This window comes from Jannaschia sp. M317 (assembly GCF_025141175.1).
GTDB lineage: Bacteria > Pseudomonadota > Alphaproteobacteria > Rhodobacterales > Rhodobacteraceae > Jannaschia.
Map to the genome: position 1 here is coordinate 3290787 of NZ_CP081155.1, position 56571 is coordinate 3347357.

Genomic DNA, 56571 nt, shown 5'->3' on the forward strand with positions numbered 1-56571 from the left:
ATGCGTGCTCTGCTCCGGGTTCTTTCGCTTCATGCTGCGATATGATCGGCAGGCGCGGTTTGCCTTTGCGACGGCGCAATCAGATCTGGGACAAGCGATCTATACCGACCTTGGCCTGCCGACCGGGGACTTCGAAACAAACCTCGTGTGCGTTGACGGGCGTATCTACGAAAAACTGGACGCCTTCGCTGCTGCCATGTCAGCAATCGGCTGGCCATGGCGGGCGCTCGCGGCGGTGCGCCTGCTGCCGGAACCGTTCCGCTCGGCGCTTTATCTGCGGATCGCGCGCAATCGGTATCGGCTGTTCGGCCGGTATGACACATGCATGATCCCCTCGCCGAAGGTCCGCGGCCGCTTCCTAGATCTGGGCGCTGACGGGTGACCTCGCTTTTCGCCCGTGCGCTTGGCCCGGCCTTTGCGGCATTGCCGGAGCCGTTGCGCAGACTGCATGCGCCCGTGGGGCAGCGCGTCTGGCGCGGCACCGCGCATCTGACCCAAGGCGGCTGGTTCGCGCGCCGTCTGGCACGCGGAGCGGGATTTCCCGTGACCGAAGGGCCGGTCCCCCTTGATCTCACGATCACAACAACCGCGGAGGGCGAGGTCTGGACCCGGCATTTCGGCGGCCACCGCCTGTCCTCGACCCTCTCGGCATTGCCCGACGGGCAGATCGCGGAGCGGATCGGACCTTTCGTCCTGATACTGCGGCCCCGGATCGACGGCGAGGCACTGCTCATTCCTGTGGTCGGCATGCGCCTTGGCCCCCTGCCTCTTCCGAGCGGCCTTGCCCCGAGGGGCGGAGGGCGGGAAACGACCGTGGCGGAGTGCGTCGCCTTCGATGTCGACAGCCGTTTGCCAGGCCTGGGCCGCATCTTGCGCTATCGCGGCACCCTGACGGAGGATACCCCCTGAACACCACATTCACCATCGACACCCCCGGCCCCGGCCTGACCGAGATCACCCGGACCGTCGCCGCCTGGTTGCCGCCGGGTGACGGATTGCTGACGCTGTTCATCCGCCACACCTCGGCCAGTCTGTTGATACAGGAAAACGCGGACCCAGAGGTTCAGACCGACCTGCGCGCCTGGCTACATCGCCTGGTGCCCCCCACGACAGATCCCAGCCAGTCCTTCCTCACCCATACCTACGAGGGACCTGACGACATGCCTGGGCACATCAAGGCAATGCTGCTGCCCACCAGCCTGTCGATCCCGGTCATAGGGGGGCGCATGGCATTGGGCACCTGGCAGGGCATTTATGTGGTAGAACATCGCGACCGCCCCCATCGTCGACAGGTGGTCGCACAGGTCTTGTCCCCGACCTGAAAACTTCACCGACGGGAATGGGTTTGGGCGGGTCCGGCGTTCATGGACCGGCAGGACAAGGGCCGGACCAGAGGTGACCTGTTCAGGTCAGATCGTGGGGCCCGTCACGGGGTGCGCCCCTTGGGGGCAGTTGCTCCAAATCCCGACGGCTGGATCCGGCCACCCGATTGCAGGTGTCTCGAGTCAAACGAGGTGCCCGGACAGACGCCAATCCAGAGCGACCCTGTTCGCATCGGCCTTGGCAAAATGCCCGCGCCGCCTTGTTTGTCGCCCGGTCCTATCCCGGTCGCGGCCCGGCCAGTCGCCAGGTCGGTCATCCGGCCTTACCCGTCCCCGCCAGCGATAAGCCCGCGCCGCCCTTGCTCAGGTCCCGTCACCAATAGGGCACAGAGGTCACGCCTGCGCCCGCACTCCGGCCCCCTCTCGCGTGTCCAATTCCACAATCAGGGCCTGAGCCAAGGCAAGCGCCCGCCCGCCCAGAACGCCGTTCTCGCCCGAGCCGCGCACCGCCTCCTGATTTTGAATCTCGATCTCCGTAAGCCGGTCGAGAAATCCGCGCAGCGTCTCTGTCTCGTTCAACACGACCCGCCGACTTTGGCTGGCCGTATCCTGAGCCGCTGACGCAGCGACCTGTGCATGTCCAATCGTATCGCGGATCTTGCCCGTTGCCTGGCCCAATGCGTCCAGTGGCACGGTACTGCGCGTAAGCCGGAGGCGCATCGCCTCCAGCTGGGCGGTCAGATCGGCGACCAGCCCGTCAATCATCCGCGCCCGTTCGCTCGATTGCTCCGAAAGGGCCTGCATCTCGCGGGCGACGACCGAAAAACCACGCCCGGCCTCGCCCGCGCGGGCGGCTTCTACCGAGGCATTGATTGCAAGCAACCGCGCCATTCGGGCAATGTTCGACACCGAACGCGCGTGGCCGTCGACCGCGACCAGCGCGTATTTCAGCCCCGCTTCGTCTGCCAACAGCGCCTCGACATGGCCACGCATCTCGGTCACGCGGTCGCCCAGGACATGCGCCTCCTGCGATTGAACCGAGAGCCGTTCGGACACCCCCTCGAAATAGCTATCCAGCATGGCCTGCCCGTCTTGCACCGCCGACACACGATCGCGGACGTTGCGCGCCTCTTCCAATAGGGTTGCGTTCATCTCTGACCTTTTGCGCGACGCAGCATTGACGCAACGCGCGTTGGCGATGATCCGGTCGAGAAGATCCGAAATCAGACGAGCGGGGTTCTGGCGTGTCATCCTGTCCTCCAACGCTCTCGGCATACGCCATGCCCCTTAATCGACAATTAAGCGCCACCCCGCTCTTGCCACGCTACCTATGGGGCGGCACAGTATCGCAACACCAAGGACTGGTCCGCCCTGCCATATCTGGCGGCCCCTGCCCCCCGGAGACAGAACATGCGCTGCCCCTTCTGCGGAAACGTCGACACCCAGGTGAAGGACTCGCGCCCCGCCGAGGATCACGTGGCGATCCGGCGGCGCCGGTTCTGCCCGGCCTGCGGCGGTCGCTTTACCACCTACGAACGGGTGCAGCTGCGCGACCTGGTGGTGATCAAGACCAACGGCAAACGTGAAGAATTCGATCGCGACAAGCTGGAACGCTCCATCCGCATCTCCATGCAGAAACGTCCCGTGGAACCGGAGCGTATCGACCAGATGATCTCCGGCATCGTGCGGCGGCTGGAAAGCATGGGCGACACCGACATCGCCTCCAAGCAGATCGGCGAGATCGTGATGGAAAGCCTGGCCCGGATCGACACCGTGGCCTACGTGCGGTTTGCAAGCGTCTACAAGAACTTCCAGGCGGCCGACGATTTCGAGGATTTCGTGGGGCAGCTACGCCCGCCCACCCCGGACACGTGACGCAGGCCCCATGACCGACGATCGCCGCTGGATGCAGGCCGCCTTGGCGTTGTCTTCACGTGGGCTGGGCCGCGTCTGGCCGAACCCAGCCGTCGGCTGCGTCATCGTGGCGTCAGGCCGTGTCGTCGGTCGTGGCCGGACGGCCGATGGCGGCCGCCCTCATGCCGAAACGCAGGCCCTGGCCCAGGCAGGTCCGGCTGCGCGCGGTGCCACCGCCTATGTCACGCTCGAACCCTGCGCCCATCACGGCCAGACCCCCCCCTGCGCCGAGGCATTGATCGCGGCGGGGATCGCCCGCGTTGTGACGGCCCTGCGCGACCCGGACCCCCGTGTCGACGGTGGCGGCCATGACCGATTGCGCGCCGCCGGGATCGTGGTCACCGAAGACGCCTGCACGGCAGAGGCCGCGCGGCTGCAGGCCGGGTTCCTGACCCGCCTGCGCCTTGGTCGCCCTATGGTCACACTGAAACTGGCGACCTCGCTCGATGGGCGGATCGCGACGGCCGGCGGGCAAAGCCAGTGGATCACCGGCCCCGCTGCCCGCGCCCATGTCCACGCCCAACGGGCCTGCCACGACGCGGTGATGGTGGGGGCCGGGACCGCCCGCGCCGACGACCCCCGTCTGACCGTGCGCGGCCTTGGCCCACGGCCGCAGCCGGTGCGGATCGTCGTGTCGCGCCGTCTGGACGTGCCACAAGACAGCGCCTTGACCCGCAGCACCGCCGAAGCACCGGTCTGGATGGTGCACGGCCCGCAGGCCCCAGCGGCCAAGCGCGCGGCCCTGACAGCGCGGGGTGTGACCCTGATCGAGGCTCCGACCGATGGCGCGGGCCAGCTCGACCTGGCCTGCGCCCTGCGGATGTTGGGTGACCGGGGTCTGACGCGGGTCTACTGCGAAGGCGGCGGCAGCTACGCGGCCTCGCTGCTGCAGGCGGATCTGGTGGATCGGATGGACAGCTACACGGCCGGAATAGCGATCGGCGCAGAGGGCCGCCCCGCCCTGGGGGTCATGGGGCTTGACGCCTTGACCCAGGCCCCTCGCCTGGCGCTTACGGACACGCGCAGGATCGGCCCGGACATCCTTCACCGCTGGGCCCGCCCCTGAGATAGGCACACACCCTGATCTTCCTCTGGCCATAAATACCGCGGGGGGCCGCCGGAGGCGACGGGGGCAGAGCCCCCTCCCAGCCCGCATCAAACGCCCCCGCCGCGACGGGTCCGCAAATCCTTAGATAAGGATTTGCCTCACACCGCAGCCCGCAGCGCATCCGCCAGATCCGTCTTCTCCCAGGAGAAGCCGCCATCCGCTTCCGGCGCACGACCGAAATGCCCATAGGCCGCCGTGCGTGCATAGATCGGGCGGTTCAGGCCCAGATGCTGCCGGATGCCGCGCGGGGTCAGGTCCATGACGGCGGCGACGGCGCGTTCGATCTCGGCTTCGGGGGCCTCACCGGTGCCATGGGTATCGACATAGATCGACAGGGGCTTGGCCACACCGATCGCATAGGACAGCTGCAACGTCGCGCGGGTCGCAAGCCCCGAAGCCACGATATTCTTGGCAAGATAGCGCGCGGCATAGGCCGCCGACCGGTCAACCTTGGTCGGATCCTTGCCGGAAAACGCCCCGCCCCCATGCGGGGCGGCACCACCATAGGTATCCACGATGATCTTGCGACCGGTCAGGCCCGCGTCGCCGTCTGGCCCGCCGATCACGAACTTGCCCGTCGGGTTGACCCACCATTCCGTCTGATCGGTCAGCCAGCCTTCGGGCAGCACCTCTTGGATGTAAGGGGCGACAACCGCGCGAACGTCATCCGAGGTCATCGTCTCATCAAGGTGTTGCGTCGACAACACCAAGGACGACACGCCCACCGGCTTTCCGCCTTCATAGCGCACCGTCAGCTGAGACTTTGCGTCCGGGCCCAGCGTCGGCTCGGCCCCGGATTTGCGCACTTCGGCCAGGCGGCGCAGGATCCCATGGGCATAGAGGATCGGTGCCGGCATCAGCTCGTCCGTCTCGTCGCAGGCATAGCCGAACATGATGCCCTGGTCGCCCGCCCCTTCGTCCTTGTCGGCGCTGGCATCGACGCCTTGGGCGATATGGGCCGATTGCTCGTGCAGCAGGTTCAGAACGTCACAGGTGGCGTGGTGAAACTTGTCCTGCTCATAGCCGATATCCTTGATGCAGGCGCGTGCGATGCGGTCGACCTCGCCCATCATGTCCTTCAGCCGGTCGGGATCGCTCAGCCCGATTTCGCCGCCGATCACGACCTGGTTGGTGGTGGCGAAGGTTTCGCAGGCGACGCGCGCCTCGGGTTCTTCGGTCAAGAGGGCATCGAGGATCGAGTCCGAGATCCGGTCACAGACCTTGTCGGGATGGCCTTCGGACACGGATTCCGAGGTGAAGGAATAGCTCTGGCGGCGGCTCATGGGGTTGCTCCAATCCAATTGTCCCACCCCGTCAGGAAGCCGTTGGGGTGAGCGGTTGCGTATGGCTAGTGGGGATCACCGCCCCCGTCCACCGGTTTTCGGCCCCGAAACGCCAGCCCTGCGGCGGCGCACAGAAGCATCGCGAACAATGCGGCCCAGTCCCCGGTCTTTGTGTAGGGCGTCGGTGGCAGCGCGGGCGGCAGAGGTGTGTCGATATGTCCTGTCTCATTCAGGGGGATCGTCGCGCGCAGGGTCCCGCGGGCATCAATCGCGGCCGTGATGCCGGTATTCGCCGCCCGCAGCAGCGGCAGACCCGTCTCGGCCGCGCGCAACCGGGCCAGGGCCAGATGCTGTCGCGGGCCGGCGAACGCACCGAACCATGCGTCGTTGGTCAGATGCAGGATCGCGCGGGGCCGGTCCACGGCGCGGGGGATCTGTGGAAAAATCGCCTCGTAGCAGATCAGCGGCAAGATCGGACCGATGCCAGGCACATCGATCAGCTCGGGCCCCGACCCCGGCGCATAGGTCCCCGCCAGTTGCGCGGCCAGCGGACCCAGGCCCATCGCACCGAACAGGCCCGGCAGGGGCAGGTATTCCCCAAACGGGACCAGCCGGTGCTTGTCATAAAGATGCGCGACCTCTCCCTCTGGCCCCGTCAGCAACACCAGGGCATTGCGCGGGCGATTGGCGTCGTCGTAGCGCTGCGCCCCGATCAGAACAGGGCCATCCCCCGCAGCCGTCGCCAGGATCGGTCGGATATTTTCCGAGTAGCGCAGCAACTCCGGAAGGGCGGTTTCCGGCCAGACGGTCAGCGCGGGGGGCACGTCGGCGGGGGACGCCGTTTCGGCCAGGCCGCGCCGCCAGAAGGTGCCGATCCAGTCGGGGTCCCATTTCAGGTGCTGCGGGGCGTTCGGCTGCACCAGACGCACCATCGGGGCGTCACCCGGAATAGGCGGCGCGGGCGGCAGGACGGCGGCCATCGCAAAGGGTGCAGCCCAGAACGCGAGGCCCAGGGCGGCGGGCACCGGACGGGCCAGCGCCAGCAACCCGCCCCCCAGCAGGACCGCCAGGCCCAAACCATGCGCGCCCAGCAAGGACGCGCTCGGCAAGGCCGCTGATCCGATCAACACATGCCCCGGCAACGCCCATGGAAAGCCGGTCAATACATAGGACCGCGCCAGTTCGGCCAGCGCCAGCGCGACGGCCATGCCCAGGGGCCCGCCCCCGATCCGCCGCCCCAATGCCCCCGCGACGGCCCAGAACAGCCCCATGCCCAATGCCATCCCCACCAGCGCAGGCGCGGCCAGCCAGCCGGTGGCTGCGGCATCGACGAAAAAGGGCTCGGTGATCCAGTGCAGGGCCAGCGCGAAATGCGCGGTCCCGAACAGCCAGCCCGCCGCCCAGGACCATCGCGCCCGTGCCATCAACGCGAGACCCAGCGCATAGCCCGGCAAGGCCAGGTACCACAGATCCCAGGGGGCCTGGCCCAGGGCCGCGCCCACACCGGCCAGCGCCAGCAGAACCGGCGACGTCAGCCAGCGGGGCAGCAACGGTCAGGCGGCCTGAGGCATGCGCAGGCGCAGGCGCTTGATCCGGCGGGGGTCCGCGTCCACGACCTCGATCTCTGCGCCAGAGGGATGCGGAATGACTTCGCCGCGTTCCGGCACCCTGCCCGCCAGCATAAAGACAAGACCGCCCAGGGTATCGATCTCTTCTTCGTCCTCGTCATCTACAAGGCGAAAGCCGATCTCTTCCTGGAAATCGTCAAGCGGCGTCCGGGCAAGCGCAAGATAGCAACCCGTCTTTTCTTGGCGCCAGAACTTGCCCTCGTCCTGGTCGTGTTCGTCTTCGATCTCGCCGATGACCTGTTCGATCAGGTCCTCCAGCGTGACCAACCCGTCGACACCGCCGTATTCGTCGATCACCAGCGCCATGTGCACCCGTTGCGTCTGCATCTTGGCCAGCAAGACGCCGATCGGCATGGATGGGGGCGCATAGATCAGCTTGCGCAGCAGGGACGCCATGTCGAACGGCTTGCCGCGGTCGCCGTTGAACCCATGGTTCAGCGCCACGTCCTTCAGGTGGATCATGCCCAGGGGCTCGTCCAATGTGCCTTCGAACACGGGGATCCGGGTCAGACCGCTTTCACGGAACTTCGCAACCAGGTCCGGCAAGGTGATGTCGACCGGCACGGCCACGACTTCGGCGCGCGGGATCAGCACGTCGTCCAGCCGCTTCAGTCGCAGGTTAAGCAAACCAGGCATGGGCCGTGCAGCCGGAGCCTGCGGGGCAGCACCGTTGCTGTCAGCCTCGGGGCCAAGAAACCCGCCAAACACGCGGGAGATGAAACCGGGACGCGCGCCGGGCCCAGGGGCCGGTTCCGCGTCGGGTGTGTAACTGTCCTGAGCCTGCGCGCGACGCGCGGCGTTAGACGATCCGTCGTTGTCCATCGGACCCGGAGGGCTCCTGTTTGCACCGGGAACAGCCCCGGCCCCCCTAACTTAAGGCGTGGCGTAGGGATCGGGAAGGCCCAAAGCCGTCACGATTCGCACTTCCAGCGATTCCATGCGCATCGCATCGGCCTCGGTCTGGTGATCGTAGCCCAAAAGATGCAGCGTCGCGTGCACCAGCAGGTGGATCACATGGGCGTCGAAGGGTTTGTTCTGCTCCGCCGCTTCGCGGGCGCAGGTGTCGTAGGCGATGGCGATATCGCCCAGTTCCGGGTCGTGCGGGTCCGGTGCCAGGGGCGGCCCACCGGGGGTGTCAGCCCCGCGTTCATCGGATGGCCAGGAAAGCACGTTGGTGGGCCGCGCCTTGCCCCGAAAATCGGCGTTGAGTGCGGCGATGCGGGCGTCGTCGCAGCCCATCACCGCCACCTCCCAACCGGTGCCCACGCCGGCACCGTCCAACGCGGCGGGCACGGCCACGGCGGCCAGCCGGTCCAGGTCGGACCAGCGGTCATCCTCCAGGATCACATCGACGGTCACAGCCCGATGAACCCCCAGCCGGTCGGGCGGAACCCGAAGCGGAGCGCGGCCTCGGTGGTCCTTGCTTCCTCCGCCAGAACGGCATCCAGCGTCAGGGCCATCTCGCCGGTCTGCGCCTCGATGGTTTCCGGCTCATCCTCGTCGGCAGGAAAGTGTTCCAGATCAAAGCCTTCGTCTTCCAACCAACCCATGAACTCGGTCGCATCTGCGCCCTCTGCCGCCTCAAAGTGCAGGTCGATCATGGCGCGCGCAGGGGGCTTGGTCTGGGCCGTGATCTCGGCCCATTGCGCGCGTGTGGCCGCGCGTTGCGCCTCCGGATCGTGGGGCGTCATGACCGGACGGCCTTTGCTGCTTCGCGGCGGCTGTCCTCGGCCTCGTAGGCGGTGATGATCTTGGCCACCAGCGGATGACGCACCACGTCCGTTGCAGTGAAGTAGTTAAAGCTGATGCCGTCGACGCCGTGCAGGATATGTTCGGCATCGCGCAGGCCAGAGGTGACGCCGCGCGGCAGATCGACCTGGCTGCGGTCGCCGGTGATCGCCATGCGCGATCCCTTGCCAAGACGGGTCAGGAACATCTTCATCTGCATCGTCGTGGCGTTCTGCGCCTCGTCCAGGATCACGAAGGCATTCGACAGCGTCCGCCCTCGCATGAAAGCCAGCGGCGCGATTTCCACGCGCTTTTCCTCGCGCAGTTTGGCCAGTTGCTTGCCCGGCAGAAAATCGTTCAGCGCGTCATAAAGCGGCTGCATGTAGGGATCGACCTTTTCATCCTGGGTGCCGGGCAGAAAGCCCAGCTTCTCGCCCGCCTCGACGGCGGGACGGGTCAGGATAATGCGGTCGACCTCGCCCTGGATGAACTTCGACACAGCGACGGCCACGGCGATATAGGTCTTGCCGGTGCCCGCAGGCCCGATACCGAAAGTCAGCTCATTTTCCAGCAGGGCGCGGGTATAGGCCTTCTGCGCCTCGGTCCGCGGCTCCATCGTTTTCTTGCGGGTGCGGATTTCCAGCGGCGGACCGGCGAACATCTCGGCCTGATCGCCATCGCGGGCCTCTGCCTCGCCATCTTGCAGGCGGATCAGGCCGTCGATCACGCCCATCGTGACATTCTTGCCGGATTCGAGGCGCGCATAGAGCGCGTTCAAAACACGCTCCGCCTCGCCCGCCGCCTCGCCGTGGATGATCAAGGCATTGCCGCGATGGACGATCTGCACGCCCATCAACTGTTCGATCTGGGCCAGATGGGCACTGGACGGTCCGACCAGGTCGATCATCAGGCGGTTGTCCGGAAAGTCGAGCTGGATCGCGATGGCGTCCTGGGCGTCGGGGACGAGAGGTGCTGCCAAGGAGGGCTCCTTCAGGGATGGAATTGCTTGCAGGCAAGGTGTTGTTGCGACAGCAGGCCGCCAGACGCAACGGGGGCCGCGACGTTTCCGCCGCGGCCCCGTGTATCATGTCGATGAGATGCCACTCAGATCGGGTCGTTGATGTCCTGACCGCCCCGGAACGGGCCGGTGACATATTCGGGCGGCGCCGCGCCCGAGCAGACCGGCTTGCCCTCTGGCGACAGGCGTTGGGACAGATAGCCCTCGACCCCGTCGTCGATCAGCCAATGGTCACAGCCGCGCGGATCGACCCAGATGCCGGGCGACAGTTCCTGCAAGGAGGAGCGGCCGATGATCTGGCGGTCGACGGTCTTGTCGCGCACGCCGCCCCCGCCCACGCAGCCCGACAGGGCGGCGGCGGCGGTGATCAGGGCGATGGTTTTCGTGATGGTCATGGTTGTTCCACCCCTCTCAGCGGTAGCAGGTGACTTCGACGCGGCGGTTCTGCGCCTTGCCCGAAGCCGTGGCGTTGGACGCGCGCGGGATACGCTCGCCGTAGCCCACGACATCAATGACGCGCGCGCCCGAGGCACGGGCCACGGCAGCAACCGCATCGGCGCGACGCTTGGACAGGGACAGGTTGTAGGCATCCGAGGCGCGGCTGTCGGTGTGGCCGTAGATCCCGAAGGCAGACGCCGTGGTCGACCGGAAGAAGTTCATCAGCGCCGCGCGTCCCTGCGCATGGATGTTGGAGCTGTCGGTGGCAAAGAACTGATCGGTGCTCATCACGCCACAGGCGCGGCCCCGGTTGCAGACCGGGCGACCGTCGCGGGTCACGTGGGGCGTCATGAAGCCTTCGGCCCCGTCGTCCATCACCCAATGCTCACACCCGTCGGGATCGGTCCAGATCGTTGGCGTGTAGCGTTCGGCCAGGATCGTGCGTTCCCGGCCCGGCGCGGTGCGGCCGCGGGTCCAGACGCCATTTCCGTTCTGGTCCAGTGTGAAGGTATAGACGTTGCCGGAGCCATCCTGCCCGACGTCGCCCACGTTCTGCGCCATCGCGGGCGCGGTCAGGCAGAGGCTTGCGGCGATGATCGCCGTCGCGGCCTTCCTGAGCATGTCATATCCGAAACGAGCCACTGAAGCCCCCCTGTCCTGTCCCAATTGCTTGCGGCATCCGTCGAGGGTGACCAACAGGCCAGACCGGCCCAAAGGCCCGCGCGACGGCGCGACCTATAAGTCGAGTCTAGCAAACCTGTGCGCCCTGCAAAGCACAAATCGCTATATCTAGTCGGTTTTATGGCTCAATGGGACAGGTTTGGGGGACAATCCCCCGCAATGCGCAGGCTTTTCCCAGCAGCGGCGTTAATCCGGGCAACCCGTCGCGCCGACGGAGCGGCCCATCAAGGGGCCCGATCCCATAGCTGGCCCAGATGCGCGCCCGGCAATCAACGGAAACGCCCGCAATAAGGCATCCATTGCTGCCAAACGCGCAACAATCGGCGCTCAGATCAGCTCTGCCGCCAGGGAGTTTCTCTTGGCTTCGGTCACGCGTACCCGCGCCACCTGCCCGCGCAGGCTGTCTGGTGCGACCACGTGAACGGCCTGAAGGTGTTCGGACTTGCCCACCAATTGACCCGGCTGACGCCCCGCCTTTTCGAACAGGACGGTCGTCTCGCGCCCGACCATGGCCTGCTGCGCTGCCTGTTGCTGCTGGCCAAGCAATGCCTGCAACCGCTGCAGACGATCCGATGCGACATCATCGCTGACATGCGCCTTTTCCGCGGCGGGGGTGCCGGGGCGGGCGGAGTATTTGAAGCTGTAGGCCTGACCGTAGCCCACCCGTTCGACCAGGCGCAGGGTGTCCTGGAAATCCTCTTCGGTTTCGCCGGGGAAGCCGACGATGAAGTCGCCCGACAGCAACAGATCCGGGCGTGCCGCGCGCAGGCGGTCGATGATCTCGATGTAGCTGGCCGCAGTGTGCTTGCGGTTCATCGCCTTGAGGATCTTGTCCGAGCCGGACTGCACCGGCAGGTGCAGATAGGGCATCAGCTTGGAACAGGTGCCGTGGGCGTCGATCAGGGCGTCGTCCATGTCGTTGGGATGGCTGGTGGTAAAGCGGATACGCTCCAACCCCTCGATCCCGTCCAGCGCCCAGATCAGATCGGCCAGCGACCAGGTGCCGCCGTCAGGTCCGTCGCCGTGATAGGCGTTGACGTTCTGACCCAGCAGCGTGATTTCCCTCACGCCCCGGTCGACCAGCGCCCGCGCCTCGGAGAGCAGGCGCGCCGCGGGTCGGCTGACCTCGGCCCCGCGGGTGTAGGGCACAACGCAGAAGGCGCAGAACTTGTCACAGCCTTCCTGCACCGTCAGGAACGCCGTTGGCCGGGTGGCGGGGGTGCGCAGCTGAGGCAGATGCTCGAACTTGTCCTCTTCGGGCATGTCCGTATCCAGGGCCTGTTCGCCCGCCTGGGCGCGCGCCACCAAAGACGGCAGTCGGTGATAAGCCTGCGGCCCCACGACCAGATCGACGGCAGGCTGGCGGGCCATGATCTCGGCCCCTTCGGCCTGGGCCACGCAGCCTGCGACGCCGATCCGCAGGTCCGGGTTCGCGGCCTTCAGCGGCTTCAGGCGGCCCAGTTCGGAATAGACCTTTTCGGCGGCCTTTTCGCGGATGTGGCAGGTGTTGAGCAGGATCAGATCCGCGTCCTCGGGCCGGTCGGTGGTGACATAGCCCTGCGCGCCCATGGCCTCGGCCATGCGCTCGCTGTCGTAGACGTTCATCTGGCAACCGTAAGTCTTTACGTGCAGCTTCTTCGGACGCTCGGTCATCTGGTGCGATCCTTGCTCAAGCCATGAGGGATGCGGGGGCATAGCGCAGGCCGGGCGGTTGCGAAAGGGGACGGCTTGGGGGAAAGGTGACGCAGGCAGGAAGGACGGGCCATGCAGTTCACGTCGTTGCAGGATCTGACCGCACGGGCGGAGGCTCTGGGCCCCGGCCCCGTCCTGATGGTCCTGTGCGAGGACGGCATCGAGGTCGCGGGCACGGTGGCGCATCATCTGGGCCCGGCTGGGTTTCGATGTGTCGTCCTGGCTCTGGCACCTGGTGTGCCGTGCCCAGATCTGCCCGACGGTGCCCACAGCCTGACCCTGGACCGACGGCCCGAAGATATGGCGACGGCCTGCGTCAATGCCCTGATCGACGGGCGGCCTGCGGGCAGCTGGATCGCCTGGTGCTACAACGCCGAATACCTGTTCACCCCCTTCATGGAAACGCGCACCGTGGGCGAGGCGCTGGCCTTCTGCACCGAGGAACGACGCGATGCGGTGCGCACCATCATCGTCGACCTCTACGGGGCCGAAATGGCCGCGCCGCTGGACCCGGGCGCGGCCTGGCTGGACCCGGTCGGCTATTACGCGCTGGACCGCTGGGACAAACTGGCCGGTGCCCCGTTGGAGCGGCAGCAGGACGTGTTTGGCGGGCTGCGCTGGCGGTTCGAGGAACACGTCCCGTGGGAACGGCGCAGCATCGCGCGCGTCTCTATGTTCCGTACCGCCCGCGACCTGCGCCTGCTGGCCGATCACACGACCAACGATGCGGAGCGCAATACCTACAGCGCCCCCTGGCACCCCTCGCCCAGTGCCTGTGTCGCCTCCTTCCGCGCGGCCAAGGCGCTGAGCGGCAACCCCGGTTCACGCCGCGCCATTGCCGCGTTGAAGTGGGCGGGGTCGGTGCCGTTCGAGTGGCGCGCGCAACAGTTGATGGACCTGGGACTGATGGAACCGGGGCAGTGGTTCTGAGCGCTATCCCAATGCCTCCGCCAGGACGGGCAGAACGGTTTCGGGCCTGACGAGGGGTGCCATGTGGCCGCCTTCGGGGATCTGGCGAAACGTCCAATTCGTGCCACGCTGCATGACGTCCACGATCTCGGCAATCGACCGCACGGTGTCGGCGGCATGGATCACCGTCGTATCGGCGGGCAGATCGCGGTGCCAATCGTCGAGGGTCGCCTGCTCATTCATGACGGCGTCCCATTCGTGCAGGTTCGGGCGCAGCGCCTTTGTAAAACCGGTCCGGCGGTGGGATGGCATCGCCTCCCAACTGCCGGGGCCGGTCCAGTAGGTCGCGAACTGCCGCGCGGCTTCTGTCCAGTTACCGGTGCGACCTGCGGCACGGATGATGGCGCAAAGCGCCTGCGCCTCGGCAAACGAGGCGCGGTTTTCCTGTTGCAGCAGCGTGAAGGGATTTGGCTCTATCAAAACCAGACGGTCGACGCGCGCACCCAGGATCGCCGCCGCCTTCATCGCGACGCTGCCGCCAAAGGAATGCCCTACGATGCGAACGGGTGCGCCGTCCGCCGGCAGGACCGGCAAGACGAGACGGGCCTGATCGGCCAAGGTCTGCGGCTCTGGCCCGGTCCAGCGGGGCGTCTCTCCGTAGCCATGAAGGTTCACGGCAACCACGCGGAACCGGTCCGACAACGTCTCCATCGTCACCCGCCACTGTCGCGCGCCAGATACACTGGCGTGCAACAGGATCACGGTTGGCCCTGCCCCGGCGACAAGGGCGTCTGGCTGCGCATCCATCACGCCGCCTAACTTCCGGCGTTGACCGCTCAGCCCCCGTCCGGCAGGGGCGCCATTTCCCGCAAATAAAGCAGGATCGCCGCCAGATCGTCATCCGTCATCCGCGACAGCTCTGCGTAGGGCATCGGCGGCATCATCGGCGCGCCGTCGGGGCGGACACCCTGACGGATCATGCCATCCAGTTCCTGGTCGCTATAGCCCGACAGACCCGTCGGCGTGATGTTCGGGGCGACCGATGTGCCCCAAGGGCCGTGAAACGCGAAGCCACCCGCGCCGAGGTGCGTGTCGAACATCGGTCCCTGCGGGCCGAAAGTGGTGTGACATTCGATGCAATGGGCCACCGGGCCCGCCAGATAGGCCCCGTAGGCCGCGGTCACCCCGGTCTCTGGCGCGCTGACGCTTTCGATGGGCGGACCGTAGGCGGGCGGGAGGGGAATGTTGTAGACGCTCATGCCTGCATCGTTGTCGACGGCCGGCACCTGCCGCAGGTACATCACGATGCTCATGACGTCATCGTCCGACAGCCCACGATAGAGACCGATCGGCATCGGCGGGCCGATGACGCTGCCATCGGGGCGTATGCCTTCTCGGATGGCGCGGACCAGGTCCGCGTCGGACCAGTCGGCCACGCGCGATCCGGGCGTGATGTTGGCGGCAATCGCCGTAAAGGCGTCGTTCTTTTCGACCAGCATTCCGGCCAGGAACATGCCGGGCACGGGACCATCGGGCCCCTTGGGCGTGTGGCAATTGCCGCAGGCCGCGGGTCCTTCTACCAGATAGGTGCCGCGTTCCAGCGAAAGGTCCGCCTGGGCTGTCAGCGTGCCAGCGCAAATTGCCAGAACCGCGAGCGGCCCGAGCCGGGCGCCAACAGGATCATCCGTCTTGCCAATCATCTCCGTCCCCTCCTCACGTTTACGTGACCTAGGGTAAACCAAAGGGTGATTCGGCACCATCGCGCATAAAAAAAGCGCGCGCGCCCCGGTTTGGGACGCGCGCGGATCGAAAATCGGTTGGCCCGATCAGGCCTGGACGGTCTCACCCTCCAGAGCCGGGGCGGAGACGCCCTGGGCGATCTCGATCCGGCGTGGTTTCAGGGCTTCGGGGACCTGCCGCTCCAGCTCGATATGCAGCATGCCGTCGGCGTGGTTGGCCCCGGTAACGTTGACGTGGTCAGCCAGTTGAAATGACTTTTCAAAGGCGCGTTGCGCGATGCCACGGTGCAGATAGACCGGCTTGTGCTCGGTTTCGGCCTTGCGGGCGGAAATCGTCAACTGGTGGTCCTTGGCTTCGATCGACAGCTCATCGGCGGTGAACCCGGCAACGGCAATCGAAATGCGGTAGGCCGTCTCACCCAGCTTTTCGATGTTATAGGGGGGATAGGTGGTCGCGGTATCAGCGGCCATGGCACGGTCCAGCAGGTTGGCCATACGGTCGAAACCGACAGACGCGCGATAGAGCGGTGCAAAATCGTAAGTACGCATAGAGTGCATCCTTTTCAAAGCGATACAAATGTCGCCCCCACCATCGGGCGCGGGGCAGATCGGTCACCGGACCCTGTTTCGGCGTCCGGTTCAGGGGATCTGGGCATCGCAGAAGAGGCGTTCAAGGGGGGCTTGCGCCAGATTTTCGAACACCCCCGCAGACAGGGCACCGCCGTGGCAAAGGCAAAGGGCCCGCGCGGTCGGCGCGGGCCCTTTGCTTGTCTCGGGGGCACGGGGTCAGAGGTTGGCGAACGTAACCGGCGGCGGGGTCGACACCCCAACCAACCGCATCAGGTCGTCCCCATCGGTCGCAACGATCAGATCCGCCCCATCGGCGCGGAACGTCACCTCTGGCGGGACCGGGTTGCCGTCGTCGTCGAAGTCGTCGAACTGTGCTTCGATCAGCAGGGTGTCTCCGTCGGAGAAGTCGTTGACCGACACGAGGTCGCCCGCGACACCGTCGTAAAACACCTCGAACCGGTCAGCACCCGTACCACCGGTCACCGTATCGCCGCGCACGGCCTGCAGGATGTCATTTCCGGCGCCGCCGTCCAGCACATCGCCGGTCCCGGCAAATCCGATCCCGTCGAGATCCAGCGCGCCGATCACATCATCGCCCGCACCGCCCGACAGAGTGTTGTTGCCGCTGTAGTCGAACAGGAAATCATTGCCGTCGCCGCCGTCCAGCTGGTCGTTGCCAAAGGACCCGTCCAGCGCATCTGCCCCGGCCCCGCCCAACAGCACATCGTTGTCTCCGGCCCCAAAGAGCGAGTCGTCGCCCTGCTCACCCAAAAGGGTGTCGTTGCCCGTCCCGCCGCGCAGGGTGTCATCGCCAAAGCCGCCGCGCAGCAAATCGTTGCCCGCGTTGCCCACCAGTTCATCCAGGCCAACCTGCCCCAGCAGAACGTCGTCCCCGCCGCCGCCTGTCAGCAGGTCTTCGCCATTGCCGCCCGCGATCCGGTCGGCATCGGGTCCACCATTGAGAATGTCGCCGCCGTTGCCCCCGACCAAGGTGTCGGCACCGGACCCGCCGTTGAAGATGTCAAAGCCGCCGCCGCCCAGAATGCTGTCGTTGCCGGGGCCGCCGTCGCCCTGGTCATCGCCGAACCCGCCAAGCAGCAGATCGTTGCCTTCGCCGCCTTGCAGCTCGTCAAAGCCGTTCTGGCCGGACAGCGTATCGTCCCCGGCCAACCCCTGAAGCAGGTCGTTTCCACCGAAGCCGCGGATCAGGTTGTCTTCTTCGTCGCCGGTCAGCGTGTCGTCGCCGGCGTTCCCGCCGCCGGGCGTGCCCGTCGCACCGGAATCGTCATCGTCAAACAGGGTCAGCAGTAGCCCGCCGCCCAACAGAAATAGCGCAACCAAGCCAATCATATCCGCCCCCTGAAAAAGTTAACGTGCGTTTGTCGGCTGCCCGAGGGAACGGAGTCAAATTAATTCAAACCATTGAGGATGGGATGGAAACGATGGTTCGACCTAGCGGGCATTACCCTTTGGCCCGACGTCAATCGGTGGGTTCGGCCGGTTCGATCAAATCCCAGCGGGTGCCCCAGGGATCGCGCCAGACGGCAACGGTGCCATAGGATTCGCGCCGGGGCTCTTCCTCGAAAACCCCGCCCGCAGCCCTGATCCGCGCAGCGTCCGTCGCGAAATCCCGGCTCATCATGAACAGCCCGACGCGTCCCGCGAATTGTGCGCCGATTGCGGCCTTTTGGGTTTGGCCCTCGGCGCGGGCCAGCACCAGACGCAGATGCCCGTCGGTGACCGTCACCCAACGCTTGCGGCCCTGGTCGATATCCTCGGCCAGAGTCCAGCCCAGCGCGGTGAAGAACGCGATGCCGGCGTCGTAGTCGGGAACAATATAGGCGACCGCGCCCAGCCGCATCAGCTGCGCGTACCCGCAAAACGGGCGGCCCATTCCTCGCGCTGATCGTCGGTGATCTTGGCAAACAGAACCTCCGGCACGGCGAAGCCGTGGCCCGCGGGCAAGACGTTCAACGCCGCCTCGATCCCCTCGGGCCAGGAGTCGTCCTGCGTATCCATGGCCGCCAGCATCGCGGCAGAGGCATCGGGGATGAACGGTTGCGACAGCACGGCGTACAGACGGATCAGGTTCAGCGCCAGGCGGATCTGCGCGGCTGCCTGTTGCGGATCGGTCTTGTGAACCGTCCAGGGCGCGGCCTCCTGCAGGTATTCGTTGCCCGCCACCCAGATCGCCCGCAACTCCTGCGCGGCCTTGCGGATTTCGATCGCATCCATGTGCCGCTCGTAGGCGGCCAGCCGTGTGGTCAGCGTTTCGATCAGCGCGGCCTCCGGCGCGCCCCAGGTACCGCCCTCGGGCACGACCTCTCCGAATTTCGCCCGGCAGAACTTGGTCACGCGGCTGACGAAGTTGCCGAGCACGTCGGCCAGGTCCTTGTTCACCGAAGCCTGGAAATTCTCCCAGGTGAATTCGGTGTCACTGCTTTCGGGCACATGAGACAGCAACCACCAGCGCCAGTAGTCGGCGGGCAGGATGTCCAACGCCTGATCCATGAACACGCCACGCCCGCGCGAGGTGCTGAACTGGCCACCGTCATAGTTGAGGTAATTGAACGACTTGAGGTAATCGACCGTCTTCCACGGCTCGCCCGATCCCAACAGGGTCGCCGGAAAGCTGAGTGTGTGGAAGGGCACGTTGTCCTTGCCCATGAACTGCACGTAGCGGACATCTTCGGCACCCTTGTCGGTGCGCCACCAACGTTCCCAATCGCCGCCGTTTGCGTCGGCCCATTCGGCGGTGCCCGCGATGTATTCGATGGGCGCGTCGAACCAGACGTAGAAAACCTTGCCCTCCATCCCCGGCCAGGGTTCATCGCCCTTTTGCACCGGAATGCCCCAATCGAGGTCACGGGTGATGCCGCGATCCTGCAGGCCATCGCCGTCGTGCAGCCACTTCTTGGCGATGGAAGTGGTCAGCACCGGCCAGCCATCCTGGCTGTCGATCCAGGCGTCGAGGCGGTCCTTCAGCTGCGATTGCTTGAGATAGAGGTGCTTCGTCTCCCGCACTTCCAGATCGGTCGAGCCGGAAATGGTCGAACGTGGCTCGATCAGGTCGGTCGGGTCCAACTGCTTGGTGCAATTGTCGCACTGGTCGCCGCGCGCATCCTCGAACCCGCAGTTCGGGCAGATGCCCTCGATATAGCGGTCCGGCAGGAAACGGCCGTCGGCGTTGGAATAAACCTGGCGGGAGGACCGTTCTTCGATCAGGCCAGCCGCGTCGAGACGCGCCGCGAAATGCTGTGTCAGGCGGTGGTTCTGCGCGCTGGACGAGCGGCCGAAATGATCGAAAGACAGACGGAACCCATCGGCCAGATCCTTTTGTACCTGCCACATCTCGGCGCAGTAATCGGCCACCGGCTTGCCTGCCTTGGCGGCCGCCAGTTCGGCGGGGGTCCCGTGTTCATCAGTGGCGCAGATGAACATCACCTCGTGACCGCGTGCGCGCAGGTAACGGGCATGGAGATCGGCGGGCAGCTGGCTGCCGATCAGGTTGCCCAGATGCTTGATCCCGTTGATGTAGGGAATGGCGGACGTGATGAGGGTGCGGGGCATTCTGTTCTCCGTGGTCGCGCGCTTCTAGGCCAGCGGGGGCCCCTGTCGCAAGCAGGCAAGACCGTTCGCCCGGCGGCCACGACACGCGGGACGGCACGCCTGCATCACCGGTGGTCGAATACCGCCGCGACGGGGCACCGTCGGGCACGGTCACCGGTCCAGGCCACGCCCGAACGGCTGCGTCGCATGTCAGGTGAACTGCTCTCGCAGCAGACGTTCCTCCAGCCCATGACCTGGATCGAACAACAGGCGGTGGCACACGGCGGGCTCGCTTTCGATCTCGACGGTGATCACGTCGCGGACGGACCGCGAGTCGGCCTCGGCCATCATGGGACGCTTGTCCGGGTCAAGCACGTCGAAGCGCACGCGGGCTGCCTTCGGCAACAATGCCCCGCGCCAGCGGCGGGGGCGAAACGCGGACATCGCCGTCAGGGCCAGCACGTCAGAACCGATAGGCAGGATCGGGCCGTGGGCCGAATAATTGTAGGCGGTGGACCCCGCAGGCGTGCAGACCAATGCGCCGTCGCAGACCAGTTCTTCCATGCGGACCTTGTCATCGACTGAAATCCGCAGGCGCGCGGCCTGTGGCCCGGCCCGCAGCAGCGAGACCTCGTTGATGGCCAGCGCCTGCGACGTGCTGCCGTTGGCACAAGTGGTGCGCATGCGCAGCGGGTTTGTCACCGCCTCCTCTGCGGCGGCCAACCGCTCGGGCAGGTCATCTTCGGCGTATTCATTCATCAGAAAACCCACGGTGCCGCGGTTCATGCCGTAGGTGGGCGCATCCAGATCCATGGTCCCGTGCAACGTCTGCAGCATGAATCCATCGCCGCCCAATGCCACGATCACATCCGCCGCCTCGGGCGCACATTGTCCATACCGCGTCGTCAGCCGGGCAAGCGCGGTCTGCGCATCGGGCGCGCGGGACGCAAGAAAGGCGATGGCATGGGCCTTTGGCATGGGGCCTCCTGGTGTCGAACGGGTCAGGCTTGGCGGTCCGGGGGCCGAAACGCAAGCATCTGGATCACTGCGGCCTTGATCGGAAAGAATGTTTCCCCGCGCCCGCGCCATTCCTCCGTCGATGCGCCGATCTGCCGCTTCACCCCGGGACGGGCTTGGCGTAAGAGGCGCCAACCTCGCCACCCCCATCAGGAGTTGCCCCATGAACGCCCCCCACCGCCCCGCCGGGCACGACGACGGCTTCTTCACCCGGTCCCTGGCCGAAACCGACCCCGAGATCGCCAAGGCCACCCAGCAGGAACTGGGCCGACAGCGCGATGAAATCGAGCTGATCGCCTCCGAGAACATCGTCTCGCGCGCGGTGATGGAGGCCCAGGGCGGGGTGATGACCAACAAGTATGCCGAGGGCTATCCGGGCCGCCGCTACTATGGCGGCTGCCAATACGTCGACATCGCCGAAGACCTGGCCCGCGACCGCGCCAAACAGCTGTTCAACTGCGATTTCGTGAACGTGCAGCCCAATTCCGGCAGCCAGGCGAACCAGGGCGTGTTCACCGCCCTGCTGCAACCGGGCGACACCATCCTGGGGATGAGCCTGGACGCAGGCGGTCACCTGACCCACGGCGCGCGCCCTAACCAATCGGGCAAATGGTTCAACGCCATCCAATACGGTGTGCGCAAACAGGATCTGACGCTGGATTACGACCAGCTTCAGGAACTGGCGACGGAACACAAGCCGAAGCTGATCATCGCGGGCGGCTCTGCCATTCCGCGGATCATCGACTTTGCCAAGATGCGGGAAGTCGCGGATTCGGTCGGGGCCTATCTGCTGGTCGACATGGCGCATTTCGCCGGGCTGGTGGCAAGCGGGCATTACCCGTCGCCCTTCCCCCACGCCCACGTGGCAACGACTACGACGCACAAGACCCTGCGCGGACCGCGCGGCGGCATGATCCTGACAAATGATGCGGACATCGCCAAGAAGGTGAATTCCGCCATCTTCCCGGGCATCCAGGGCGGGCCGCTGATGCATGTGATCGCGGGCAAGGCCGTGGCCTTCGGCGAGGCGCTGCGCCCCGGCTTCAAGGACTACCAGGGCCAGGTGATCCGCAATGCACAGGCCTTGGCCGATCAGTTGCAGAAAGGCGGCTTGGACATCGTGACCGGCGGCACCGACACGCACCTGATGCTGGTCGACCTGCGCCCCAAGGGCGTGAAGGGCAATGCGACGGAGGCGGCGCTGGGTCGCGCGCATATCACCTGCAACAAGAACGGCATCCCCTTCGACGACGAAAAGCCGACGGTGACCAGCGGGATACGCCTCGGCTCCCCCGCGGGCACCACGCGGGGCTTCGGCGAGGCGGAGTTCCGCGAGATCGCCGATCTGATCGTTGAGGTCGTCGACGGCTTGGCGGCCAATGGCGAAGAGGCCAACGCCCAGGTCGAAGAGGCGGTGAAGGCCCGCGTCCAGACGCTCTGCGATCGGTTCCCGATTTACCCGGGTCTTTGAGGGGGGAGCAAAGTCTGAGATCAGACTTTGCAGCAGAGTTTTGCAAAACTCTGCGCCACCGAGCTTTGCGGCCGCAGCGCATTCCGCGTTGCGGCCGCTTTGCGTTCAGGTTTCGACCGGGTTTCAATGCCCTGTGCCCCATCCGATGAATGTTGCAGCGCAGCACGATTGAAACGCCCCGCCCCGTCGTCTATCAATCGCGAAACATCGTTACCCAAGGGATCGACATGAAGAAGGTATATGGCTCCGCCGCCGAGGCGCTGGACGGTCTGCTCTCGGACGGGATGCTCATCGCGGCGGGTGGATTCGGGCTTTGCGGGATTCCGGAGCTTCTGCTTGAGGCGATCAAGGATGCGGGCACCAAGGACCTGACCTTCGCGTCGAACAACGCGGGCGTTGATGACTTTGGTATCGGCATCCTGCTGCAGACACGGCAGGTCAAGAAGATGATATCGTCCTACGTGGGCGAGAATGCCGAATTCATGCGGCAGTATCTGTCCGGAGAGCTGGAGCTGGAATTCAACCCACAGGGCACCCTGGCCGAACGGATGCGCGCCGGCGGCTGCGGCATTCCCGGCTTCTACACCAAGACCGGGGTGGGCACGGTCATCGCCGATGGCAAGGAACACAAGACGTTCCCGACCGGACCCGATGGCACCGACGAGACCTATATCCTGGAGCCCGGGATCTTTGCCGACCTGTCGATCGTCAAGGCCTGGAAGGCCGACACGACCGGCAATCTGGTGTTTCGCAAGACCGCACGAAACTTCAACCCGCCGGCGGCCATGTGTGGTAAGGTCTGCGTGGCAGAGGTGGAAGAGATCGTCCAATCCGGAGAGTTGGACGCCGACGGCATTCATCTGCCCGGCATCTACGTGCACCGCCTGATCCAGGGCGACCACGAAAAGCGGATCGAGCAGCGGACAACGCGGCCTGCTGCTTGACGATGGCGGGCGGGGCACCACATCCTGCCACGGGAGAGAGAAGGCCGGGTCCGATGGCACCGCCTACGGGCCTGTCCGGTATTGGGAGCAGAAGCGTGGACACACGGCGCAAGCTGGCTTCGGTCATCGATGACCAAACCGCTTTGGCGGGCTTTAGTCGTGTCCGCGTGTCGATGATCCTGACCGATCCGCGGACCAAGGATAACCCCATCGTCTACGTCAACGCCGCCTTTGAGCGGACGACCGGCTATTCCCGGTCCGCCGTGATCGGGCGCAATTGCCGGTTTCTGCAGGGGCCGGAAACCGACAAGGCCGACGTCGACCGCCTGCGTCATGCGATCGAGTCGGGCCGCGACGTGACCGTCGACATAACCAATTACCGCGCCGACGGAGAGCCGTTTCTGAACCGCTTGATCATCGCCCCGATTGCCGATTCAAGCGGCGACGTCATCTACTTTCTGGGCATCCAGAAAGAGGTCTATGAGACCGAGCGCGAGGAAGACGCCGCAAACGCCCTTCTGGTAAACGTCCGCGCCCGCGTGCAGGAAGACCTGGGCCTGCTGCTGGACAGTTTCAGCCAACCCACCGACGATGCCGGCCCCATGCCCTACGACGTGGTGAGCCGCCGTCTGGAATGCCTGCAACTCGTCTACGAAAGCATGAAGCTGTCGGATGAACAGGCGCTGCCGGGGCGTGGTATCGACCTGGGTGCCTTGGTCAGTCGCATCGCAGCCGGGATTGCCCATGAGGCCAGCCGCTCTGGCATCCGTTACCAGCAAAGCGTGGAACCGATGGTGGTGAACCCCGACGCGGCCGTTCGCGTCTCGATCCTGCTGTCAGAGGTGCTGGCCAACGCTTTTGCCCATGCCTTCGACCGGATGGACCAAGGCGTGGTAGAGGTGCGGATGGTGCGGCTCGCCGCCGGGGGGCTGCGCCTGACGGTCAGCGATGATGGCGTCGGTCTGCCGTCCAACACCCCCTTTCCGAACCCCGAAACCGTGGGCGGCCGCCTGATCATGACCCTGACCGACGGCCTGGATGCCACGATCAGCCCCATTCGCGGCGCGGCCGGAACGGTCGTCATGATCGATGTCCCTGCGGGTATCACCGAGATTTAAGTCACAAGGAGGCATGAGATGCCCTGGGATCGCAATCAAATGGCTGCGCGCGCCGCGCAGGAGCTGCAGGACGGATGGTACGTCAATCTGGGGATCGGCATTCCGACACTGGTGTCCAACCACATCCCCGAAGGGGTCGAGGTCACGCTGCAGTCCGAGAACGGCATGCTGGGCATGGGCCCCTTCCCCATCGAGGGCGACGAGGATGCCGACCTGATCAACGCCGGCAAGCAGACGATCACCGAACTGCCGCAGACCGCCTATTTCGACAGCGCGCAAAGCTTCGGCATGATCCGCGGCGGCAAGATCGCGATGGCAATCCTGGGCGCGATGGAAGTGGCCGAGAACGGCGACCTGGCGAACTGGATGATCCCCGGCAAGCTGGTCAAGGGCATGGGCGGGGCCATGGATCTGGTCGCGGGCGTGGGCCGCGTGGTCGTGGTCATGGACCATGCGAACAAGCACGGTCAGTCGAAGCTGCTGAAGGAATGCACGCTGCCGCTGACTGGCAAGGGCGTTGTGGACCGGATCATCACGAATCTCGGCGTGCTCGACGTGGTCGAGGGCGGCCTAAAGCTGGTGGAACTGGCCGATGGCGTGACCGAGCAGGAACTGCGGGACGTCACCGAGGCCACGCTCGTCGCGTGAGTGGCATCCACCGCGAAGACGGGCAAACCGGCGGTCGCTGGGTGATCGTCGTAAACGGGCACGAGGCGGAGATGACCTATTCCCGCCTCGGCACCACCAAGCTGATCGTCGATCATACCGACGTGCCCGAGGCCCTGCAGGGCCAGGGCGTCGGGATGATGCTGGCGGAGCGGATGATCTCGGACGCGCGGGCCGAGGGGCTGCGGGTCATCGCGCTCTGCCCATTCGTCAAGGCCCAGGCGCAGCGTCATCCCGACTGGGCGGACGTGATCGAGTGAGGCGGGGATCAGACTTTTGCAAAAGTCTGATCAAATCCTTCCAAGGATTTGATGCCCGCCGTCACGGTTCCGTTCGGTCATGAAGCATTCGCTCAATGGATACGTGATCTGCACCCTGCCGCGCAGCGGCAGTACATTGTTATGCCAATTGCTGCAGTCGGTTCCGGGGGCCGGGCAGCCCGGCTCGCATTTTCACCGCACGGACGTTGCTGCCTGGGCTGCAACGCATGGTCTGCCGCCCCTACCCATGCCCGCATCACCTGCCGACCTGCGCCGGATCCTTGCTGCAGGTCGTCAGACAGGGTGTGATGGCGACAGTCTCTTCGGTCTGCGCCTGCAATCGCACAGCCGCGCTTACTTGCTGGAACGCCTAGCCGAGGCGCAACCGGGTCTGCCCTGCGACCGCACAAGGTTGGAGGCGACGTTTGGGCACCTCTGCTTCATCTATCTGACAAGACGTGATCACTTGGCGCAGGCGATTTCTTACGTGCGTGCGGCGCAGACGGGCCTGTGGCACCGCGCCGCCGATGGCCGCGAGATGGAACGCAGCGCGCCCCCTGCCCCGTCCCGCTATGACCGAGCGGCCATCACGGACCGTTTGCAGACAATCGCGACCGATGAGCAGCAGTGGCAGGTTTGGTTTGCGCGTCAGGGCATCGAACCATTGCGGGTCTTCTATGAGGATCTTGCCGCCGACCCGGCGCGGACTCTGGATCGAATCTTGCGCCATCTGGGTCTTGCGGGAATGTCACCGACACTCCGCATTCCTACGGCGCGCCTGGCTGACGGAACAAGCCTCGCCTGGGCGCGTCGATACCGGTCAGACGCGTCTGGCGACTAGGTGTCTTCGAACGCCGCGTCGAAGACGCAGCCGTCACCGGGCATCGTGGGCGGCGTCTTGCACATCATCCGCGCCACGTTCCAGGCGGCCAGCACCTTGGGCACATAGGCGCGCGTCTCGGCGTAGGGTGGCACGCCTTCGTGTCGGCGCACGGCCCCCTCGCCCGCGTTGTACCCAGCCAACGCCAGAACGGGGTCGCCGCCGAATTCCTTCATCAGCCAGTCGAGGTAGGCCACACCGGCGCGGATGTTCTGACCCGGATCGTTGGCGTCGGTGATCCCGAACCGCTCGGCCGTGGCGGGGATCAACTGCATCAACCCCTGCGCCCCGGCGTGCGAAATGGCGTCGGTCCGTCCGGCAGACTCGACCGAGATCAACGCAAGGATCAGAGCCGGAGAAACCCGCGTCCCGACCGAGTGGCGCAGGATTGTGTCGCCGTGGCTTTGCGCAATGCGTTGCAGATGACGGAGCGATGGCGCACGAATACCGCTTGAGTCGGGCGGACGGGCCGCGACGCGGGTGGCTTGCAAGAAACGACCGGCCTGCGGCGCGATGGCGGGCGATACCGCAGTCCAGAACCAGTCCTGCTGATTGCTGCGCCCCCCCGCCTCTGCCGGGGCAGTGCGGGCAATGGCGACGTCCGGGGCCTGCGGGGCCGAGGGACGCGGCGCGGTGATCGGGGCCGAGGGGGACACCGGACGATCCGCCGCCGTGATCTGCACCGTGATGCGCCGGGTGGTGTTGCTGCTGGGCGGTTTCACGCGTTTGAATGTGAATTCTCCGGCCAAGGCCGGACCAGAGATCGGCGCGGCGACCAGCGCGAAGGCCAGGAAGGCGGCGAATATTCGTGTCATGATGTGCTGCTCGATCTTGTTTTGCCCATAGGGTGCCATATCGCCCACCCCCCTGTCTGCGCGGCGAACCATTTGCGGGGTCAGGTGTGGCGCGTTGCCCGCAGTGGCCCGCGCAATTGCCAACATCCGCCGCAGGATCGCTGCGATTCCCTGACCATTGTTGACCGATCCCCCTTAATTTCCGCTTAATTCCGCATTGTCGGCAATTCGAACCAAATTGGACACGTTTTCGCCCCAATTGGTCCGCATACCTTGGTCATCGGCTCGGACGCCTCAGGCAGACAGCGCGTCAGGGACGATCAATAAGCAACCGAGACAGTCGGGCAAGAAACGTGACAATGAGCAGTCCCCGCCGATCTGTTGGCAGGCAGGCCGGACAAAGAGGGAAACGTCACATTTCCAACGACCTCAGGGTCGAGGGACAAAGGGGGGTCGTGCTGGCAGGCGCGGCCCCTTCTGCCTGTCCGGGGGGGTGTATCCGACCCATATCCACCGATGCCCCCTAAGGTAAGCGGTCGAGCGGATGGCAGGCATCGCCGCGCCCTCGACGGACTCATTCCTCTGAAAGTTCCTAGTCGTGTCTTATTTGCGCCCTGTTTGCCGACGAAACAGAACAGGTCGAAAGGGCGGACAGCCCGACGATCAATATAACGAGTTCACATCGAAGGAATGAACACATGCTGAATGCAATCAAGACTTTCTCCGCTGACGAGTCGGGCGCTGTCACTGTCGACTGGGTTGTGCTGACCGCCGCTCTGGTTGGCCTGGGCCTGGCCGTCATGTCCGTCATCTCGGGCGGCATCGAGAACCTCTCCAACGACGTCAACGACGTGCTGATGCAGGACAACACGACCCGCAACTTCACCGTCCGCACCCCGTAATCCGGGTCACGACGTTCCGGGGGGCGCAAGCCCGCCCGACAAGATTGCAGAACGCCCTGGGCCCATGGCCCGGGGCGTCTCGCATGGAGCGGCCCCTGCCAGGAAGTCTCCTTTGCACTGTCCCCGCCTGTCCATGGAATCGCCCCATTCCTGAGGCACAAGGGAAACAGACGGCTGTCTGCCAGCCCATCATGTATCTGGGAACCTTGTTATGCGTTTGATCTTCGGTCTCGTCCTGCTTGCCGGCCTCGCCCTGGCGGGCTTTGCCATCCACACGGCCCAGGGCCGTTTCAATCAATACAAGTCGGCACTGGCCTCGACCCAGCAGTCGATCGTGCCGACGAAGGACGTCTTCGTTGTCCGCCGACAGCTGAAATACGGCGACCAGCTGCGCCGCACCGATGTCCGCGCCATCCAGTGGCCCGCAACCAGTGTGCCGGTCGGCACCTTTGCCTCCATGGACGAGATCTTTCCGCCCGAAGACGACGGATCCCGCACTGTGTTGCGCCTGATGGAACGCGATGAACCGCTTCTGCGGGCCAAGGTCACCAATCCCGGACAAGGTGCGGGCATTGCCGCGACCCTGACGCCCGGCATGCGCGCCTTTACGCTTTCGGTCGATGTGAACTCCGGCGTGTCGGGTTTCCTGCGGCCTGGCGACCGGGTGGACGTCTACTGGACCGGCGGCGGCGGCGAAGGCGGTGTCACCAAGCTGATCGAGGCCAACATGCCCCTGATCGCCATCGACCAACAAACCGACGAGCAACGCAACAACCCCACCATCGCCCGCAACGTCACCGTCGAGGCCCGGCCCGAGATCGTCGCCAAGCTGGCCCAGGCTCAGGCCACCGGCAGCCTGTCGCTCGCCCTGGTCGGCGTGCAAGACCAGACCGAGAGCGCTTCGGTCCATGCGACCCTGCGCGAGGTTCTGGGTGCCGAAGAAACCGCCGAGCGGCGTCAGACCTGCACCGTGCGCACACGCAAGGGCGCAGAGGTCGTGCTGATCCCGGTCCCCTGCCCCGAAGACGGCTGACCCAGGATAGATCGTCATCCCAGACCCATGGCCGCCCGCACCTCGTGGGCGGCCATTTGGCTTTTTGAGCCCCTGTATTGTGTTGGAAATGGGGCAATCTGTGACCAGCCTGCCCTAGATTGTTGCGCGAACAGGCATGATTCTTGCAATAAGGCTGACTTCTGCCATGGTTCCCGATGATGCGGACGCAGAGCCGCACTATTGAGCACAGTGATCAGAGAGGCAGGTCACATGACGTTTCGAACACTCATCCGGGCAGCAATGCTCGGCGTTCTTGTTTCAGGTGCGCCGGCCTTGCAAGCTCAGGCAGAAACCCTTCGCATCGCGGAGGGTCGCGCACAATCGGCCCTGCGTGTCCAACTCAACCGCGCCATCGTGCTGGAATCTGACGTCGCTTTTGCGGAACTGTCCGTGGCCAATCCGCTGATCGCGGATATCGCCACGCTGTCGGAACGCACGGTCTACGTACTGGGCAAGGCACCGGGTCGCACGACCCTGACCCTGCTGGGCCCGGACGGACGGTTGATCACCAATGTCGACGTGCACGTCACGCCCGACACCGCAGAATTCAAGGAACGCCTGCGCGAATTGCTGCCGGGCGAACCGATCGAGGTCCGCACGGCGAACGATGGTCTGGTCCTGTCGGGCACCGTTTCTTCGGGCCGAGTGGTTGATCAGGCCATGGAAATCGCCAATCGCTACGCCCCCGAGGCCACGTTGAACCTGATGACGGTCGGCGGCGTGCAACAGGTTCAGCTGAAGGTCCGCTTCGCCGAGATGTCGCGCAACCTGTCCAAGGAATTGGGCGCGCAGCTGGGCGTCGGCGGCACCCGGTTGAACGGCGGCAGCTTCGGCGGCACGACCGGCAGCGTCGGCAACAATGCGGGCGCGCTGCAACTGAACTTCGGCAGTGCTTCGGTCAACTTCAACATCCTGATGCAGGCCCTGGAAGAAAAAGGCGTCGTCCGTACCCTTTCGGAGCCGAACCTGACCGCCCTGTCCGGTGAATCGGCCAGTTTCCTGGCGGGTGGGGAATTCCCGATCCCGGCCATCGACTCCGAGGGCAACGTCGGCGTGACCTTCAAGTCCTTCGGCGTCTCGCTCGACTTTACGCCGACCGTGGTCGATGACGACATCATCAACCTCAACATGAAGTCCGAAGTCTCTTCGGTCGATTTCGCCAACTCGGTCGTCATCAACGGCGGCACGGTGCCGGGTACTCAGTCACGCCGCGCCTCCACGACAGTGGAACTGCGCGACGGTCAAAGCTTTGCAATCGCGGGCATCCTGCAGGACGATTTCCAGGATGCCTCGACGCAGACGCCATTCCTGGGCGATCTGCCGGTTCTGGGCGCCTTGTTCCGGTCCGCCAATTATCAGCGCAAGCAGACCGAACTGGTCATCATCGTCTCGGCTCATCTGGTGACGCCGACACGGGGCGAGGCCCTGGCCGTGCCCACCGACCGCATTCGCCCGCCCACCGAAAACGAGCTGTTCCTCTATGGCCGTGTGTCCGGCGGTGCCGGCACCACCACGTCGCGCGCCTCCAGCCGAGGCGGAGATGCGGCAGCCCAGGACTTTTCGGGCAACTACGGCTACGTGTTGGAGTGAGATGATGAAAACCGCACCGATCACCCGCCGTTTCCTGGTCGCAGGCCTTGGCCTGTCGGCCCTGGGTGCCTGTACCGGCACCCGCTTCAACAACCCCGCCGGGTCCAGCATCGATGAAGGTGCCTTCGGCAACCCGACGATGCAGAACATGCTGGTCATGAACGGCTCCGCCGAGGCGGTCAGCCATCTGGGCGGGCGCTTTGCCGCAACCGTTCCGACGACCATCAACTTCGCCTTCAACAGCGCGGCCCTGGATGCGACCGCCCGTTCGGTCCTGGACCAGCAGGCACATTTCATCCGTCAGTTCCCCGAGGTCCGGTTTTCGGTCTACGGCCACACCGACGCCGTCGGCTCGGCTGGCTATAACGAGGGACTGGGCCGTCGTCGCGCCCAGGCCGCGGTCAATTACCTGGCGACCAAGGGGATCTCGAGTTCGCGGCTGGCCGCACTGGTCAGCTTTGGCGAAACCCGGCCCCTGGTGCCGACGCAATCGCGCGAACGGGCCAATCGACGCACGGTGACCGAGGTTGCGGGATTCGTTGCGGGCAATCCGCTCGTGCTCGATGGAAAGTATGCGCAGATCGTCTATCGCCGCTACGTGTCCTCTGGGGCACCTGCCGTCTGATTGCGCCCAAATCACTTTCGGAACTTATTAACCCTGCGCCCCATCTGGCGCAGGGTTTTTCATTTAAATCAGGTGTTTGTCAGAAATCCTGCGCCGTACCGATGGATTCAAGGCGACATACTTTGTTCATGGGGTTTCCGGTAATTTCATTACTTTGGTCCAATTGTTGCCCGAATGTTGCGTCATCCGAAGGGGGAACAGGGGCCGTTGTCCCGAGCCGTGTCTGCCCCAGAACGGGGACGTGCGGGTTAATTCTGCCCCTGCGAAGTCGGGGCACAGGAACGTGGTGAATGTTATGGCCAGCAACCTTGCACAACTGCCAGAGCCGGACCCCCTTCGCGCGGTCACCGTATCGCGCGACGTGCAGGAGTTCGACCTGCTGATCGAGGATATGGAAGCCGAACTGGGCGAGGGTTGGGGCGATCTGTCCTTTGCCGAGGCCATCACCTTCCTGCGCCAGGACGAGGCCCGCGAGCTGGAATTCATCGTCATCGCCGCCGACAAGGAAGACGAGGCACAGCTGCCGCTGTTGCTGGACGTCACCCGCCAGGCAAAACGCGCAGGGCTGAGCGTCATCCTCATCGCCGAAGGCCTGGGTCCGATGACCATGCACGAGATGCTGCGTGCCGGTGCCGACGATTTCGCCCCCTACCCCCTGCCCGAGAATGCCCTGGCAGAGGCCGTGGCCCGCATCCGCACGCAGGCCCCTCCGGGGGCCAGCGACGCCTTGCTGAAGGCCGGTTCGGAAACGGTCGAAAGCACGGTCGTCCCCGCCAGCCCGACAGGTGGCGGAAACAAGACCGAAGCCGCCCTCTTTGCCATCCAGTCCGCAGCCGGTGGCAACGGCGCCTCGACGGTTGCCGTCAATCTGGCCTGGGAACTGGCCAACCTCCCCTCCGAGGAGGCACCTTCCGTCATCCTGATCGACCTGGGCCTGCAATTCGGCTCGGTCGGGACCTATCTGGACCTGGCGCGGAAATCCTCCACCTATGATGTGCTGACCGACATCGGGTCGATGGACGAACAGGCATTCAAGCAATCGCTCACCCCCTACCGCGACAAGCTGCAGGTCTTCACCGCCCCGGCAGAGGTTCTGCCGCTGGACGTGATCGGCCCCGATGAGGTTTCGGCCCTGCTGAAACTGGCGCGCGCCTGTTTCGACGTCGTGATCGTCGATATGCCCGGCGCGATGACCGGCTGGACAGAAACCGTCCTCAAGACCGCAGACATCTATTTCATCTGCTGCGAGTTGGAGGTGCGGTCCGCCCAGAACACCCTTCGGTTCCAGCGCCTGTTGCAGGGCGAGGGGATCGCGATGGACCACGTCGCCTACCTGCTCAACCGTGCCCCGGGCAAGTTGGACATGACCGGCCGTGGCCGCATCGACAAGTTCTCCGAAAGCCTGGACCTGAAGTTCCACGCGGTGCTGCCCGATGGCGGCAAACAGGTGACCGAAGTCAACGATCAGGCCTCTCCGTTACGGGAATTGGCGGCGCGCAACGGCCTGACCAAGGAAATCGCCAAGCTGGCGAAAGACCTGCAAAAAATTCGCGAAGAAGTAGAGGGCAAGGCCGCCGCAAAGGCCAAAGGCCCCGCAAAGAAGAAAGCCATTTTCGGGCTGCAATTCGGCTGACGGCCCGGACAGGAGGCGACCAAGATGTTTTCACGCTACAAAAAACCACAGATTCAGGGGGCCCGTCCAATCGGGGCCAAGGATCTGGAAGAGACCGTCGAGAAGGTTCAGAAGCTGGCGACCGAGACCACCGGCAAACCGCTTGAGGTTCCCGTGCAGGTCAAGGCCAAGATGAAACCTTCGGACACGCCAGCGACCCCCGCCCCGGCGGACAAGGACATGAAGCGGCGCGAACGCATCGAGGAATTGAAGACCGAGATGCACCACAGGTTGCTGGACAACCTGAACCTGTCAGCTGTCGAAAAGGCCGATCCCGCCGCTCTGCGCGCAGAGATCGTGTCGATCACCACCGAGGAACTCGCCGAGATGGGCGTGGTTCTGGGCCGCGAAGATCGCAATACGCTCAACGAAGAGCTGTTTGACGAAGTCACCGGCCTTGGCCCGTTGGAGCCGCTGCTGAAAGACGACAGCGTCAACGACATCCTCGTGAACGGCCCGCACAACATCTATATCGAACGCGCGGGCAAGCTGACGAAGTCGGACATCCGCTTCAAGGACGAAAAGCACCTGTTGCGGATCATCGACAAGATCGTGTCCGCCGTGGGCCGGCGGGTCGATGAATCGAACCCCTATGTCGACGCCCGCCTCAAGGACGGCTCGCGCTTCAACGCGATGGTGCCGCCGGTGGCGGTCGACGGGTCGCTGGTTTCGATCCGCAAGTTCAAGAAGGAAAAACTGGCCGTCGACGACCTGGTCAAGTTCGGTGCCTTCACCGAAGAAATGGCCATGTATCTTCAGGCCGCCGGGGCCTGCCGGCTGAACATCATCGTCTCGGGCGGTACCGGTTCGGGCAAGACGACCACGCTGAACGCGCTGTCGTCCTTCATTGGCCACTCCGAACGGGTTCTGACGATCGAAGACACCGCCGAACTACAGCTGCAACAGGACCATGTGGGCCGGATGGAAAGCCGCCCGCCCAACGTCGAGGGCAAGGGCGCGGTGACGCAGCGCGACTGTCTGCGCAACGCTCTGCGGATGCGCCCGGACCGGATCATCGTGGGTGAAACCCGCGGCGAAGAGGTTATCGACATGTTGCAGGCCATGAACACGGGCCACGACGGATCGATGACCACGATCCACGCCAACTCTGCCCGCGACGCGGTCAGCCGCCTGGAAAACATGATCGCCATGGCGGGTATCGAAATGCCGATCAAGGCCGTGCGCGCACAGATATCCTCGGCCGTGAACCTGATCGTGCAGGCCTCGCGCCTGCAGGACGGATCACGCCGGATGACCTCGATCTCCGAAGTAACGGGGATGGAGGGCGAGGTGATCACCATGCAGGAAATCTTCCGCTATGAACGCCTGGGGCTGGAACCCGACGGCACGATCATCGGCCGCTTCACCGCGACCGGCATCCGCAGCCACTACGCCGACCGCTTCAAGGCCTGGGGCTATGACTTGCCGGCCTCCATCTATGAACCGGCAGGGAGCCGCTGAGCCATGGAACTCTCTATCGAGCCACTGATTTATCTGGCTATCTTCGGCAGCATCTACTTGATCATCGGCGGCATCTACATGCTGGTGTTCGGCAAGTCGATCAAGCTGAACAACCGGGTAAACCGCCGCCTGGAACTGTTGGAGAAAGGGGCCTCACGCGATGAGGTCATGGCCGTCCTGCGCAAGGAAATGTCGCAACACGACAGCGCCAAGCAGATCCCCCTGTATTCCCTGTTGGCCGAAAAGGCGCAGAAGGCGAACCTGGCGTTCACGCCCGGCATGCTGATCGGTATCATGGTGCTGCTGGTCTTCGTGTCGTTTGGCCTGATGACGCTGTTCACCGGGGCCGCTCTGCCGATCCGGCTGTTGCTGTCGGTCGCCTTCGGGGTTGGCGGCGTCTACGTCTGGGTCAACGGCCAGGCGAAAAAACGTCTCGCCATGATGGAGGAACAATTGCCTGACGCGGTCGAGCTGATCGTTCGCTCGCTGCGCGTGGGGCATCCGCTGAACTCCGCCATTGGCATCGTCGCCAAAGAGGTCGCCGACCCGCTTGGCTCCGAAATGGGGTTTATCGCCGATGAGGCCGCCTATGGCCGCGACATCCCTGACGCCTTGCGTGCGCTGGCGGAACGGGTGGAATTGCAGGACCTGCGCTTCCTCGCCGTGGCTGTCGCCATCCAGCAGAAATCGGGCGGCAACCTGGCCGAGATCCTGGAAGGTCTGGCCCGCGTCGTGCGCGCCCGCTTCAAGCTGTTCCGCAAGGTCAAGGCGATCACCGCCGAGGCACGCTGGTCCGGCATGTTCCTGTCGGCCTTCCCGATCCTCGCACTGGTCGGCATCAACGTGATGAAGCCCGATTATTACACCGACGTGAAAGACACGGCCTATTTCATCCCCGCCGCCGCGGTTGTCTGTGTCTTCCTCCTCGTGAACGTTGTGTTCATGCGGATGATGGTCAACATCAAGGTCTGAGGAGGCACCGGAATGGACATCTTCACCTCCGTCGTCGAAGGTCTTCTGGGTCCGGACGGCATGATCTATCTGGCTGGTGCAGCAGGATTGATCCTTGTCCTTCTGACCCTGCCCGCGGTCCTGACCAAAAAGGTCGACCCCCTCGATCGGATCGCCGCAGAGCGCAAGGCGACCGAGCGCAAGGATCTGGCCGAGGATGGGCTGTCGCGCCATGGCAGCCGCAATGAACATCTGGCGAAATACGCCAAGTACCTGGAAACCGAAGACAAGGAAGAGCTGTCCAAGACACGCCTGATGCTGACCCAGGCCGGATACGCCCACAAGGACGCGGTCCGCACGCTGACCGCGGCTCAGTTCTTGCTGGGAATCGGCTTGATGGTCCTGGGCGCGATCTACGCCTTGTTGCTGGCCTCGGGCCTCTCTCCGATGATGATGTTCGCCTATATCGTCGGGCCGGGATGCGCCGGCTACTACGCGCCCAAATACTGGGTGCAAAAGCGGGTCGCCAAGCGGCAGGAGGAAATCCAGGACGGCTTTCCCGACGCGCTCGACTTGCTGCTGGTCTGTGTCGAAGCCGGGCAATCGCTTGATCAGTCGATCATCCGCATGGCCACGGAAATCGAGCCTTCCTACCCCTCTCTTGCGTCTGAATTCCTTATGGTCGCGCAAGAGATGAAGGCCGGCAAGGACAAGGCTCATGTGCTCCGTTCCATGGCGGAGCGGTGCGATATCAACGACATCACCAGCTTTGTCACCGTGTTGATCCAATCGGCCAGTTTCGGCACCTCGATCGCCGACGCGCTCAGGGTCTATGCCGACGAGATGCGCGACAAACGCGTGATGCGCGCAGAGGAGAAAGCCAACGTGTTGCCCACCAAGCTGACCGTCGGAACCATGATGTTCTGTGTCCCCCCCCTCCTGATCATTCTGATCGGCCCCTCGCTCCACGGCATTGCCGAGACGCTGAGCGGCGGCGCGGTGGGCTTCTGATGATGCGGCGGGTGGGGATCCTCTGCGTGGCGGCCCTGATGGTCGCTGGATGCAATCCGGGTCTGGTGCAGCGCGGCGCGCATGCCTCCGATCCCCTGGCCGCGCCTGGCCCCGCGCGCGGTGCGGGCGGCGTCGATCCGTTGATCGTCGGTGACCGCCTGTTGGAGGCGGGCGAGGCGGAGCTTGCCCTGTCGAGCTATCTACGCGGCGCCGCCGATGCCGGTCTGACGCCTGAAATCCAACTGTCGCTGGCCGCCGCCAACATCCAGCTAGGTCGCCTGCATCAGGCCGAACGCCTGCTGCGCGACGTGCTGGACGCCGAACCCCAAAATGCGCGCGCCATGAACAACCTGGGCGTCGTCCTGCTGGAGCTGGGAGAGCTGGGAGAGGCGCATCGCGTCTTTCGTGCGGCCTTCGCGCTACAACCCACCCCCGAAATCCGAGAGAACCTGCGGGTTAGCGGTGCAAAACTGGAAAACCTGTCCTATGGTGACCCAATTGAGGATGACGCCTTCACGCTGACGCGGCGCGCCAACGGGGTCTACGGACTCCATGCGCCCGGATAGCACATAATAAAAACCGAAGGCATCGAGCAGAAAGGACGCATCATGCGCCACCGGTTCGTTTGTGCCCTTCTGGTCGGGGGGGCGCTGACCCTGTCTGGCTGTAACCCCTTGGGGGACCCCGACGTGTCCCGCGCCGTTGCCAGTGCGCAGGCCGACGAGGCTGACAGCATCCGCGACATCATGCTGACCGTGGCCGAACCACGCGAGGCCGTCACCTATTTCAACCGGCAGATCAGCGACAATCCTGATGATCTGGACGCCAAGCGCGGCCTGGCCCGCAGCCTGGTCCGCGCCGGTCGCCAATCCGAGGCGGTGCTCGCCTGGCGCAAGGTCATGGATGACCCCCGCGCCGAGGACGCCGATACCGTCGAATTGGCCGACGCGCTGATCCGCACCTCTGACTGGGCCTCCGCCAAGGAGGTGCTGGACACCGTCCCCCCCACCCACGAGACGTTCAAACGCTACCGGTTGGAGGCGATGGTCGCCGACAGCAACCGGCAGTGGACCCGCGCCGACAGCTTTTATGAAACCGCCGTCGACCTGACGACGAAACCGGCGGGCGTTCTGAACAACTGGGGCTATTCCAAGCTGACCCGTGGCGACAGCGAAGCGGCGGAACGGCTGTTCACCGAGGCGATCACCTACGACGCCGACCTGTTCACCGCCAAGAACAACCTGGTCCTGGCCCGCGCCGCGCGCCGTGCCTATGCCCTGCCCATCGTGCCGATGGACCAGGCAGAGCGGGCGCAGCTGCTGCACACCGCAGGCCTGGCCGCGATCAAGCAGGGCGACGTCGACATCGGCCGCAGCCTGCTGCAGGACGCCATCGACACCCATCCCCAGCATTTCGAACCTGCGGTCCGCGCGCTGCAGGCGCTGGACGCCTGACGATGGAGACGACCGCCTCTGTGTTGGCCGCGACCCCGTTGCAGGGGATCGTGTTCGGCTTGCTGACGCTGCCGATCTGTCTGTGGGTTGCCTATACGGACCTGAGCACCATGAAGATCCGAAACGAGGCGGTCATCGCCATGTTCGTGGTCTTTGTGGTCGCCGGGTTCTTTGTGATCACGCCCGCGACCGATTACCTTTGGCGGTTCGCGCATCTGGCGGTGATCCTGGCCATCGGGTTCGTGTTGTCCATGATCGGTGCCGTAGGTGCGGGCGATGCGAAGTTCGCCGCCGCCATGGCCCCCTTTGTGGCGCTGGCCGACTGGCAGGCGGTGCTGGTGATTTTCTGCGTGCTGCTGATCGTGACCTGGGTGTTGCACCGGTTGGCCCGGATGATCCCTGCGGTGCGCAACCTGGCCCCCAACTGGCAAAGCTGGACCGAGAAAAAGGACTTCCCGATGGGCGTCACCCTGGCGGCGACGCAACTGACCTATCTGGGGCTGGCCGCGACGGGCTAGGCGCGGTCTGGAAACGAATTCCTAAGGCCCATGTGTCACGAAGGGCCGAGCGAGACGAATGAGGTAGACCGATGAACATGCAGGCCGACCCCGCCGCGATGGGCGTCCCCGCCCCCGGCCAGCCCCGCACCCTGGCCGAAACCGGTCTGACGGTCGTGATGCTGCGCGACATCATGCTCAAGACGGTGTTCCGCAAGTCCATCGAAACCACGCGCGAGATTTCCGAAGCCATTCGCCTGACGACCGGTCTGACCCAACAGTTGATCGACCAGCTGCGCGAGGCGGGGCTGATGCAGGCCACCGGCACAATGCACGCCGGTGCGTCGGCCGAGATGGGATTTCAGTTGACCGATACCGGCAAGGCGCGTGCCGCCGACGCGCTGGCGCAATCGGAATACTATGGCCCGATGCCCGTCCCGCTGGCCGCCTACAAGAAACAGGTCACCGCGCAGTCGGTCAAGAACATCAAGATCACGCGCCAGCGCCTGCTCAAGGCGATGGGGCATCTGATTCTGCCCAGCAATCTGCTGGACCAACTGGGCCCGGCGGTCGGTTCCGGCCGTTCCGTTCTGATGTATGGGCCGCCGGGCAATGGTAAGTCGTCGATTGCCGAAGGCATCCGCGCCGCCCTGGGCGACAACGTCTGGATCCCGCACGCCATCGAATACGCGGGCCAGGTCATCACGCTGTATGATCCAATCGTGCATACGCCCGTCGAACAGGTCGACGACGGCGATAGCCTGCGCAAGACCAACCTGCGCGTCGACACGCGGTATATCCTGTGTCAGCGCCCCACGGTCATGACCGGTGGCGAGCTGTCGCTGGACATGCTGGACCTGAAATACAACCCCGTCGCGCGGACCTATCAGGCCAGCTTGCAGCTGAAATCCTCGGGAGGCGTCTTTATCGTCGACGACCTTGGCCGTCAGGCAGAGCCGCCGCAAACCATCGTCAACCGTTGGATTGTCCCGATGGAAATGGGCTACGACATCCTGGCCCTGCAATCGGGCGAAAAGTTCGAGGTGCCCTTCGACACGCTCGTCGTCTTCTCGACCAACTACCACCCGAACAAGATCTTCGACCAGGCCGCGCTGCGCAGGATCTTCTTCAAGGTATTGATCGACGGGCCCAACCAGGCAGAGTTCCTGAAGATCTTTGCCATGGTCGCCAAGAAGAAGAAGTTCGAGCTGGACGAAGCCTCGCTCGTCCATCTGCTCAAAAAGAAGTACCCGGAAATCAACAACGTCTACGCCAACTTCCACGGACAGTTCCTGATCGATCAGATGATCGCGGCCTGCAATTTCGAGGGGCTGCCCTATCGGATGACCCCCGACCTGGTGGACCGGGCCTGGGCCAACCTCTTCGTGGAGGAGATCGACATCGTCCACTAGCACACCGGGCCACAACGGGCGCAACAGACGCCTGGCTCCACACCCGCGATCGGACCGGCCACAAGGTCCGACGCCAAAGCGAGGATCAGGCATGAGCAGCCAAACCACCCTCCCCTTCGACACGGCGCGTGCCGGGCTGTTGGTCGGCCTGACGATCGCATCCGGTGTGGCGCTGACGGCGCTGCTGGCTCTGGGTCCGTTCCGAACCACGGTCGACGACGACCTTCCGGCGCTCACCACGGACATCAGTGGGGTCGAATTCCTGTCGTTTCGATCCAGCGCCAACCTGGAGGCCGCGCTGACTGATGCCTGTGCGCGCACCGGGTGCGACGCCGATGTGACACTGCGGCTGGTCCTGGCCACCACCGCCGCGATGACCGACGAAGAGCTGCGCGACGCCATCGCATCCGAGGACCGCACCTTGGCCGAACTCGGCCACGCAATCGGCCACAGCCCCCTGCCTGAAACCGTCGAAGTCCTGCGCAGCCAGCACGCGGCCGAGGCCGAGGTCCTGTCCTATTTGCGCGCACAGATGCGCGCGGGCACAACGGGCAACTGAAACGCGCGGTCGGCGAAGTTCCAAGAAAACGCACGATTGATGTCTTCGACGGGCCACATGGCCGCCACGTTTCCAGATCATTCAGCTTGTCAGGAAAACAAACTCCTTTGTCCCAACCTGACGAGTAAAAACATGACCCAGCAAAATTTCCTCTCCAACGAATCCGGTGCCGTGACGGTTGACTGGGTTGTCCTGACCGCCGCTCTCGTGGGTTTGGGCCTCGCCGTGATGACTGTGATCTCCGGCGGCGTCGAGAACATCTCGAATGATATCAACGACGACCTGATGTCCGACAGCCTGATCCGCACAGCCTTTACCAACGCCTCGACCGATGCGCTGGCCGCCGACGTCGCCTCTGGCATCGCGTCGTCCGCGCGCGGCCTGCAGAATGGCGATCTGAGCACGACCTACGCATCCGCCTTGGCAGACCAGGCGAATGCCGAAGCGACGCTGGCCAACTTCCCGGAATTCGCCGACGTGGCCGCCTATCAGGCCGCCAACGGTGGTGTCGGCAACCAGACCGACCTCGACGCCTACAACTCGGTCCGCAACGGTGTCGTGACCCAGACCAATGCCGCGACGCAGACCGCCGGTCTCTATGCTGCCGAAGCGACCGAGCGTGGCCTGAGCTGGAACGGGACAGACGCCTTCGAGTGATCTTTCGCTCTTCGACAATCGGGCCGTTCCTTCGGGAGCGGCCTTTTTCTTTGCCGACCCCGGCGCTACCTCGACCGGATGGACCTGCCCGCCCCCCTCGCTGAATTCTTCAGAATCCGCAGCTGGTCGCTGCATCCGCACCAGGCCGAGATGCTTGCCAGAAAGGATTTGCCGTCCTTGCTGCTGATCGCGCCCACGGGCGGCGGCAAGACATTGGCGGGGTTTCTGCCGACGCTGGTGGAATGCGCCGAAGGGCACGAAGGCCTGCACACGCTTTACGTCAGTCCGCTCAAGGCGCTGGCCAACGACATCCGCCGCAACCTCGCCACCCCCATCGAAGAGGCGGATCTGCCGATCCGGGTCGAGGACCGCACCGGCGATACCTCCTACTCCAAACGTCAGAGACAGCGCGCCGACCCGCCGCAGATCCTGTTGACCACGCCAGAAAGCCTGGCGCTCATGATCTCCTATCCGGATGCCGCGCGGACCTTCGCCGGGCTGAAGCGGGTGATCGTGGACGAAATACACGCCTTGGCGGACAACAAGCGCGGCGATCAGCTGATGCTGTGCCTGTCGCGCCTGCAGACCCTGGCCCCTGGCCTGCGCCGCGTCGGCCTGTCGGCCACGGTCGATGACCCCGCCGTCATCGCGCATTATCTAGCGCGGCACCCGGACCCCTGCCCCATCCTGCAGGCCGACCCGGGCCCACCCCCGGATATCGCCGTGCTGCACACCGACGAGGCCCCGCCCTGGGCCGGGGCCGGGGGCCGCTATGCGATCCCGGCGGTGCTGGAACAGGTCCGCCAACACAATACCACGCTGATCTTTCACAACACCCGCGCCCAGGCCGAGATCTTCTTTCACAACCTCTGGCTGGCCAATGAGGAAAGCCTGCCCATCGGCATCCATCACGGCGCGCTCTCCAAGGAGGCGCGGTTGCGTGTCGAACAGGCGATGGTCGCCGGGCAATTGAAGGCGATCGTCGCGACAGGCTCGCTCGACCTTGGCATCGACTGGGGGGACGTTGACCTGGTCATCCAGATCGGCGCGCCGAAAAAGGTCAAGAACCTGGTGCAACGCATTGGCCGCGCCAACCACCGCTACAATGCGCCGTCCAAGGCGCGGCTGGTTCCTGCCAACCGGTTCGAGGTGATCGAATGCCACGCCGCACTGGAGGCGGTGCGCGCGGGCGAGTTGGACGGGGACCTGCGCCTGGACGGGCCGCGCGATGTGCTGTGTCAGCACATCGCCTGTGTCGCCTGCGCGGGCGATTTCCGCGACGCCGACCTGTTCGCCGAGGTGCGCAGCGTCGGCCCCTATGCGACGCTCAGCCGCGCCGCCTTCGACGAATGCCTGGAATTCGTGGCCACGGGCGGCTACGCCCTGCGCGCCTATGACCGCTATCAACGACTGAAGGAACGCGAACCCGGTGTCTGGGGCCTGCGCGACCCGCGCGCCGCACGCCAGATCCGCATGAACCTCGGCACGATCATCGACACGGACAAGCTGAAGGTGCGCTTCAAGGGGCGCGGCGGGCAACCCTTGGGCGAAATCGAAGAGGGGTTCGCCAGCACCCTGTCCCCCGGCGACACCTTTCTGATGGGCGGCCAGGTCGTCCGTTACGAAAACATGCGTGAACTGACGGTCGAGGTATCGCCCCGCCCCAACAAGGAACCGCGCATCGCCACCTATATCGGGTACAAATGGACGACCTCGGTGCAACTGGCCGCGCGCATTCAGGACATGTTGCACGACATGCGTTTTGACGCCCTGCCCGCCCACACCCGCGACTGGCTGGAATTGCAGGCAAAGGTTTCGACCCTGCCCGAACCTGGCCGCCTGCTGGTGGAACAATTCCCCCGCGATGGCCGCCACCACTGCGTGATCTATGGCTTTGCTGGCATCAACGCGCATCAGACACTGGCCTTGTTGGTGACCAAAGGGATGGAGGAGGCGGGCCTGGATCCGTTGGGCTTTGTCGCCAACGACTATGCAACGATGATCTGGGGGCTGCAGCCGGTGGGCGATATCCGCCCCTTTCTGCGCCACGACGGCCTGCACGCGGCCCTGGAAAACTGGCTCAGCGGCAATGCGGTGATGAAGCGCACGTTCCGCAACGCCGCGATCATCGCAGGGCTGATCGACCGAAACTACCCGGGCAAACGGTCCACCGGGCGGCAGGCCGCTTTTTCCAGCGATATCCTTTATGACACGCTGCACCGCTACGATCCCGACCACCTGATGCTGAAGATCACCGAAGAAGAGGCGATGCGCGGACATATCGATTTCGGACGTCTGGATCTGTTGATGCAGACCGTGGGCGACCGTATCGACCAGGTGAAATTGGACCGTATCACGCCGCTATCCGCCCCGATGTTTCTGGAACGCGGTATCGTACCGATCCGGGGCAAGGGAGAGGGACGACTGCTCCAGGAGGAGGCAGCAAAGCTGATGGCGGACGCGGGACTGACGCTCGACTGATCCCTCCCCCGCTTGGCGGTCGTGCTGCGCGCGACGGCCGCAGCCCACTGTCACGCCGCCGGGCACGTCCCCCTTGCATCCCCTGCCGCCCCCATGATCCAAGAGAACACATGGCGAACCACCATCCCTTTTCCTTTGCTGGCGAACGGCTGATCGCGCGGGCCTCTGGCGCGCTGCATTGGCCTGCGCACGATGTCCTGGTGGTCAGCGATCTGCACCTTGGCAAATCCGAACGACACGCCCGCCGCGATGGTCGCCTGCTGCCCCCCTACGAGGTCATTGATACCCTGCGCCGCCTACAGGACGATGTGCTGGACACCGGGGCCGGGCATGTCGTTTTGTTGGGGGACAGCTTCGATGATCTTGCCGCCGCCGAGGCACTGGCCCCGGACCATCGCGACCATATCGCGCGCCTGATGGCGGGGCGCGACTGGACCTGGATCACGGGCAACCATGACCCGGCGCCACCGGGGTTGCCGGGGCGGGCAGTTGAATGCCTGACGCTTGGCCCCCTCACCTTCTGCCACATCGCCACGGATGCCGACCGGGCCGAGGTTTCGGGCCACTACCACCCAAAGGCCGCGATCACCCTACGCGGACGGGCCGTGACGCGGCCCTGTTTCCTGCGCGACGACAGGCGGCTGATCCTGCCGGCCTACGGGACCTACACCGGCGGCCTGCGATCCCGCGACCCGGCATTGACCGGTCTGATGGGCGCGAACGCGCGCGCCATTCTGGCCGGTCAACCCATGGTCGAAATTCCGATGCCGAGATGAGGGCCCTGCTCGCCGCCGTTCTGCTGGCCGGGTGCAGCACCGCCGTGGTGGCGCCGCTTTTGCCCGGATATCGCGACATCGGGGTGCCCATTGCGTCCAAGGCCGACTTCGACCCCGCCCGCTATGCCGGTCGCTGGTACGAAATCGCGCGCTTTCCGGTGCCGTTCCAGTCGGGCTGTGCCGGGGCGATTGCCGACTACGGTGCACCGCAGGACGGCATCCTGTCCATCCGCAACACCTGTCTGGATGCTGGCGGCAAGCCTTCGCAATCGATCACCGGCACCGCGCGGCTGACGGGGCCGGGACGGTTGGAGGTGACCTTCAGCGGCGTTCCCTTTGTGGCCCCTTATTGGGTGCTCTGGACCGATCAGACCTATCGCACTGCCGTCGTGGGACAGCCCGATGGACGCGCGGGCTGGATTCTGAACCGTGATCCGTCCATCCCGCAAGACAGGTTGCGCGCGGCGCTGACGGTGCTGGACTTCAACGGCTACGACACCGACCGGCTGATCTTTGCCGACCGTCCCTGAGCGGATTTGACAGAAATCTTAATGATTCGCGAATCAGCGTTTGACCTGCGAATCACCTATCGGCTATCAAGCTTGCAGCGGTCGGGCAGTGGCCGAAACAACGATAAGAAAATACTCGGTAACAGACGAGGCGGGCATGTTGGGGACATGTGCACAGGCACAGGTTATCTCCGCTCATCAGGTTCGGGTGGACGGGCGGAGCCTGTCCACCCTTTACCCGTTTCCAATCCACTCAACCTTCCGCTGGACCGGCCCGACGCAGCGTCTTGACGGTGCGCGCGCCGCGCTTTTGCTCAGCGATGGGGCGGGCTTTGCCGAGCTGCGCAATCGTGTCCCCGGCACAGTGGCCAAGCTGACACGGTCCCGCGGGGAAATCGCGCGGCCCTTTCCTGCGGATCCGGGCGATACAGCGCGCGCGCTGATCCTCAGCGATGGCATAACCCGGTGGCAAGCACGGCCCTGCGTCACCGCCGCGGGCGAGATGCTTCTGCTGTTTGCTGGCAACCTGCCGCCTTGCGACACTGATCTGACGATTGTGCAGGCGGCCAAGGCCCCCACCCCGGCGACGCCCCGCGACACAATCTGTTTCACCCCCGGCACCCGCATCCTGACAGAGGACGGCCCCCGCCCGGTCGAGGCGCTCTATCCCGGTGACCGTGTACTGACCCGCGATGACGGACCGCAGGAATTGCTGTGGATGGGTGTGCACCAGATCCCCGAGACCCGCCTGGCCCAAGCCCCTCATCTGCGCCCGATCCGTATTCGGGCCGGGGCCCTGGGCGAGGGAGAGCCGCAGCCGGATCTCTTTGTTTCGCCCGGACATCAGGTGATGTTGACCGGGCCCAAGGCCCGCGCCCTGTGGGGCGAGCCAGAGGTTCTGGTCCGCGCCCGCGACCTGATCGACGACCACCGTGTGACCCGCGATTTCCGCCCCGGCGAGGTGACCTATATCCACCTGCTGTTCGCGCGGCACCAGATCCTTTGGGCCAACCGGGTGGAGGTCGAAAGCTTCCACCCCGGCGACGCCGAACTGGACCACCTGACCGCAGATGAGCTGTCCGGCCTGCACCGCCACGCGCCCGGCATTGACCGCGATCCGTCAACCTACGGGGCCCACGCTCGTCGGTGCCTGACCGGCGCCGAGGTGGCGATCCTGCGCAGCGAAGGCACGCCGCGCTACCTGTCCTGACCCCCATCGCTTGACACCCCGCATCCCCCCTTCTAAAGGGCGGCTTCCATTGGTGTTGGTGGCCCCCGCAAGGGGATGCCTGTCACGGGTCACATGGCCCGAGAGGACAACGCCCTTCACGCCCTTCGGGGCACTTGAGAAGGAGATCAGACGGTGACCAAACGCACCTCTGCCAAGTACAAACTCGACCGCCGTATGGGCGAAAACATCTGGGGCCGCGCCAAATCCCCAGTGAACCGCCGCGAATATGGCCCCGGCCAGCACGGTCAGCGCCGCAAGGGCAAGATGTCCGACTTCGGCCTGCAGCTGCGCGCCAAGCAGAAGCTGAAAGGCTACTACGGCGACCTGACCGAAAAGCAGTTCAAGCGCATCTTCGTCGAAGCCGCCCGCGTCAAGGGTGACACCGGTGAAAACCTGATCGGCCTGCTGGAGCGTCGCCTGGACGCCGTCGTCTACCGCGCCAAGTTCGTCGCCACCGTTTTCGCTGCCCGTCAGTTCGTGAACCACGGCCACGTGGAAGTGAACGGCAAGCGCGTCAACATCCCGTCCTACCGCGTGAAGGAAGGCGACGTGATCTCGGTCCGTGACAAGTCCAAGCAGCTGGCCGTCGTGCTGGAAGCCGTGCAACTGGCCGAACGTGACGTCCCTGACTACATCGAGGCCGACCACTCCAAGCTGACCGCGTCCTTCGTGCGCACGCCGGGCCTGGGCGACGTGCCCTACCCGGTGATGATGGAGCCGAACCTGGTCATCGAATACTACGCCCAGAACTAAGGCGTCGACATTCGCCAACGGTTTGAAAGCCGCCCCAGATCGGGGCGGCTTTTGTCATTCTGTGCTCGGCTGTCAGGACCGCGCAGAAACACCAGGATAAAACCCTGACCCTCAACAGGTTGACCGACATCACCGACAGCCTCGCCTCCGGGTTGGGGACCGCCATCTGGCAGAAAGCCGTCGATACTTGCAGCGACGCAGGCATATCCGCCCTGAACGTCGCCGACCTGGATCGCACCACCCAGCAGGTGCTCGGGCGATCCAGTTCCATGACATCGCCCTGGCTGACCGACGACATCCAGCAGGAGTTCGTGTGCGTCGATCCGATGGTGCAGACCGCCCTGCGTCGGGCGGACCTCTGCAGGTCGCTGCAGCCCGGATGACGTAAGACAAAGCCCCAAGCGACAAGGCCTTCGAACTGAACCATCAGCTTGGGGACGCGGGCTGTATGCATATACGCACAGAGAGTCATTTCGCCGCTGGCACGGATCCCAGCCGCGTCATCACGGTTGCTTTCGGCACCGATACCCCGATCCCGGATCATTTACGGCTGTTGCTGGCGGTTACCGTGCGTACCCATGTCACCTTTGACCGGCGACGAAGGGCGCGGCAACCAAGGCGTCTGCGTCACCAGACGACAGACGGGCCGTCCGGTCGGGGTCCGGCCCTCATGTGCGAACCGCCGCAGACGGGGACGACCCGTAGATGGTCCCGCACCTTCAGGACTGGCTTTCTCTTTGCATGCCTTGGACTTGGATCATAACCTGCGGCCCATGCAGCTGCGGTTTCCCCATGCTTGAAAAGACCACGATGCAGGCCCTTCTCGATGCGTCGGAGACGATGGCCCTTCTGAAGGACGACGCCGAAATCTGGGCGGTCGCAACCGCGCTGGCGTCGCGGTTCGGGGCGAAGGCGCTCAATATCGGCGCGGGGTCCCTGTCGTCCGGCGAACTTCTGTGGATGCGCAGCAACATGAACAATGCGTGGCTGGACGACTACGTTTCGCAGGGGTTCATGACCCTGGATCCCTTCGTGGACGGTGCCACACGTCTGCAACCCGTCAGCTACCGCGGCGGTGTTCTCACGCGCGCCGACGCAGGCAGCACCGCGGCCTTCGAGTTGAACCACCAGATCCACGAGGCCGGTTACGGGTTCTGCTACGGCACACCTTTTGCGGGCTCGCACCCGGACGACGGCGGGATGGTGGTGTTGGGCTTTGACGCCACAGAGGCCGACCGGTTCAGCCCGGCCCGCCGCGCGGAGGTCCATCTGCTTTCGACCGTCATCGCCGCGGCCGTGCCACCCCCCGTCACGGCCCGCGCGGCCGGGATGGTGCATTTGCCGGGCACCCGCCTGACCCGGCGCGAGCGGGAGGTGCTGCTGTATCTTTCCGACGGGCATGGCAACGAGGAAATCGCTCGGCGCATGGGCATCAGCGAGGCTACCGTGCAAAAACACCTGCGCGCCGCGCGCGAACGGCTGAACGCGCAAAGCCGGGAACAGGCGTTGGCCAAAGCGTTGCGCATGGGCCTACTTCACAGATAAGGCTGTAAAATTAAGCACTTTGAATGAAGTTTTTTGCCCGACATGCCGAATGCCCATCCCGCCCCTTCGGGTCTGTGCCTGTGGTTGATCGCAATCCGGTATCGTCGCTGCCACATGCGCGCGCAGGCGGCGGGCCGGACAATCCAGCCGACCGGGTCTGGCGCGGCTGCGACCGGTTCGCACGACCGCCGTCGCAGACATGGGTTGCCCCACTCTAACATTCCATTCGGCCCCCAGATGGCCTATGCGCGCCCTGAGACTGCAGGAGGATTCCGATGACCGAGACTTCGTCCCACCCCGTCCACGCCCGCATTGACGGGGCCGTGGTGATGATCGGCTTCGGATCCATCGGGCGCGGGACGTTGCCTTTGATCGAACGGCATTTCGACTACGACCGCGATCAGTTCCTGGTCATCGAACCTGCCGACAAGGGCTGCGAGGAGCTGCGCGCGCGCGGCATCGCCCACCGCCAGGTCGCGCTGACACCCGAGAATTATCGCGAGGTGCTGGGCGAGGTTCTGACCCCCGGCAAGGGATTTTGCGTTAATCTTTCGGTAGATACGTCTTCTCTGGATCTCATGAAGTTCTGTCGTGAAATCGGAGTGCCCTATATCGACACGGTGGTCGAACCCTGGGCAGGGTTCTATTTCGACGATCGCGAAAACGCGGCGCGAACCAATTACGCCCTGCGCCAGAAGGTCCGCGACGAAAAGGCCGCCAACCCGGGCGGGACCACGGCGGTCAGCTGCTGCGGCGCAAATCCGGGCATGGTCAGCTGGTTCGTGAAGGCCGCTTTGCTGCGTCTGGCCAAAGACATCGGCCGCGATGCGACGACACCTACCAACCGCGAAGGCTGGGCACGTTTGATGCAGTCCCTGGGCGTCAAAGGTGTCCACATCGCAGAACGGGACACCCAGGCCCGCCGCACGCCGCGCCCCCGCGACGTCTTTGTAAACACTTGGTCTGTCGAAGGTTTTATCGCCGAAGGCTTCCAACCGGCCGAGTTGGGCTGGGGCACGCACGAGACCTGGCTGCCAGAGAATGCGCGCCGTCACGGAACGGGATGTCAGGCCGCGATCTGGATGAACCGGCCTGGTGCGATCACGCGGGTGCACAGCTGGTGCCCGACACCGGGGCCGCAGTTCGGGTTCCTGGTCACGCACAACGAAGCGATCAGCATTTCGGACTATTACACGGTCGGCGAAGGGTCATGGCCCGAATTCCGGCCGACCTGCCACTATGCCTATCACCCCTGTGACGACGCGGTCTTGTCGCTGCATGAGATGTTCGGCTCCGGCAAGCAGCAGCAGGTGCATCATATCCTGTCCGAGGACGAAATCGTCGAGGGTATAGACGAACTGGGTGTTCTGCTTTTTGGTCATGAAAAGAATGCTTTGTGGTACGGGTCACGCCTGTCGAACGCAGAGGCGAAATCCCTGGCCCCCGACCAGAACGCGACCGGTTTGCAGGTCACCAGCGCGGTGCTGGCGGGGATGGTCTGGGCGTTGGAAAACCCGAACGCGGGCATTGTCGAGACCGATGAAATCGACCACGCCCGCTGTCTGGAAATCCAGACGCCCTACCTGGGCCCGGTCGAGGCGCATTTCACAGACTGGACCCCGCTGCAGGACCGGTGGCAGCATTTCCCCGAAGACATCGACGAGGCCGACCCCTGGCTGTTCCGCAACGTGCTGGCCAGCTGACTTGCCCCGTTTTGGGGGAAACCCGGTGGTTGGTTTTCACGGTTTGGGGTAACATGTCCCGGCGCACAGACGGGACGGCACGGATCGGCTAGACTGCGGTGGGCGGGCGACAGCACCCGCCCCTTCCGGAGGTCACGCGCTCATGTTCAAGCCCATCGAATTTCCCTCCGGTCCCGCAACCCTGCGAGGTCGGTTCTACAGCCATGGTCCGGGCCTGCGCCCGACGGTGGTCATGGCGCACGGGACATCCGCCACGATCACCATGGCGATCGACGCCTACGCCGAGGCGTTCCATACGGCGGGCTACGATGTGCTGCTCTATGATCACGCAGGATTTGGCATCAGCGGCGGCATCCCCCGGCAAGAGATCAACCCCTGGGTTCAGGCACGCGGCATCCGTGATGCGGTGGCTTTCCTGCGCGCGCAGGACGAATCGCGCGAGGTGATCCTCTGGGGGGACAGCTATTCCGGGATGATCGTCCTGGTGGCGGGGGCCCTGATCCCGGACGTGGCCGCCATCATCGCGCAGATCCCCGCCTGCGGGCCGGCCTTGCCAGACTGTGCCGCCAGCGACGATGCGCTGGCGGCACTCGGCCGTATCCTGGCAGAGGGGGACGTAAGCGGGTCGGAGGCGGAGCGGGTCGGACCGCTGCCCGTCGTCTCGGCCGACCAGATCAACGCCCCCTCGCTTTTACAGCCGATCCAGGCGTTCCGCTGGTTCATCGAATACGGCGGGCGGCACGGATCGCGGTGGCAGAACCAGGCCACGCGGATGATCCCCGCGACCGAGGTGCCGTTCCACCCGATCCTGACCGCGCCCTATCTGACGATGCCCACGTTGGTGATGGTCGGGCAGGATGATGAGATGGTGCATTGCAATCCAGCCGTTCAGCGCGCCGTCTACGATGCCCTTGCCGGACCAAGGGACTGGATGGACATCCCGGGCGGGCATTTTGGCCTGATCTGGCATCCGGGGCCGATCTTTGATCAGGCGGTGGCTGGACAGCTGGCCTTTCTGCGTGGGCATGTCGCGCCCTGACGCGGGCCGTCTGCGCGTCTGTCGAGGCGCGCGTCTTCACGGATCGTCAATGGACAGGGACGTGACACCGGTCTAGCTGACGGCCATGCGCCTGTTCCCCCTGTCCCATGCCCATGACCTGCCGGTCTGGCGGCGCCCCGAAGCAATGCTGATGCTGATGGCCTTCGGGATGCCCGTGGCCTTTGCGACCTGGTCGGCGTTGCTGAACAACTTCACGATCGAAGTGGCGGGCTTCGACGGGTCTGACATCGGCTGGCTGCACACGGTGCGGGAAATCCCCGGGTTCCTGGCCGTGGGGGTCATCGCCATCATCATCTTTGTGCGCGAACAGGTGTTGGCGTTGATCGCGCTGATCCTGCTGGGGGTGGCGACCGCGCTGACGGCGCAGTTCCCGTCGCTGGGCGGAATTTTGACGATCACGCTGCTGTCGTCCATCGGCTTTCATTACTACGAGACCGTAAACCAGTCGCTGCAGTTGCAATGGTTGCCCAAGGATCGCGCACCCAGGATGCTGGGCATCCTGCTGTCCATCGGATCTGCCGCGACGCTGGTGTCATATGGGTTGATCGTGCTGACCTGGCGGGCCTTCGACCTGTCGTATGACCTTGTCTATTGGGTCGCCGGCGGGTTCACCACGGTGATCGCCGTGGCCGCGTTCTTTGTCTATCCGCAGTTCGAAAGCCCGCATCCACAGGTCAAGAAGATGATCCTGCGCCGACGGTACTGGCTGTATTACGCGCTGCAGTTCATGTCGGGCGCGCGGCGGCAGATTTTTATCGTCTTTGCAGGCTTCATGATGGTCGAGCGGTACGGCTTGGACGTCCATCAGGTGACGCTGCTGTTCATGGCAACGCTGGCGATCAACATGGTGTCTGCGCCGCTGGTGGGCCGGGCCGTGGGCCATTTCGGGGAACGCGCCGCGCTGATCCTGGAATATGCCGGGCTGTTCACGATCTTCGTGCTGTATGCCGCGCTCTATGCGTTTGACTGGGGCGTCTGGGCTGCGGCGCTGCTGTATGTGACGAACCATATCTTTTTCTCGCTGGCCTTGGCGATCAAGACCTACTTCCAGAAGATCGCGGCCCCCGGCGACATCGCCCCCACCGCTGCCGTGGCCTTTACGATCAACCATATCGCGGCCGTGTTCCTGCCCGCCTCGCTGGGGTATCTGTGGCTGACCTCGCCTATGGCGGTCTTTGTGCTGGCCGCGGGCATGGCGCTGGTATCGCTGGGCCTGTCGCTGCTGGTGCCGCGGCACCCGGTCGAGGGGCACGAAACCGTGCTGGCCCGAGGACTGGCGGCGGCGGAGTAGCGGCCCCATATATCCGTCAGACCCGACAGGAGGATACGATGTTCAATCTGCTGCGCAAATCGCCCGAGATGGTCACCGCCGACGCGGCCCTGCCCGGCCGCCCCACCCCCATCCCCACCGCCGAGACGCACCATGTCTTTGGCCGCCCGTTGTCGGGCGAGGTGCCCGACGGCATGGCCGAAGCCATGTTCGGCATGGGCTGTTTCTGGGGCGTGGAGCGGATGTTCTGGACGCTGCCGGGCGTGCATATGACCTTGGTGGGCTATGCAGGCGGCCACACCGAGAACGCGACCTATCAGGAGGTCTGTTCCGGTCAGACGGGGCACAATGAGGTCGTTCGGGTGATCTATGACCCGGAGGTCATCCCCTACGAGGCCCTGCTGCGCGTGTTCTGGGAAGGCCACGATCCGACGCAGGGCATGCGGCAGGGCAATGACCGTGGGACGCAGTACCGGTCCGGCATCTATACCTACACCGAGGCGCAGGCCGCCGCGGCAAAGGCCACCAGGGATGCCATGACCCCGCGCCTGCGTGACGCCGGCCTGGGGACGATCACAACCGAGATCCTGCCCGCGCCCGCGTTCTATCACGCCGAGGATTACCACCAGCAATACCTGTCGAAAAACCCCGGCGGTTATTGCGGGATCGGCGGCACCGGCGTGACCTGTCCGATCGGCACGGGGGCCTAGGCCCCCACAACCGGTCCCAGCGCCACAGGTCCGGACGGCGGGAAGCTCCGCGTTCGGTGTCGACCCGTGCCGGGGCGTCGTGCCTGATCGTTTACCGGATCATCACCGTGCTCCGACCCGGCCCGCCGTTGGCGTCGACGGCAGGACCGCCGATCCCGTGCCGCCTGGGACCGGATCTTGTCGCGACGGGGGCTGTCGGTCGCCGGTTCATCGACCACGCCCGCCTGGCACCGTGATCGCGCATCATTCCCGGCGCGTCAGCCTGCGCGCGCAAACCCTGCGACCCGGCAGGCCGATCAGCAGACATGGCTATACCCAGATCTACCCCGGGCCATATCCCGGCGGGATCGGGAGCCGTTCCCCCCGCCACGCTCTGACGCCGCGGCGATCAAACCGACCCGCGAGAGAGGGCGATGGTCGGACATTCGGGCGGCTTGACGTGATACCCCTAGGTATCATATTAAAAGGATACCAAATGGTATCACAAGGACACCCCATGCCCCCGCCATGCAAGAACATCCTGCGATGACTGCCGCCCGAGAACAGGCCGGGTTCCGCGCGCTCTCGGATCCGACCAGACGGGAGATCCTGCGGATCCTCGCGCGGTCCGACATGACCATCGCCGAAGTGGCCGAGAATTTCGACATGACCCGCGCCGCCGTGAAAAAACACCTGTCCGTTTTGTCCGATGGCGGCCTCATCACCGTGCGCGCCGCAGGTCGCAGCAAGGTCAATGCGCTCAACCCCGACGGGCTGCGGCGGGTGGTCGATTGGTTCGGCTACTTCGACGCCTTTTGGGACGACCGCCTCGCCCGCCTGAAATCCGAGATCGAAAAGGACGCCCAATGACCAACCGTACCCTGCGCAAGACGATCTACCTGCGTGCCACACCAGAAACCGTCTGGGCCTATCTGACCGATCCCGACAAGCTGTCCACGTGGTTTCATGCCCCAAAGGCACCGCTGGTCGAAGGCCGGTTCGAGATGTTCGGCACCACATCCGGCGATCTGCTGATCTGGGGCGAGGTCTTGCGGGCAGAGCCGTTCCGGCACCTCGACTACAGCTTCACCGTCAAGCCCATGGGCGATGCCGTCAGCACCGTGCGTTGGACCCTGACCCCGGTGGAGGGCGGAACCGAACTGGCCCTGATCCACGAGGGGTTGCCGCATACGGCAGAGGCCTTCGATCTGACCTTGAACCTGGACAAGGGCTGGGACGACCATCTGGGCCGCTTGCGCGCCACGCTCCACGGCTGAGCGGACCGGGCGGCGGCCCCTGCCCCGCCGCCCGATCTTCTTCTCGGCCCAAATACTCAGATCCGACAGGACGGTCGGCGCCACGGACGGCCATGATCCGACCGATTGACGCCAGGCACCGAACGAATGGCCCCGATCCCGTCCCATCATCGTCAGACGGATGCACCATTCCACGGCGAACCTCGTGGGACGAAATCTGCGTGGGCCCCATGATTCAAGATGACATCGCCATTCCTGCCATCGCGTTTATCGCGGTGGTCTTCGTCCTGCTCGCCAAGGCAGGTGGGCGGTCACGCGGGGGCAGGTCAAAGTCGACGACCGTGGCCGCCAAATCCTCTGCGATGGATGGATGCCAGGTTCGGACCAAACCGATCATGAGCACCGAACAGGGGCGCGTCCACGAAATGTTGATCGCCATCCTTGCCGACAGGAATGTCTACCTGTGCCCGGAGGTCAGCCTCTCTGCGGTGTTCACCCTACGCCACCCCGGCGACAGCAACAAAGCCTTTGCCGCGCGCGGCACGTTTAGCCAGAAGTACGTGGATTTCCTTGTCACCGATCACCGCCACCTGCCGATTTGCGGCATCGAATACCATGGCTCCGGCCATCGGGGCGGAACGTCAGAGATCCGCGACGCGGCCAAGCGGCGTGTGTTCGAGATGGCCGGCCTGCCCCTTGTCGAAGTGGAAAAAGGTGTGACGGCCGAAACGCTCCGCGCGCGGGTGGAAGGTGTGCTGCCGGACAAGGTGCGCAGGCGGGTGCCGTCACCGCCGGGCCGCGCCCCTAGTCCCAACCGGCGCGGATAAGGGTGGCGGCCTCGGGGGCGAAGTAGGTCAGCACGCCGTCGCACCCGGCGCGGCGGAAGGCCATCAGGCTTTCCATCATCGCCTTTTCACCGTCGATCCAGCCATTGCCCGCCGCCGCCCGGATCATCGCGTATTCGCCGCTGACCTGATACGCATAGGTCGGCACCGCGAAGGCGTCCTTCACCCGGCGGCAGATGTCGAGATAGGGCATGCCCGGTTTGACCATGACCATGTCCGCCCCCTCGGCGATGTCGCGGCCCACGGCGCGCAGCGCCTCGTCGGCGTTGAGCGGGTCGAGTTGATAGGTTTTCTTGTCGCCTTTCAGCGCGCCGGATGCCCCCACGGCATCGCGGAACGGTCCATAGAACGCCGAGGCGTATTTGGCGGCATAGGACATGATCGTCGTATGGATCAGTCCCGCCTCTTCCAGAGCGGCGCGCATGGCCCCGATGCGACCGTCCATCATGTCCGACGGCCCCAGAATATCGGCCCCGGCCTCGGCCTGGGCCAGGGCCATCTTGACCAGCGCCGCGACACTTTCGTCGTTCACGATCTCTCCGCCCCGGACGATACCGTCGTGGCCCTGCGCGTTGTAGGGGTCCAGCGCGACATCCGTCATGATCGCAATGTCGGGCACCGCCGCCTTGATCGCGCGGATGGCGCGGTTCGACAGGTTTTCGGGGTTCCACGCCTCTTCGCAGAGGTCGGTCTTCAGCGCCGGGTCCGTATAGGGAAACAGGCAGATCGCCCGGATGCCAAGAGCGTGGGCCTCGGCGGCGGCTTCGACGGTCAGATCGACCGAGCGGCGGATGACGCCGGGCATCGACGGCACCTCCTGCGTGGTGGCGCAGCCGTCGCAGACAAACACCGGCCAGATCAGGTCGTCGGTCGAAAGCCGATCTTCGCGAGACAGCGCGCGCAGGGCGGGCGTGCGGCGCATCCGGCGCGGGCGTGACAGGGGGAAGGCGGGGGGATGGGATTTGGACATGCTCGACCTTCCTGTGACACTCGGGCATCGGTGCCACGGGCGGCCCTGCCGATCAACCCGCCCCCCTTGCATTCCCACCCGCCGCCGGGCGACACGGGGGCAAGAAACGATACGACAGGCCCCTCCTTGGATCTTTTTTGGCTGGAAAGCGCGTTCGAAGTCATCGACTTCCGCTCCTTCTCGAACCTGTGGTTCTGGATCGCGCTTGCGGCGCTGTGGTCGACGGCGTCCCACTGGGCCGTGGGCGTGCCCTTTGACACCGTGCGGCGGGCGGCGCGTGGCAACGCGCAGGCACTGCACGACATGGAAGTATTGGCCAACATCCAGGCGCGCAGATTGCTGTTCATCGCCGACGCGACGGGGCTGATTTCGACCGCATTGACGTTTTTCACGGTGACGATGCTGTCGTTGCTGGCCTTCCTGTACTGGGTGGAATTCGCTCAGGCGATTCTGCTGCTGTTCCTGCCGATGATGCTGGTGGCCTGGCTGAACCTGCGCACCGCGCGCCAGATCGAAGGGCTGGACCCCATCGACCTGGGCAACCTGCTGGCGGCGCATCGCAAGCAGGTGCAATTCGTCGGCGTGATCTCGATCTTTGTGACCTCGATGTTCGGGATGTGGGTCAATCTGAACCAGAACGTGCTGGGCGGCTGACCCCGCCGGTTGACATGCCCCCCCGGTCGGTTACCTGACGGCCATGCCAGACACTGTGCCCGCCCCCGAAGAGCCCGCCGTGACGGCGACTGCCCCGCTGCCTGCGGGCCACATCCGCGTGGGGGGCGCCCCCGAGGGGTTCGACGCCCGCGTCCTGCTCAAAGAACTGGAACGGGGCCGCCCGGTCGTGCACGTCGCCCGCGACGACAAACGGGCCGAGGCCATGGCCGCCGCGCTGCGGTTCCATGCGCCGGG

The 56571-nt window shown here is 64.8% G+C and carries 61 protein-coding genes and 1 riboswitch (2 of these 62 running past the window's edge); of the genes, 42 read left to right on the forward strand and 19 right to left on the reverse strand.

From position 1 onward, the window contains the following. The 3 genes in view from K3551_RS16790 to K3551_RS16800 are tightly spaced (each overlapping or abutting the next) and all read left to right on the forward strand, a layout consistent with a single transcriptional unit that may run on beyond the window. Nucleotides 1-382, forward strand: the 3' portion of a protein-coding gene (locus K3551_RS16790; protein ID WP_259915909.1) for a thiol-disulfide oxidoreductase DCC family protein. Its footprint begins 80 nt before the window's first position; the window shows 382 of its 462 coding nt (coding positions 81-462); the start codon falls outside the window, past its left edge; it ends in the stop codon at nt 380-382. Next, nucleotides 379-909: a DUF4166 domain-containing protein gene (locus K3551_RS16795; protein WP_259915911.1), complete on the forward strand. Its 531-nt coding sequence runs from the start codon at nt 379-381 to the stop codon at nt 907-909. The genes K3551_RS16790 and K3551_RS16795 overlap by 4 nt, the downstream gene beginning before the upstream one ends. After that, a complete protein-coding gene (locus K3551_RS16800; protein WP_259919669.1) occupies nt 906-1322 on the forward strand; it encodes a secondary thiamine-phosphate synthase enzyme YjbQ in 417 nt (138 codons plus the stop codon). Before K3551_RS16795 ends, K3551_RS16800 begins: the two co-directional genes overlap by 4 nt. 393 nt (nt 1323-1715) lie before the next feature. Here the strand turns inward: K3551_RS16800 and K3551_RS16805 are convergent, their stop codons facing one another. Beyond that, nucleotides 1716-2573: a methyl-accepting chemotaxis protein gene (locus K3551_RS16805; RefSeq protein ID WP_259915913.1), complete on the reverse strand. Its 858-nt coding sequence runs from the start codon at nt 2571-2573 to the stop codon at nt 1716-1718. Nucleotides 2574-2732: 159 nt separating this feature from the next. On the opposite strand from K3551_RS16805, the gene nrdR reads away from it, so the two are divergent. Further along, nucleotides 2733-3197 carry a transcriptional regulator NrdR gene (gene nrdR, locus K3551_RS16810; protein ID WP_259915915.1) on the forward strand — a complete coding sequence of 155 codons (465 nt, stop codon included), beginning with the start codon at nt 2733-2735 and terminating at the stop codon, nt 3195-3197. Nucleotides 3198-3207: 10 nt separating this feature from the next. After that, entirely contained in the window at nt 3208-4302 is a 1095-nt protein-coding gene (gene ribD / locus K3551_RS16815) for a bifunctional diaminohydroxyphosphoribosylaminopyrimidine deaminase/5-amino-6-(5-phosphoribosylamino)uracil reductase RibD (RefSeq protein ID WP_259915925.1), read from the forward strand. Between the two features lie 140 nt (nt 4303-4442). On the opposite strand, the gene metK is transcribed toward ribD, so the two are convergent. The 9 genes from metK to miaB form a co-directional block, all read right to left on the reverse strand. Next, nucleotides 4443-5627, reverse strand: coding sequence for a methionine adenosyltransferase (gene metK, locus K3551_RS16820; RefSeq protein WP_259915927.1), 1185 nt, complete (start codon nt 5625-5627; stop codon nt 4443-4445). Between the two features lie 5 nt (nt 5628-5632). After that, nucleotides 5633-5681, reverse strand: a riboswitch (SAM-SAH riboswitch). Nucleotides 5682-5692: 11 nt separating this feature from the next. Continuing rightward, on the reverse strand, nt 5693-7177 hold the full coding sequence (gene lnt / locus K3551_RS16825) for an apolipoprotein N-acyltransferase (protein WP_259915929.1): 1485 nt from the start codon (nt 7175-7177) through the stop codon (nt 5693-5695). Nucleotides 7178-7180: 3 nt separating this feature from the next. Next, nucleotides 7181-8077 carry a hemolysin family protein gene (locus K3551_RS16830; protein ID WP_259915931.1) on the reverse strand — a complete coding sequence of 299 codons (897 nt, stop codon included), beginning with the start codon at nt 8075-8077 and terminating at the stop codon, nt 7181-7183. Nucleotides 8078-8128: 51 nt separating this feature from the next. Next, entirely contained in the window at nt 8129-8614 is a 486-nt protein-coding gene (ybeY, locus tag K3551_RS16835) for an rRNA maturation RNase YbeY (RefSeq protein WP_259915934.1), read from the reverse strand. Then, nucleotides 8611-8946: a ribonuclease E inhibitor RraB gene (locus tag K3551_RS16840; RefSeq protein ID WP_259915936.1), complete on the reverse strand. Its 336-nt coding sequence runs from the start codon at nt 8944-8946 to the stop codon at nt 8611-8613. Before K3551_RS16840 ends, ybeY begins: the two co-directional genes overlap by 4 nt. After that, complete coding sequence (locus K3551_RS16845) at nt 8943-9962, reverse strand: PhoH family protein (protein WP_259915938.1); 1020 nt, start codon at nt 9960-9962, stop codon at nt 8943-8945. The genes K3551_RS16840 and K3551_RS16845 overlap by 4 nt, the downstream gene beginning before the upstream one ends. Nucleotides 9963-10087: 125 nt before the next feature. Next, nucleotides 10088-10396 (reverse strand): hypothetical protein, encoded by a 309-nt coding sequence (locus K3551_RS16850; protein ID WP_259915940.1) that lies wholly within the window; start codon nt 10394-10396, stop codon nt 10088-10090. A gap of 16 nt (nt 10397-10412) precedes the next feature. After that, entirely contained in the window at nt 10413-11081 is a 669-nt protein-coding gene (locus K3551_RS16855) for an OmpA family protein (RefSeq protein ID WP_259915942.1), read from the reverse strand. 366 nt (nt 11082-11447) lie between these two features. Further along, nucleotides 11448-12773, reverse strand: coding sequence for a tRNA (N6-isopentenyl adenosine(37)-C2)-methylthiotransferase MiaB (miaB, locus tag K3551_RS16860; RefSeq protein WP_259915944.1), 1326 nt, complete (start codon nt 12771-12773; stop codon nt 11448-11450). Between the two features lie 111 nt (nt 12774-12884). Here miaB and K3551_RS16865 point away from each other — a divergent pair, with 111 nt between their 5' ends. Further along, entirely contained in the window at nt 12885-13742 is an 858-nt protein-coding gene (locus K3551_RS16865) for a hypothetical protein (RefSeq protein WP_259915946.1), read from the forward strand. A gap of 3 nt (nt 13743-13745) precedes the next feature. On the opposite strand, the gene K3551_RS16870 is transcribed toward K3551_RS16865, so the two are convergent. The 7 genes from K3551_RS16870 to K3551_RS16900 form a co-directional block, all read right to left on the reverse strand. Further along, a complete protein-coding gene (locus tag K3551_RS16870) occupies nt 13746-14528 on the reverse strand; it encodes an alpha/beta fold hydrolase (RefSeq protein ID WP_259915948.1) in 783 nt (260 codons plus the stop codon). A gap of 29 nt (nt 14529-14557) precedes the next feature. Further along, entirely contained in the window at nt 14558-15421 is an 864-nt protein-coding gene (locus K3551_RS16875; protein ID WP_259915950.1) for a cytochrome c, read from the reverse strand. Nucleotides 15422-15547: 126 nt separating this feature from the next. Continuing rightward, on the reverse strand, nt 15548-16009 hold the full coding sequence (locus tag K3551_RS16880; RefSeq protein WP_259915952.1) for an Hsp20 family protein: 462 nt from the start codon (nt 16007-16009) through the stop codon (nt 15548-15550). 237 nt (nt 16010-16246) lie between these two features. Next, nucleotides 16247-17380 (reverse strand): calcium-binding protein, encoded by a 1134-nt coding sequence (locus K3551_RS16885; protein WP_259915953.1) that lies wholly within the window; start codon nt 17378-17380, stop codon nt 16247-16249. 130 nt (nt 17381-17510) lie between these two features. Next, entirely contained in the window at nt 17511-17924 is a 414-nt protein-coding gene (locus tag K3551_RS16890; protein ID WP_409197388.1) for a VOC family protein, read from the reverse strand. Continuing rightward, entirely contained in the window at nt 17891-19600 is a 1710-nt protein-coding gene (gene metG, locus K3551_RS16895) for a methionine--tRNA ligase (protein WP_259915954.1), read from the reverse strand. The genes K3551_RS16890 and metG overlap by 34 nt, the downstream gene beginning before the upstream one ends. A gap of 189 nt (nt 19601-19789) precedes the next feature. Next, nucleotides 19790-20557 carry an NAD kinase gene (locus K3551_RS16900; protein WP_259915956.1) on the reverse strand — a complete coding sequence of 256 codons (768 nt, stop codon included), beginning with the start codon at nt 20555-20557 and terminating at the stop codon, nt 19790-19792. 202 nt (nt 20558-20759) lie between these two features. On the opposite strand from K3551_RS16900, the gene glyA reads away from it, so the two are divergent. From glyA to K3551_RS16930, 6 genes are all read left to right on the forward strand, one after another. Then, nucleotides 20760-22067: a serine hydroxymethyltransferase gene (gene glyA, locus K3551_RS16905; RefSeq protein ID WP_259915958.1), complete on the forward strand. Its 1308-nt coding sequence runs from the start codon at nt 20760-20762 to the stop codon at nt 22065-22067. 227 nt (nt 22068-22294) lie between these two features. After that, nucleotides 22295-23011 carry a CoA transferase subunit A gene (locus K3551_RS16910; protein WP_259915960.1) on the forward strand — a complete coding sequence of 239 codons (717 nt, stop codon included), beginning with the start codon at nt 22295-22297 and terminating at the stop codon, nt 23009-23011. Between the two features lie 95 nt (nt 23012-23106). After that, nucleotides 23107-24129 (forward strand): PAS domain-containing protein, encoded by a 1023-nt coding sequence (locus tag K3551_RS16915; protein WP_259915966.1) that lies wholly within the window; start codon nt 23107-23109, stop codon nt 24127-24129. Nucleotides 24130-24147: 18 nt separating this feature from the next. Beyond that, nucleotides 24148-24777, forward strand: a complete 630-nt coding sequence (locus K3551_RS16920; protein WP_259915968.1) for a 3-oxoacid CoA-transferase subunit B — start codon at nt 24148-24150, stop codon at nt 24775-24777. A 71-nt stretch (nt 24778-24848) separates the two neighbouring features. Next, entirely contained in the window at nt 24849-25055 is a 207-nt protein-coding gene (locus K3551_RS16925) for a GNAT family N-acetyltransferase (RefSeq protein ID WP_259915969.1), read from the forward strand. 79 nt (nt 25056-25134) lie between these two features. Beyond that, a complete protein-coding gene (locus K3551_RS16930; RefSeq protein ID WP_259915971.1) occupies nt 25135-25896 on the forward strand; it encodes a Stf0 sulfotransferase family protein in 762 nt (253 codons plus the stop codon). Here K3551_RS16930 and K3551_RS16935 read toward each other — a convergent pair. Further along, a complete protein-coding gene (locus K3551_RS16935; protein ID WP_259915973.1) occupies nt 25893-26750 on the reverse strand; it encodes a lytic transglycosylase domain-containing protein in 858 nt (285 codons plus the stop codon). The two genes, K3551_RS16930 and K3551_RS16935, sit on opposite strands and share 4 nt — an antisense overlap. Nucleotides 26751-27427: 677 nt before the next feature. On the opposite strand from K3551_RS16935, the gene K3551_RS16940 reads away from it, so the two are divergent. The 28 genes from K3551_RS16940 (at nt 27428) to K3551_RS17075 (ending at nt 54674) form a co-directional block, all read left to right on the forward strand. Beyond that, nucleotides 27428-27631: a Flp family type IVb pilin gene (locus K3551_RS16940; protein ID WP_259915975.1), complete on the forward strand. Its 204-nt coding sequence runs from the start codon at nt 27428-27430 to the stop codon at nt 27629-27631. Nucleotides 27632-27842: 211 nt separating this feature from the next. Continuing rightward, entirely contained in the window at nt 27843-28664 is an 822-nt protein-coding gene (gene cpaB, locus K3551_RS16945; protein WP_259915977.1) for a Flp pilus assembly protein CpaB, read from the forward strand. A gap of 231 nt (nt 28665-28895) precedes the next feature. Further along, nucleotides 28896-30275: a type II and III secretion system protein family protein gene (locus K3551_RS16950; RefSeq protein WP_259915978.1), complete on the forward strand. Its 1380-nt coding sequence runs from the start codon at nt 28896-28898 to the stop codon at nt 30273-30275. Between the two features lie 4 nt (nt 30276-30279). Further along, nucleotides 30280-30900 (forward strand): OmpA family protein, encoded by a 621-nt coding sequence (locus K3551_RS16955; RefSeq protein ID WP_259915980.1) that lies wholly within the window; start codon nt 30280-30282, stop codon nt 30898-30900. 295 nt (nt 30901-31195) lie between these two features. Beyond that, nucleotides 31196-32533 (forward strand): AAA family ATPase, encoded by a 1338-nt coding sequence (locus K3551_RS16960; RefSeq protein WP_259915982.1) that lies wholly within the window; start codon nt 31196-31198, stop codon nt 32531-32533. 24 nt (nt 32534-32557) lie between these two features. After that, on the forward strand, nt 32558-34033 hold the full coding sequence (locus K3551_RS16965) for a CpaF family protein (protein ID WP_259915984.1): 1476 nt from the start codon (nt 32558-32560) through the stop codon (nt 34031-34033). Between the two features lie 3 nt (nt 34034-34036). After that, on the forward strand, nt 34037-35005 hold the full coding sequence (locus K3551_RS16970) for a type II secretion system F family protein (protein ID WP_259915986.1): 969 nt from the start codon (nt 34037-34039) through the stop codon (nt 35003-35005). A gap of 12 nt (nt 35006-35017) precedes the next feature. Beyond that, nucleotides 35018-35995, forward strand: coding sequence for a type II secretion system F family protein (locus tag K3551_RS16975; RefSeq protein WP_259915988.1), 978 nt, complete (start codon nt 35018-35020; stop codon nt 35993-35995). Then, entirely contained in the window at nt 35995-36561 is a 567-nt protein-coding gene (locus K3551_RS16980) for a tetratricopeptide repeat protein (RefSeq protein WP_259915990.1), read from the forward strand. Before K3551_RS16975 ends, K3551_RS16980 begins: the two co-directional genes overlap by 1 nt. Nucleotides 36562-36603: 42 nt before the next feature. Then, nucleotides 36604-37449: a lipopolysaccharide assembly protein LapB gene (locus tag K3551_RS16985; protein ID WP_259915991.1), complete on the forward strand. Its 846-nt coding sequence runs from the start codon at nt 36604-36606 to the stop codon at nt 37447-37449. Nucleotides 37450-37451: 2 nt separating this feature from the next. Next, nucleotides 37452-37967, forward strand: coding sequence for a prepilin peptidase (locus tag K3551_RS16990; protein WP_259915993.1), 516 nt, complete (start codon nt 37452-37454; stop codon nt 37965-37967). Nucleotides 37968-38038: 71 nt separating this feature from the next. Beyond that, nucleotides 38039-39358: an ATPase gene (locus tag K3551_RS16995; RefSeq protein WP_259915996.1), complete on the forward strand. Its 1320-nt coding sequence runs from the start codon at nt 38039-38041 to the stop codon at nt 39356-39358. A 91-nt stretch (nt 39359-39449) separates the two neighbouring features. Next, nucleotides 39450-39917 (forward strand): hypothetical protein, encoded by a 468-nt coding sequence (locus tag K3551_RS17000; RefSeq protein WP_259915999.1) that lies wholly within the window; start codon nt 39450-39452, stop codon nt 39915-39917. Between the two features lie 132 nt (nt 39918-40049). Next, on the forward strand, nt 40050-40574 hold the full coding sequence (locus K3551_RS17005) for a hypothetical protein (protein ID WP_259919702.1): 525 nt from the start codon (nt 40050-40052) through the stop codon (nt 40572-40574). Nucleotides 40575-40652: 78 nt separating this feature from the next. After that, nucleotides 40653-43055, forward strand: coding sequence for a ligase-associated DNA damage response DEXH box helicase (locus tag K3551_RS17010; protein WP_259916001.1), 2403 nt, complete (start codon nt 40653-40655; stop codon nt 43053-43055). Between the two features lie 110 nt (nt 43056-43165). Further along, nucleotides 43166-43831 (forward strand): ligase-associated DNA damage response endonuclease PdeM, encoded by a 666-nt coding sequence (gene pdeM, locus K3551_RS17015; RefSeq protein ID WP_259916003.1) that lies wholly within the window; start codon nt 43166-43168, stop codon nt 43829-43831. Further along, complete coding sequence (locus tag K3551_RS17020) at nt 43828-44361, forward strand: lipocalin family protein (RefSeq protein ID WP_259916005.1); 534 nt, start codon at nt 43828-43830, stop codon at nt 44359-44361. The genes pdeM and K3551_RS17020 overlap by 4 nt, the downstream gene beginning before the upstream one ends. A 136-nt stretch (nt 44362-44497) precedes the next feature. Beyond that, the gene (locus K3551_RS17025; RefSeq protein WP_259916007.1) at nt 44498-45550 is read left to right on the forward strand and encodes a Hint domain-containing protein; all 1053 of its coding nucleotides are present in this window, start codon (nt 44498-44500) and stop codon (nt 45548-45550) included. 153 nt (nt 45551-45703) lie between these two features. After that, a complete protein-coding gene (gene rpsD / locus K3551_RS17030) occupies nt 45704-46324 on the forward strand; it encodes a 30S ribosomal protein S4 (protein ID WP_259916011.1) in 621 nt (206 codons plus the stop codon). 119 nt (nt 46325-46443) lie between these two features. Next, nucleotides 46444-46707 (forward strand): hypothetical protein, encoded by a 264-nt coding sequence (locus K3551_RS17035; protein ID WP_259916015.1) that lies wholly within the window; start codon nt 46444-46446, stop codon nt 46705-46707. A gap of 427 nt (nt 46708-47134) precedes the next feature. Continuing rightward, entirely contained in the window at nt 47135-47869 is a 735-nt protein-coding gene (locus K3551_RS17040) for a response regulator transcription factor (RefSeq protein ID WP_259916018.1), read from the forward strand. 275 nt (nt 47870-48144) lie between these two features. Next, complete coding sequence (locus K3551_RS17045) at nt 48145-49572, forward strand: homospermidine synthase (protein WP_259916019.1); 1428 nt, start codon at nt 48145-48147, stop codon at nt 49570-49572. Nucleotides 49573-49714: 142 nt separating this feature from the next. Beyond that, nucleotides 49715-50611 carry an alpha/beta hydrolase gene (locus K3551_RS17050; RefSeq protein WP_259916021.1) on the forward strand — a complete coding sequence of 299 codons (897 nt, stop codon included), beginning with the start codon at nt 49715-49717 and terminating at the stop codon, nt 50609-50611. An 85-nt stretch (nt 50612-50696) separates the two neighbouring features. Further along, nucleotides 50697-51923 carry an MFS transporter gene (locus K3551_RS17055; protein WP_259916024.1) on the forward strand — a complete coding sequence of 409 codons (1227 nt, stop codon included), beginning with the start codon at nt 50697-50699 and terminating at the stop codon, nt 51921-51923. Between the two features lie 38 nt (nt 51924-51961). Further along, on the forward strand, nt 51962-52612 hold the full coding sequence (gene msrA, locus K3551_RS17060) for a peptide-methionine (S)-S-oxide reductase MsrA (protein ID WP_259916027.1): 651 nt from the start codon (nt 51962-51964) through the stop codon (nt 52610-52612). Nucleotides 52613-53137: 525 nt separating this feature from the next. Continuing rightward, the gene (locus K3551_RS17065; protein ID WP_259916030.1) at nt 53138-53461 is read left to right on the forward strand and encodes a helix-turn-helix transcriptional regulator; all 324 of its coding nucleotides are present in this window, start codon (nt 53138-53140) and stop codon (nt 53459-53461) included. Next, nucleotides 53458-53868, forward strand: coding sequence for an SRPBCC domain-containing protein (locus K3551_RS17070; RefSeq protein ID WP_259916033.1), 411 nt, complete (start codon nt 53458-53460; stop codon nt 53866-53868). Before K3551_RS17065 ends, K3551_RS17070 begins: the two co-directional genes overlap by 4 nt. Nucleotides 53869-54077: 209 nt before the next feature. Next, complete coding sequence (locus tag K3551_RS17075; RefSeq protein ID WP_259916035.1) at nt 54078-54674, forward strand: DUF2726 domain-containing protein; 597 nt, start codon at nt 54078-54080, stop codon at nt 54672-54674. On the opposite strand, the gene hemB is transcribed toward K3551_RS17075, so the two are convergent. Beyond that, a complete protein-coding gene (hemB, locus tag K3551_RS17080) occupies nt 54652-55662 on the reverse strand; it encodes a porphobilinogen synthase (RefSeq protein ID WP_259916038.1) in 1011 nt (336 codons plus the stop codon). The genes K3551_RS17075 and hemB overlap by 23 nt on opposite strands. Nucleotides 55663-55788: 126 nt before the next feature. Here hemB and K3551_RS17085 point away from each other — a divergent pair, with 126 nt between their 5' ends. Together K3551_RS17085 and mfd are read left to right on the forward strand one after the other, a co-directional pair. Next, on the forward strand, nt 55789-56316 hold the full coding sequence (locus tag K3551_RS17085; RefSeq protein WP_259916041.1) for a component of SufBCD complex: 528 nt from the start codon (nt 55789-55791) through the stop codon (nt 56314-56316). Nucleotides 56317-56359: 43 nt separating this feature from the next. Beyond that, nucleotides 56360-56571: the 5' end (the start) of a transcription-repair coupling factor gene (gene mfd, locus K3551_RS17090; protein WP_259916043.1), read on the forward strand. The gene runs 3301 nt beyond the window's last position; 212 of the gene's 3513 nt are visible here — the first part of the coding sequence; its start codon is at nt 56360-56362; its stop codon lies beyond the right edge, outside the window.

Excerpts from the sequence above, each read along its gene's own strand:
- K3551_RS16805 (WP_259915913.1), bottom strand. The coding sequence starts at position 2,573 with ATGACACGCCAGAACCCCGCTCGTCTGATTTCGGATCTTCTCGACCGG.
- nrdR (WP_259915915.1), top strand. The coding sequence starts at position 2,733 with ATGCGCTGCCCCTTCTGCGGAAACGTCGACACCCAGGTGAAGGACTCG.
- ribD (WP_259915925.1), top strand. The coding sequence starts at position 3,208 with ATGACCGACGATCGCCGCTGGATGCAGGCCGCCTTGGCGTTGTCTTCA.
- metK (WP_259915927.1), bottom strand. The coding sequence starts at position 5,627 with ATGAGCCGCCGCCAGAGCTATTCCTTCACCTCGGAATCCGTGTCCGAA.
- K3551_RS16830 (WP_259915931.1), bottom strand. The coding sequence starts at position 8,077 with ATGGACAACGACGGATCGTCTAACGCCGCGCGTCGCGCGCAGGCTCAG.
- K3551_RS16840 (WP_259915936.1), bottom strand. The coding sequence starts at position 8,946 with ATGACGCCCCACGATCCGGAGGCGCAACGCGCGGCCACACGCGCGCAA.
- K3551_RS16850 (WP_259915940.1), bottom strand. The coding sequence starts at position 10,396 with ATGACCATCACGAAAACCATCGCCCTGATCACCGCCGCCGCCGCCCTG.
- miaB (WP_259915944.1), bottom strand. The coding sequence starts at position 12,773 with ATGACCGAGCGTCCGAAGAAGCTGCACGTAAAGACTTACGGTTGCCAG.
- K3551_RS16865 (WP_259915946.1), top strand. The coding sequence starts at position 12,885 with ATGCAGTTCACGTCGTTGCAGGATCTGACCGCACGGGCGGAGGCTCTG.
- K3551_RS16870 (WP_259915948.1), bottom strand. The coding sequence starts at position 14,528 with ATGGATGCGCAGCCAGACGCCCTTGTCGCCGGGGCAGGGCCAACCGTG.
- K3551_RS16875 (WP_259915950.1), bottom strand. The coding sequence starts at position 15,421 with ATGATTGGCAAGACGGATGATCCTGTTGGCGCCCGGCTCGGGCCGCTC.
- K3551_RS16880 (WP_259915952.1), bottom strand. The coding sequence starts at position 16,009 with ATGCGTACTTACGATTTTGCACCGCTCTATCGCGCGTCTGTCGGTTTC.
- K3551_RS16885 (WP_259915953.1), bottom strand. The coding sequence starts at position 17,380 with ATGATTGGCTTGGTTGCGCTATTTCTGTTGGGCGGCGGGCTACTGCTG.
- K3551_RS16890 (WP_409197388.1), bottom strand. The coding sequence starts at position 17,924 with ATGGGCCGCCCGTTTTGCGGGTACGCGCAGCTGATGCGGCTGGGCGCG.
- metG (WP_259915954.1), bottom strand. The coding sequence starts at position 19,600 with ATGCCCCGCACCCTCATCACGTCCGCCATTCCCTACATCAACGGGATC.
- K3551_RS16900 (WP_259915956.1), bottom strand. The coding sequence starts at position 20,557 with ATGCCAAAGGCCCATGCCATCGCCTTTCTTGCGTCCCGCGCGCCCGAT.
- glyA (WP_259915958.1), top strand. The coding sequence starts at position 20,760 with ATGAACGCCCCCCACCGCCCCGCCGGGCACGACGACGGCTTCTTCACC.
- K3551_RS16910 (WP_259915960.1), top strand. The coding sequence starts at position 22,295 with ATGAAGAAGGTATATGGCTCCGCCGCCGAGGCGCTGGACGGTCTGCTC.
- K3551_RS16920 (WP_259915968.1), top strand. The coding sequence starts at position 24,148 with ATGCCCTGGGATCGCAATCAAATGGCTGCGCGCGCCGCGCAGGAGCTG.
- K3551_RS16925 (WP_259915969.1), top strand. The coding sequence starts at position 24,849 with ATGACCTATTCCCGCCTCGGCACCACCAAGCTGATCGTCGATCATACC.
- K3551_RS16930 (WP_259915971.1), top strand. The coding sequence starts at position 25,135 with ATGAAGCATTCGCTCAATGGATACGTGATCTGCACCCTGCCGCGCAGC.
- K3551_RS16935 (WP_259915973.1), bottom strand. The coding sequence starts at position 26,750 with ATGACACGAATATTCGCCGCCTTCCTGGCCTTCGCGCTGGTCGCCGCG.
- K3551_RS16940 (WP_259915975.1), top strand. The coding sequence starts at position 27,428 with ATGCTGAATGCAATCAAGACTTTCTCCGCTGACGAGTCGGGCGCTGTC.
- cpaB (WP_259915977.1), top strand. The coding sequence starts at position 27,843 with ATGCGTTTGATCTTCGGTCTCGTCCTGCTTGCCGGCCTCGCCCTGGCG.
- K3551_RS16950 (WP_259915978.1), top strand. The coding sequence starts at position 28,896 with ATGACGTTTCGAACACTCATCCGGGCAGCAATGCTCGGCGTTCTTGTT.
- K3551_RS16955 (WP_259915980.1), top strand. The coding sequence starts at position 30,280 with ATGAAAACCGCACCGATCACCCGCCGTTTCCTGGTCGCAGGCCTTGGC.
- K3551_RS16960 (WP_259915982.1), top strand. The coding sequence starts at position 31,196 with ATGGCCAGCAACCTTGCACAACTGCCAGAGCCGGACCCCCTTCGCGCG.
- K3551_RS16965 (WP_259915984.1), top strand. The coding sequence starts at position 32,558 with ATGTTTTCACGCTACAAAAAACCACAGATTCAGGGGGCCCGTCCAATC.
- K3551_RS16970 (WP_259915986.1), top strand. The coding sequence starts at position 34,037 with ATGGAACTCTCTATCGAGCCACTGATTTATCTGGCTATCTTCGGCAGC.
- K3551_RS16975 (WP_259915988.1), top strand. The coding sequence starts at position 35,018 with ATGGACATCTTCACCTCCGTCGTCGAAGGTCTTCTGGGTCCGGACGGC.
- K3551_RS16980 (WP_259915990.1), top strand. The coding sequence starts at position 35,995 with ATGATGCGGCGGGTGGGGATCCTCTGCGTGGCGGCCCTGATGGTCGCT.
- K3551_RS16985 (WP_259915991.1), top strand. The coding sequence starts at position 36,604 with ATGCGCCACCGGTTCGTTTGTGCCCTTCTGGTCGGGGGGGCGCTGACC.
- K3551_RS16990 (WP_259915993.1), top strand. The coding sequence starts at position 37,452 with ATGGAGACGACCGCCTCTGTGTTGGCCGCGACCCCGTTGCAGGGGATC.
- K3551_RS16995 (WP_259915996.1), top strand. The coding sequence starts at position 38,039 with ATGAACATGCAGGCCGACCCCGCCGCGATGGGCGTCCCCGCCCCCGGC.
- K3551_RS17000 (WP_259915999.1), top strand. The coding sequence starts at position 39,450 with ATGAGCAGCCAAACCACCCTCCCCTTCGACACGGCGCGTGCCGGGCTG.
- K3551_RS17005 (WP_259919702.1), top strand. The coding sequence starts at position 40,050 with ATGACCCAGCAAAATTTCCTCTCCAACGAATCCGGTGCCGTGACGGTT.
- K3551_RS17010 (WP_259916001.1), top strand. The coding sequence starts at position 40,653 with ATGGACCTGCCCGCCCCCCTCGCTGAATTCTTCAGAATCCGCAGCTGG.
- pdeM (WP_259916003.1), top strand. The coding sequence starts at position 43,166 with ATGGCGAACCACCATCCCTTTTCCTTTGCTGGCGAACGGCTGATCGCG.
- K3551_RS17020 (WP_259916005.1), top strand. The coding sequence starts at position 43,828 with ATGAGGGCCCTGCTCGCCGCCGTTCTGCTGGCCGGGTGCAGCACCGCC.
- K3551_RS17025 (WP_259916007.1), top strand. The coding sequence starts at position 44,498 with ATGTTGGGGACATGTGCACAGGCACAGGTTATCTCCGCTCATCAGGTT.
- K3551_RS17040 (WP_259916018.1), top strand. The coding sequence starts at position 47,135 with ATGCAGGCCCTTCTCGATGCGTCGGAGACGATGGCCCTTCTGAAGGAC.
- K3551_RS17045 (WP_259916019.1), top strand. The coding sequence starts at position 48,145 with ATGACCGAGACTTCGTCCCACCCCGTCCACGCCCGCATTGACGGGGCC.
- K3551_RS17050 (WP_259916021.1), top strand. The coding sequence starts at position 49,715 with ATGTTCAAGCCCATCGAATTTCCCTCCGGTCCCGCAACCCTGCGAGGT.
- K3551_RS17055 (WP_259916024.1), top strand. The coding sequence starts at position 50,697 with ATGCGCCTGTTCCCCCTGTCCCATGCCCATGACCTGCCGGTCTGGCGG.
- msrA (WP_259916027.1), top strand. The coding sequence starts at position 51,962 with ATGTTCAATCTGCTGCGCAAATCGCCCGAGATGGTCACCGCCGACGCG.
- K3551_RS17065 (WP_259916030.1), top strand. The coding sequence starts at position 53,138 with ATGACTGCCGCCCGAGAACAGGCCGGGTTCCGCGCGCTCTCGGATCCG.
- K3551_RS17070 (WP_259916033.1), top strand. The coding sequence starts at position 53,458 with ATGACCAACCGTACCCTGCGCAAGACGATCTACCTGCGTGCCACACCA.
- K3551_RS17075 (WP_259916035.1), top strand. The coding sequence starts at position 54,078 with ATGATTCAAGATGACATCGCCATTCCTGCCATCGCGTTTATCGCGGTG.
- hemB (WP_259916038.1), bottom strand. The coding sequence starts at position 55,662 with ATGTCCAAATCCCATCCCCCCGCCTTCCCCCTGTCACGCCCGCGCCGG.